General features: G+C 33.4%; 57 protein-coding genes and 4 tRNA genes (2 of these 61 cut by a window edge). 38 read left to right on the top strand and 23 right to left on the bottom strand.

Annotated features, from left to right (window positions below):
- From AC1Q5Z_RS18140 to AC1Q5Z_RS18110, 7 genes are all read left to right on the top strand, one after another.
- Positions 1 to 653, top strand: partial view of a 16S rRNA (uracil(1498)-N(3))-methyltransferase gene (locus AC1Q5Z_RS18140; protein ID WP_343589033.1) — the 3' portion only. Its footprint begins 61 nt before the window's first position; the window shows 653 of its 714 coding nt (coding positions 62-714); its start codon lies off the left edge, out of view; it ends in the stop codon at positions 651 to 653.
- Positions 654 to 718: 65 nt separating this feature from the next.
- Positions 719 to 1357 carry a DUF4159 domain-containing protein gene (locus AC1Q5Z_RS18135; RefSeq protein ID WP_492446253.1) on the top strand — a complete coding sequence of 213 codons (639 nt, stop codon included), beginning with the start codon at positions 719 to 721 and terminating at the stop codon, positions 1355 to 1357.
- Positions 1358 to 1367: 10 nt separating this feature from the next.
- The gene (locus tag AC1Q5Z_RS18130) at positions 1368 to 1865 is read left to right on the top strand and encodes a TrmH family RNA methyltransferase (protein WP_492446252.1); all 498 of its coding nucleotides are present in this window, start codon (positions 1368 to 1370) and stop codon (positions 1863 to 1865) included.
- A gap of 287 nt (positions 1866 to 2152) precedes the next feature.
- Entirely contained in the window at positions 2153 to 3112 is a 960-nt protein-coding gene (locus AC1Q5Z_RS18125; protein ID WP_198856325.1) for a zinc metalloprotease, read from the top strand.
- Between the two features lie 107 nt (positions 3113 to 3219).
- Positions 3220 to 4311, top strand: a complete 1092-nt coding sequence (locus AC1Q5Z_RS18120) for an AI-2E family transporter (protein WP_198856326.1) — start codon at positions 3220 to 3222, stop codon at positions 4309 to 4311.
- 2 nt (positions 4312 to 4313) lie between these two features.
- Positions 4314 to 5495 carry a THUMP-like domain-containing protein gene (locus AC1Q5Z_RS18115; RefSeq protein ID WP_343589038.1) on the top strand — a complete coding sequence of 394 codons (1182 nt, stop codon included), beginning with the start codon at positions 4314 to 4316 and terminating at the stop codon, positions 5493 to 5495.
- A gap of 4 nt (positions 5496 to 5499) precedes the next feature.
- Positions 5500 to 6066 carry a hypothetical protein gene (locus tag AC1Q5Z_RS18110; RefSeq protein WP_278020984.1) on the top strand — a complete coding sequence of 189 codons (567 nt, stop codon included), beginning with the start codon at positions 5500 to 5502 and terminating at the stop codon, positions 6064 to 6066.
- Here AC1Q5Z_RS18110 and AC1Q5Z_RS18105 read toward each other — a convergent pair whose 3' ends face one another.
- Positions 6067 to 6714 carry a M15 family metallopeptidase gene (locus AC1Q5Z_RS18105; protein WP_343589040.1) on the bottom strand — a complete coding sequence of 216 codons (648 nt, stop codon included), beginning with the start codon at positions 6712 to 6714 and terminating at the stop codon, positions 6067 to 6069.
- A 207-nt stretch (positions 6715 to 6921) separates the two neighbouring features.
- On the opposite strand from AC1Q5Z_RS18105, the gene AC1Q5Z_RS18100 reads away from it, so the two are divergent.
- A complete protein-coding gene (locus AC1Q5Z_RS18100; protein WP_492446248.1) occupies positions 6922 to 7443 on the top strand; it encodes an Ivy family c-type lysozyme inhibitor in 522 nt (173 codons plus the stop codon).
- Positions 7444 to 7500: 57 nt separating this feature from the next.
- On the opposite strand, the gene AC1Q5Z_RS18095 is transcribed toward AC1Q5Z_RS18100, so the two are convergent.
- Together AC1Q5Z_RS18095 and AC1Q5Z_RS18090 are read right to left on the bottom strand one after the other, a co-directional pair.
- Entirely contained in the window at positions 7501 to 8604 is a 1104-nt protein-coding gene (locus AC1Q5Z_RS18095; RefSeq protein WP_286971614.1) for a fatty acid desaturase family protein, read from the bottom strand.
- 173 nt (positions 8605 to 8777) lie between these two features.
- Positions 8778 to 9104, bottom strand: a complete 327-nt coding sequence (locus AC1Q5Z_RS18090; protein ID WP_198856332.1) for a helix-turn-helix domain-containing protein — start codon at positions 9102 to 9104, stop codon at positions 8778 to 8780.
- Positions 9105 to 9226: 122 nt separating this feature from the next.
- On the opposite strand from AC1Q5Z_RS18090, the gene AC1Q5Z_RS18085 reads away from it, so the two are divergent.
- The 4 genes from AC1Q5Z_RS18085 to AC1Q5Z_RS18070 all read left to right on the top strand — a co-directional run bounded on the left by AC1Q5Z_RS18085 (position 9227) and on the right by AC1Q5Z_RS18070 (position 11207).
- On the top strand, positions 9227 to 9496 hold the full coding sequence (locus AC1Q5Z_RS18085) for a hypothetical protein (protein WP_198856333.1): 270 nt from the start codon (positions 9227 to 9229) through the stop codon (positions 9494 to 9496).
- 48 nt (positions 9497 to 9544) lie between these two features.
- Positions 9545 to 9748, top strand: coding sequence for a hypothetical protein (locus tag AC1Q5Z_RS18080; protein WP_278020981.1), 204 nt, complete (start codon positions 9545 to 9547; stop codon positions 9746 to 9748).
- Positions 9749 to 9928: 180 nt separating this feature from the next.
- On the top strand, positions 9929 to 10702 hold the full coding sequence (locus tag AC1Q5Z_RS18075; protein WP_343589046.1) for a ThuA domain-containing protein: 774 nt from the start codon (positions 9929 to 9931) through the stop codon (positions 10700 to 10702).
- A 61-nt stretch (positions 10703 to 10763) separates the two neighbouring features.
- Positions 10764 to 11207: a GNAT family N-acetyltransferase gene (locus AC1Q5Z_RS18070; RefSeq protein ID WP_492446246.1), complete on the top strand. Its 444-nt coding sequence runs from the start codon at positions 10764 to 10766 to the stop codon at positions 11205 to 11207.
- Between the two features lie 32 nt (positions 11208 to 11239).
- Here the strand turns inward: AC1Q5Z_RS18070 and AC1Q5Z_RS18065 are convergent, their stop codons facing one another.
- Positions 11240 to 11758 (bottom strand): STM3941 family protein, encoded by a 519-nt coding sequence (locus tag AC1Q5Z_RS18065; RefSeq protein ID WP_343589049.1) that lies wholly within the window; start codon positions 11756 to 11758, stop codon positions 11240 to 11242.
- A 287-nt stretch (positions 11759 to 12045) separates the two neighbouring features.
- Here AC1Q5Z_RS18065 and AC1Q5Z_RS18060 point away from each other — a divergent pair, with 287 nt between their 5' ends.
- Positions 12046 to 12216 (top strand): hypothetical protein, encoded by a 171-nt coding sequence (locus AC1Q5Z_RS18060; RefSeq protein ID WP_198856338.1) that lies wholly within the window; start codon positions 12046 to 12048, stop codon positions 12214 to 12216.
- Between the two features lie 6 nt (positions 12217 to 12222).
- Complete coding sequence (locus tag AC1Q5Z_RS18055; protein WP_278020977.1) at positions 12223 to 12735, top strand: PRC-barrel domain-containing protein; 513 nt, start codon at positions 12223 to 12225, stop codon at positions 12733 to 12735.
- Between the two features lie 87 nt (positions 12736 to 12822).
- On the opposite strand, the gene AC1Q5Z_RS18050 is transcribed toward AC1Q5Z_RS18055, so the two are convergent.
- The 5 genes from AC1Q5Z_RS18050 to AC1Q5Z_RS18030 all read right to left on the bottom strand — a co-directional run bounded on the left by AC1Q5Z_RS18050 (position 12823) and on the right by AC1Q5Z_RS18030 (position 13845).
- Entirely contained in the window at positions 12823 to 13320 is a 498-nt protein-coding gene (locus AC1Q5Z_RS18050; RefSeq protein ID WP_492446245.1) for an AAA family ATPase, read from the bottom strand.
- Positions 13321 to 13427: 107 nt separating this feature from the next.
- A tRNA-Arg gene (locus tag AC1Q5Z_RS18045) sits at positions 13428 to 13501 on the bottom strand.
- Positions 13502 to 13582: 81 nt separating this feature from the next.
- A tRNA-Arg gene (locus tag AC1Q5Z_RS18040) sits at positions 13583 to 13656 on the bottom strand.
- A gap of 16 nt (positions 13657 to 13672) precedes the next feature.
- Positions 13673 to 13747: transfer RNA gene (locus AC1Q5Z_RS18035), tRNA-Pro, on the bottom strand.
- 14 nt (positions 13748 to 13761) lie between these two features.
- A tRNA-Ser gene (locus AC1Q5Z_RS18030) sits at positions 13762 to 13845 on the bottom strand.
- Positions 13846 to 14084: 239 nt separating this feature from the next.
- Between AC1Q5Z_RS18030 and AC1Q5Z_RS18025 the strand changes: the two genes are divergently transcribed.
- The 3 genes from AC1Q5Z_RS18025 to AC1Q5Z_RS18015 all read left to right on the top strand — a co-directional run bounded on the left by AC1Q5Z_RS18025 (position 14085) and on the right by AC1Q5Z_RS18015 (position 17163).
- Positions 14085 to 15263, top strand: a complete 1179-nt coding sequence (locus AC1Q5Z_RS18025) for an acetyl-CoA C-acyltransferase (protein WP_343588190.1) — start codon at positions 14085 to 14087, stop codon at positions 15261 to 15263.
- A 69-nt stretch (positions 15264 to 15332) separates the two neighbouring features.
- The gene (locus AC1Q5Z_RS18020; protein WP_198856342.1) at positions 15333 to 16094 is read left to right on the top strand and encodes a C40 family peptidase; all 762 of its coding nucleotides are present in this window, start codon (positions 15333 to 15335) and stop codon (positions 16092 to 16094) included.
- Between the two features lie 16 nt (positions 16095 to 16110).
- Entirely contained in the window at positions 16111 to 17163 is a 1053-nt protein-coding gene (locus AC1Q5Z_RS18015) for an SMI1/KNR4 family protein (protein WP_492446242.1), read from the top strand.
- A 250-nt stretch (positions 17164 to 17413) separates the two neighbouring features.
- Here the strand turns inward: AC1Q5Z_RS18015 and AC1Q5Z_RS18010 are convergent, their stop codons facing one another.
- Positions 17414 to 18259 carry an AraC family transcriptional regulator gene (locus tag AC1Q5Z_RS18010; RefSeq protein WP_281633254.1) on the bottom strand — a complete coding sequence of 282 codons (846 nt, stop codon included), beginning with the start codon at positions 18257 to 18259 and terminating at the stop codon, positions 17414 to 17416.
- A 117-nt stretch (positions 18260 to 18376) separates the two neighbouring features.
- Here AC1Q5Z_RS18010 and AC1Q5Z_RS18005 point away from each other — a divergent pair, with 117 nt between their 5' ends.
- The 4 genes from AC1Q5Z_RS18005 (at position 18377) to AC1Q5Z_RS17990 (ending at position 21182) form a co-directional block, all read left to right on the top strand.
- Positions 18377 to 19363, top strand: coding sequence for an aldo/keto reductase (locus AC1Q5Z_RS18005; RefSeq protein ID WP_492446240.1), 987 nt, complete (start codon positions 18377 to 18379; stop codon positions 19361 to 19363).
- Between the two features lie 271 nt (positions 19364 to 19634).
- Positions 19635 to 20240 (top strand): NAD(P)H-dependent oxidoreductase, encoded by a 606-nt coding sequence (locus AC1Q5Z_RS18000; protein ID WP_286971668.1) that lies wholly within the window; start codon positions 19635 to 19637, stop codon positions 20238 to 20240.
- 2 nt (positions 20241 to 20242) lie between these two features.
- Positions 20243 to 20521 carry a putative quinol monooxygenase gene (locus AC1Q5Z_RS17995; RefSeq protein ID WP_198856346.1) on the top strand — a complete coding sequence of 93 codons (279 nt, stop codon included), beginning with the start codon at positions 20243 to 20245 and terminating at the stop codon, positions 20519 to 20521.
- A 181-nt stretch (positions 20522 to 20702) separates the two neighbouring features.
- Positions 20703 to 21182 carry a DUF3291 domain-containing protein gene (locus AC1Q5Z_RS17990; RefSeq protein ID WP_343588015.1) on the top strand — a complete coding sequence of 160 codons (480 nt, stop codon included), beginning with the start codon at positions 20703 to 20705 and terminating at the stop codon, positions 21180 to 21182.
- Between the two features lie 47 nt (positions 21183 to 21229).
- Here the strand turns inward: AC1Q5Z_RS17990 and AC1Q5Z_RS17985 are convergent, their stop codons facing one another.
- From AC1Q5Z_RS17985 to AC1Q5Z_RS17975, 3 genes are all read right to left on the bottom strand, one after another.
- A complete protein-coding gene (locus AC1Q5Z_RS17985) occupies positions 21230 to 22273 on the bottom strand; it encodes a dipeptidase (protein ID WP_492446238.1) in 1044 nt (347 codons plus the stop codon).
- Positions 22270 to 22449: a hypothetical protein gene (locus AC1Q5Z_RS17980; protein ID WP_492446236.1), complete on the bottom strand. Its 180-nt coding sequence runs from the start codon at positions 22447 to 22449 to the stop codon at positions 22270 to 22272. Before AC1Q5Z_RS17980 ends, AC1Q5Z_RS17985 begins: the two co-directional genes overlap by 4 nt.
- A 135-nt stretch (positions 22450 to 22584) precedes the next feature.
- On the bottom strand, positions 22585 to 23292 hold the full coding sequence (locus AC1Q5Z_RS17975) for a class I SAM-dependent methyltransferase (protein WP_492446234.1): 708 nt from the start codon (positions 23290 to 23292) through the stop codon (positions 22585 to 22587).
- 228 nt (positions 23293 to 23520) lie between these two features.
- Between AC1Q5Z_RS17975 and AC1Q5Z_RS17970 the strand changes: the two genes are divergently transcribed.
- The gene (locus AC1Q5Z_RS17970) at positions 23521 to 24402 is read left to right on the top strand and encodes a LysR family transcriptional regulator (protein ID WP_492446232.1); all 882 of its coding nucleotides are present in this window, start codon (positions 23521 to 23523) and stop codon (positions 24400 to 24402) included.
- A 304-nt stretch (positions 24403 to 24706) separates the two neighbouring features.
- The gene (locus tag AC1Q5Z_RS17965; RefSeq protein ID WP_198856351.1) at positions 24707 to 25993 is read left to right on the top strand and encodes a DUF2130 domain-containing protein; all 1287 of its coding nucleotides are present in this window, start codon (positions 24707 to 24709) and stop codon (positions 25991 to 25993) included.
- A gap of 228 nt (positions 25994 to 26221) precedes the next feature.
- Here AC1Q5Z_RS17965 and AC1Q5Z_RS17960 read toward each other — a convergent pair whose 3' ends face one another.
- Positions 26222 to 26995, bottom strand: coding sequence for an META domain-containing protein (locus AC1Q5Z_RS17960; RefSeq protein WP_492446230.1), 774 nt, complete (start codon positions 26993 to 26995; stop codon positions 26222 to 26224).
- Positions 26996 to 27261: 266 nt separating this feature from the next.
- Here AC1Q5Z_RS17960 and nirB point away from each other — a divergent pair, with 266 nt between their 5' ends.
- From nirB to AC1Q5Z_RS17910, 10 genes are all read left to right on the top strand, one after another.
- The gene (gene nirB, locus AC1Q5Z_RS17955; protein ID WP_343588028.1) at positions 27262 to 29775 is read left to right on the top strand and encodes a nitrite reductase large subunit NirB; all 2514 of its coding nucleotides are present in this window, start codon (positions 27262 to 27264) and stop codon (positions 29773 to 29775) included.
- A gap of 230 nt (positions 29776 to 30005) precedes the next feature.
- A complete protein-coding gene (gene nirD, locus AC1Q5Z_RS17950; RefSeq protein ID WP_012026590.1) occupies positions 30006 to 30383 on the top strand; it encodes a nitrite reductase small subunit NirD in 378 nt (125 codons plus the stop codon).
- A 249-nt stretch (positions 30384 to 30632) separates the two neighbouring features.
- The gene (locus AC1Q5Z_RS17945; protein WP_492446227.1) at positions 30633 to 31217 is read left to right on the top strand and encodes a DUF4202 domain-containing protein; all 585 of its coding nucleotides are present in this window, start codon (positions 30633 to 30635) and stop codon (positions 31215 to 31217) included.
- A gap of 7 nt (positions 31218 to 31224) precedes the next feature.
- Positions 31225 to 33036 (top strand): PAS domain-containing sensor histidine kinase, encoded by a 1812-nt coding sequence (locus AC1Q5Z_RS17940; RefSeq protein ID WP_343588034.1) that lies wholly within the window; start codon positions 31225 to 31227, stop codon positions 33034 to 33036.
- 377 nt (positions 33037 to 33413) lie between these two features.
- Entirely contained in the window at positions 33414 to 34073 is a 660-nt protein-coding gene (locus tag AC1Q5Z_RS17935; RefSeq protein ID WP_198856357.1) for a response regulator transcription factor, read from the top strand.
- 96 nt (positions 34074 to 34169) lie between these two features.
- Positions 34170 to 35654, top strand: coding sequence for an MFS transporter (locus tag AC1Q5Z_RS17930; RefSeq protein WP_343588036.1), 1485 nt, complete (start codon positions 34170 to 34172; stop codon positions 35652 to 35654).
- Positions 35655 to 35749: 95 nt separating this feature from the next.
- Positions 35750 to 37018: an alginate export family protein gene (locus AC1Q5Z_RS17925; protein WP_492446225.1), complete on the top strand. Its 1269-nt coding sequence runs from the start codon at positions 35750 to 35752 to the stop codon at positions 37016 to 37018.
- A gap of 138 nt (positions 37019 to 37156) precedes the next feature.
- Positions 37157 to 37522 (top strand): hypothetical protein, encoded by a 366-nt coding sequence (locus AC1Q5Z_RS17920; RefSeq protein ID WP_198856360.1) that lies wholly within the window; start codon positions 37157 to 37159, stop codon positions 37520 to 37522.
- A 128-nt stretch (positions 37523 to 37650) separates the two neighbouring features.
- Positions 37651 to 38364, top strand: coding sequence for an exonuclease/endonuclease/phosphatase family protein (locus tag AC1Q5Z_RS17915; protein WP_492446222.1), 714 nt, complete (start codon positions 37651 to 37653; stop codon positions 38362 to 38364).
- Between the two features lie 3 nt (positions 38365 to 38367).
- Positions 38368 to 38988, top strand: a complete 621-nt coding sequence (locus AC1Q5Z_RS17910; protein ID WP_492446220.1) for a class I SAM-dependent methyltransferase — start codon at positions 38368 to 38370, stop codon at positions 38986 to 38988.
- A 66-nt stretch (positions 38989 to 39054) separates the two neighbouring features.
- Here AC1Q5Z_RS17910 and AC1Q5Z_RS17905 read toward each other — a convergent pair whose 3' ends face one another.
- Positions 39055 to 39759: a Crp/Fnr family transcriptional regulator gene (locus AC1Q5Z_RS17905; RefSeq protein ID WP_343588050.1), complete on the bottom strand. Its 705-nt coding sequence runs from the start codon at positions 39757 to 39759 to the stop codon at positions 39055 to 39057.
- A 155-nt stretch (positions 39760 to 39914) separates the two neighbouring features.
- Here AC1Q5Z_RS17905 and AC1Q5Z_RS17900 point away from each other — a divergent pair, with 155 nt between their 5' ends.
- The 3 genes from AC1Q5Z_RS17900 (at position 39915) to AC1Q5Z_RS17890 (ending at position 45898) form a co-directional block, all read left to right on the top strand.
- On the top strand, positions 39915 to 43430 hold the full coding sequence (locus tag AC1Q5Z_RS17900) for a molybdopterin-dependent oxidoreductase (protein ID WP_492446218.1): 3516 nt from the start codon (positions 39915 to 39917) through the stop codon (positions 43428 to 43430).
- 270 nt (positions 43431 to 43700) lie between these two features.
- A complete protein-coding gene (locus tag AC1Q5Z_RS17895; RefSeq protein WP_198856365.1) occupies positions 43701 to 45131 on the top strand; it encodes a rubredoxin in 1431 nt (476 codons plus the stop codon).
- A 140-nt stretch (positions 45132 to 45271) separates the two neighbouring features.
- Positions 45272 to 45898: a hypothetical protein gene (locus AC1Q5Z_RS17890; protein WP_492446216.1), complete on the top strand. Its 627-nt coding sequence runs from the start codon at positions 45272 to 45274 to the stop codon at positions 45896 to 45898.
- A gap of 114 nt (positions 45899 to 46012) precedes the next feature.
- On the opposite strand, the gene moaA is transcribed toward AC1Q5Z_RS17890, so the two are convergent.
- The 8 genes from moaA to AC1Q5Z_RS17850 all read right to left on the bottom strand — a co-directional run bounded on the left by moaA (position 46013) and on the right by AC1Q5Z_RS17850 (position 52571).
- A complete protein-coding gene (moaA, locus tag AC1Q5Z_RS17885; RefSeq protein ID WP_492446214.1) occupies positions 46013 to 47020 on the bottom strand; it encodes a GTP 3',8-cyclase MoaA in 1008 nt (335 codons plus the stop codon).
- Positions 47007 to 47921, bottom strand: coding sequence for a bifunctional molybdenum cofactor biosynthesis protein MoaC/MoaB (gene moaCB, locus AC1Q5Z_RS17880; protein ID WP_492446212.1), 915 nt, complete (start codon positions 47919 to 47921; stop codon positions 47007 to 47009). The genes moaA and moaCB overlap by 14 nt, the downstream gene beginning before the upstream one ends.
- Positions 47922 to 47930: 9 nt before the next feature.
- Complete coding sequence (locus AC1Q5Z_RS17875) at positions 47931 to 48362, bottom strand: molybdenum cofactor biosynthesis protein MoaE (protein ID WP_263521595.1); 432 nt, start codon at positions 48360 to 48362, stop codon at positions 47931 to 47933.
- 225 nt (positions 48363 to 48587) lie between these two features.
- Positions 48588 to 49661: a ThiF family adenylyltransferase gene (locus AC1Q5Z_RS17870; protein WP_492446210.1), complete on the bottom strand. Its 1074-nt coding sequence runs from the start codon at positions 49659 to 49661 to the stop codon at positions 48588 to 48590.
- Between the two features lie 10 nt (positions 49662 to 49671).
- Positions 49672 to 49911 (bottom strand): MoaD/ThiS family protein, encoded by a 240-nt coding sequence (locus AC1Q5Z_RS17865; RefSeq protein ID WP_343588071.1) that lies wholly within the window; start codon positions 49909 to 49911, stop codon positions 49672 to 49674.
- Between the two features lie 2 nt (positions 49912 to 49913).
- On the bottom strand, positions 49914 to 50702 hold the full coding sequence (cobA, locus tag AC1Q5Z_RS17860) for a uroporphyrinogen-III C-methyltransferase (protein ID WP_198856372.1): 789 nt from the start codon (positions 50700 to 50702) through the stop codon (positions 49914 to 49916).
- Between the two features lie 6 nt (positions 50703 to 50708).
- Positions 50709 to 51278: a molybdenum cofactor guanylyltransferase gene (locus tag AC1Q5Z_RS17855; protein ID WP_343588073.1), complete on the bottom strand. Its 570-nt coding sequence runs from the start codon at positions 51276 to 51278 to the stop codon at positions 50709 to 50711.
- A gap of 120 nt (positions 51279 to 51398) precedes the next feature.
- Positions 51399 to 52571 (bottom strand): molybdopterin molybdotransferase MoeA, encoded by a 1173-nt coding sequence (locus tag AC1Q5Z_RS17850; RefSeq protein ID WP_343588075.1) that lies wholly within the window; start codon positions 52569 to 52571, stop codon positions 51399 to 51401.
- A gap of 929 nt (positions 52572 to 53500) precedes the next feature.
- Between AC1Q5Z_RS17850 and AC1Q5Z_RS17845 the strand changes: the two genes are divergently transcribed.
- Both AC1Q5Z_RS17845 and AC1Q5Z_RS17840 read left to right on the top strand, forming a co-directional pair.
- Complete coding sequence (locus AC1Q5Z_RS17845; protein ID WP_198856375.1) at positions 53501 to 56632, top strand: SusC/RagA family TonB-linked outer membrane protein; 3132 nt, start codon at positions 53501 to 53503, stop codon at positions 56630 to 56632.
- A 16-nt stretch (positions 56633 to 56648) separates the two neighbouring features.
- A protein-coding gene (locus tag AC1Q5Z_RS17840) for a RagB/SusD family nutrient uptake outer membrane protein (protein WP_492446206.1) crosses the window boundary here: on the top strand, positions 56649 to 57671 show its 5' portion. 450 nt of this gene lie beyond the right edge of the window; the window shows 1023 of its 1473 coding nt (coding positions 1-1023); the start codon lies at positions 56649 to 56651; its stop codon lies off the right edge, out of view.

The raw sequence follows: 57671 nt of genomic DNA, 5'->3' as shown, positions 1-57671 counted from the left end.
AAGAAAGCCGTCATATTATAAAAGTTCTTCGAAAAAAAGATTCAGATATTCTGCATGTTACCAATGGTTTTGGATTATTATTTGAAACTCAGATTACTCTGGCTTCAGATAATAAATGTACCGTTGAAGTACTTTCTATAAAAAATGCCGAAAAGCCAAAATTTCATTTGCATTTGGCTGTTGCGCCCACTAAAATGAATGATCGTTTTGAATGGTTTTTAGAAAAAGCAACTGAAATTGGCATTCAAGAAATTACACCTATTTTCTGTGATCGCTCTGAACGAAAAGTAATTAATCGTGATCGTTTCGAAAAAATCATTTTATCCGCAATGAAACAATGCAACGAAACATTTCTTCCAAAATTAAATGAAGCTGTTTCTTATAAAGAGTTCATTAAACAAAAACAAAATGGCTTACAATTAATTGCGCATTGCGAAGAAACGGATAAAAAGTCACTAAAAGAGGTTTTAAAACCAAATGAAGATGTTACGATTTTAATTGGCCCAGAAGGCGATTTTTCTGAAAAGGAAATTGCACAGGCAATAGAAAACAATTACAAACCTGTAACTTTAGGAAATACGCGTTTAAGAACAGAAACAGCAGCGGTTGTGGCTTGTCATAGTGTTGTTTTCTTTAATGAAGTTCCTAATTAAACACAATTTTGTCATTTCGACGAAAGAGAAATAGTACGGTAAAGCCCTATAATTTAAAAAATCAAATGAAAAAAATATTTTACTTATTATTACTTTTTTCAATCTCTTCTTTTTCGCAAGAAATTGCTTTGCTTAAATATAGCGGCGGCGGTGATTGGTATGCAAATCCGACATCATTGCCAAATTTAATCAGTTTTTGCAATGCTAATATTAATACCCGTATTAAAAGCAAACCTTCTACTGTAGAACCAAGCAATCCAGATTTACTTTCGTATCCATTTGTTCATATGACTGGTCACGGAAATGTCGTTTTTAGCGATGCTGACGTAACCAATTTAAGAAATTATCTAACGGCTGGAGGTTTTCTGCATATCGATGACAATTACGGAATGGATCAATTTATTAGAAAAGAAATCAAAAAAATATTTCCGAATAATAATTTAGTTGAACTTCCAGCAAATCATCCAATTTTTCAGAAACCATTTCCTTTTCCAAACGGATTACCAAAAATTCACGAACATGATGGAACTCGTCCGCAGGCATTCGGAATTTTTATTGATAACAAACTTGTTTTACTCTATACTTACGAATGCGATTTGGGTGATGGTTGGGAAGATCCTGAAGTTCATAACGATCCTGCAAACATAAGAGACAAAGCGCTAAAAATGGGCGCCAACATTATCAATTATATTTTTACCAATTAAATTTTAGAAAGTGCAGCTAACTCACGAAGAAAATCAATTTGAAAGAAAAACATTTCCTATTACTTTAATATGCGATCACATTTACTTTCAGCAGAATATTGGTTCTTTATTCAGAATATCTGAAGCTTTTGGAGTTGAAAATATTATATTTTTCGGAAAAGATATTCCGCTGACACCACGTAAAATCAATAAAACTTCACGCAGTACACATCTTCATGTGGCTCATTCTGTTATTGAAGATTTTGGTGAACTTCAATCCTATTTACTTGATAATAATTTTGAAATTATTGCCTTAGAAATCACTTCGAGTAGTAAACCCTTAAAAGAAGTTATGATTCCTTTCGACAAAAAAATCGCTCTTTTGATTGGAAGTGAAATTAACGGAATTTCTGAGGAACTTCTAAAACTTTCTCATCAAATTGTGCATATCAATATGTTTGGCAAAAACAGCAGTATGAATGTGGTTCAGGCTGCAAGTATTGCACTTTATGAAATAACTTCTTTGTAAGACATACTTTAAAAAAACCGTTTTTTCTTCACTCAAGTCAAAAATTTGCAAATACAAAAAATCGTTAAACTGCAAATAATCAAGACGTAATGCATTAAAAAAATAAAAAAGAAAGAAATAACTTATTAATATTTTATGTTTAATTTTTGTAAGAATCAGTATTTGTAAGGGTTTGTAAAATTTCTCACAAAATAATCTTTGTAATATTTTTCTACAATATTTTTTTGTTATAAAATTGCTGCATTATTCAACTAATCAACATTTTTATAACAAAAACCCAAATTATTATGAAAAAAGTTATTATTACCACATTTGCAGCATTAATGCTGTTTGCTTGTCAAAATGAACAATCTGATTCTGCCAATGCAGATGCAACTGTTGCTTCTAGAAGAGGATGCGCAACACAAGAAGTTTTAGAAGCTCAATTAAAAGCTGATCCTTCGTTAGCTATTAGAATGAACGAAATTGAAACTTTTACTACACAACATGCAGGTTCAAATTTTACAGGGCGTTTGGTAAATGGAAAAATCGAAATTCCAGTTGTGGTTAATGTTCTTTATAGAACTGCTGCACAAAACATTTCGGACGCACAAATTCAATCACAAATCGATGTTTTAAACAAAGATTTTAATGCTTTAAACTCAGATTATAATAATGTGCCTGCATTATTTGCTGGAGTTAAAGCAAACATCGGAATTACATTTGTTTTGGATCAAGTTATTAGAAAATCTACAACTAAGACTTCTTGGGGAACAAATGATGCAATGAAAAAAACTGCACAAGGCGGAATTGCTCCTACTTCTCCAACTACAAAATTAAACATGTGGTCTTGCAACATTGGCGGTGGAATTTTAGGTTATGCACAATTTCCTGGCGGTGCTTCATCTACTGATGGTGTGGTAATCGATTCTCGCTATTTCGGATTATCTGGCGCTGCAAACGCTCCATTTAACTTAGGAAGAACGGCAACACACGAAGTTGGCCACTGGATGAATTTACGTCACATTTGGGGAGACGCAACTTGCGGAAGCGATCTTGTTGCAGATACTCCTACTCATAATGATGCAAACTATGGAGTTCCTGCTTACCCACATTACAGCACTTGTTCTGGAACGCCAGTAGAAATGACAATGAACTACATGGACTATGTTGACGATGCTGCAATGTATATGTTTTCGGCAGGGCAAAAAAGCAGAATATCGGCTATTTTTACAACTGGAGGTGCTAGAGCAGCATTTGCGCAATAATAGAATAAAAAAATCAATTAAAGCGAGATGTTTCCATCTCGCTTTTTTTGTTTGATGTTAAATTTTAGAATGCTTTTTCCTATATTTATGCTCTAAAACTTGAATTAATGATAACATCAAAAATTATTGCAAATGGAATTTTACGAGCGCTCGCTGTAATCTTAATTATAGCAGTTGTGCTTTATTTTTTATATGAAATTCAGACTGTAATTGTCTATTTATGCATCTCATTAATTTTATGTTTAATTGCCAACCCATTAGTTTTATTTTTAAAAAACAAGCTAAAGTTTGGCAATTCATTGGCCGCAACAACAACTATTATCTTGTTCATTTTCCTGATTGTAGGCTTTATTTTATTGTTTGTTCCGTTAATTATTTCTCAAGCCAACAATTTATCTCTTCTAGACACAGCACATCTTCAGGCACAATTTATACAAACAGAACAAAGCATTGAACAATATTTTAATATTCAGCATGTTGACTTAAATAAAGTCATAAAAGATTCTAAACTAACCTCTATGTTAGATTTTAGCTATTTTACTGGATTTATCAATTCAATAATAAGTTTTATGGCCGATATGGGAATGGGATTGGTTTCTGTTTTCTTCATCACCTTTTTCTTTATAAAAGATCAGGAAATTTTTAAAGCTCAAGCCCGCAGAATACTTCCTGACACAAACGAAGACAAAATCTTAAATTCTATCACTAAAATAAATCATTTACTAACACGATATTTTATTGGACTTTTGCTGCAGCTTACTGTTGTTTTTATTTTGTATCTAATTGTTTTAATGATTTTTGGAAATAAAAACGCTTTTGTAATTGCCTTTTTATGTGCTATTCTGAATGTTATACCATACATAGGGCCAATTATTGGAACTATTTTAGCTGCACTTTTAACCATGATTAGCTTAATAGGTCAAGATTTTCAATCGCAAATTCTTCCGACAACAATTTATGTCGTAATTGGCTTTTTATTGGTTCAGGCAATTGATAATAATATCAGTCAACCGATAATCTCTTCAAAAAGCGTAAATTCGCATCCTCTGGAAATATTCTTAATTACTTTAATCAGCGGAATTACATTTGGAATCGTCGGAATGATCATTGCCGTTCCTTTGTTTACTATGATAAAAGTAATTTTAAAAGAATTTTTTCCTGAAAACAAAATTGTCTCCACATTAACCGAAAGAATATAGTTTTGAATATTTCTATTTTGCATCAAGATATACAGGAATTTATAACCCAAAATACTGGTGCAGATATAACAAAATTGGCACTGCAGAAAAATCCATTTCCAGAGGTGGATTGGATTTTAATTTTAAACCAAATTGAAGCCCGAACTAAAGCTAAAGAAAAACTTCCGTCTTGGTTTGCTGCTGAAAATATAATTTATCCAAGCAAAATATCTGTAGAACAGACCTCTTCAGAAAAAACAGCAGCTTACAAAGCTTCTTTAATTTCTGGCGAATCTTTAATTGATTTAACTGGAGGCTTTGGTGTCGATGATTATTATTTTTCGAAGAAATTTAAATCGATAACACATTGCGAAATCAATGAAGAATTATCTGCTATTGTTTCGCAAAATTTCAAAAAATTGCAAGTTGAAAATTGCACTTTTCATGCTGGAGATTCTATTCATTTATTGGAAGAAACGAATCAAAAATTTGACTGGATTTATATTGATCCTTCAAGGAGGAACGACAGCAAAGGCAAAGTTTTCATGCTGAAAGATTGTCTCCCAAATGTTCCTGAACTGCTTGATTTTTATTTTGAAAAATCAGATTCTATTTTAATTAAAACTGCGCCATTATTAGATATTTCGGCAGGATTATCAGAATTAAAAAATGTCAAGAACATTCATATTATAGCGCTCGAAAATGAAGTTAAAGAACTCCTTTTTGAGATTCACAAAAGTTATTCTGGTAGAATAACTTTAAAAACCGCCAATATTTTAAAAGAAAAAACAGAAACTTTTGAATTTGTTTTAGGCGAAGAAATCTCATTCCCATCTTTTGATTTTCCAAAGAAATATCTCTACGAACCAAATGCGGCTATTATGAAATCTGGCGGTTTTGATGAAGTAAGTATTACTTTTAAAATTGACAAACTTCATAAACATTCTCATTTGTATACTTCTAATGAATTAATTGATTTTCCTGGAAGAAAATTTGAAGTTCAAAAAGCCATTTCATACAACAAAAGCGAGATGAAAAATGAACTTGCAAATAAGCAGGCAAATGTCACAACTCGCAATTTTCAGGAAACAGTAGAAAACATTAGAAAAAAATGGAAAATAAAAAGTGGAGGTAATTTGTATTGTTTTTTTACAACTGATGTAAAAGATAACAAAATAGTTTTAATTTGCACCAAAATAAACTAATACAATGAAACACCTAATTACACTAACCCTTTTTTTATTGACCATTACCGCATTTGCCCAAAAACCATGTGAATACAGCGTAAATGTAAATGACTCTATTGGAAGCTATAAAGTAACAAATGAGTATTTAATGAGTGAGAAATATTTTGGAGGAAACTTTGATTATATCTTCTTTTCATTAGCCCAAACAGACGGATTGCCTACTTTAAATTTACAATCTATTCAGAAAAGTAAAGATTTTATTAAAGCCAACTGTTTTGATAAAAATTCAAAAATCTTTTTACAATTAGAAAACGGAAAAATTGTAACATTGATGCATATCAATCAAGAAAATTGCGGAACATTAGTTCGTGACGACAAAGGATTTGACAACCGCATAAACACTGGTATTTTTATGTTTATGAAAGACAATTACGAAGAACTAAAAAAATCTCCGATCTCAATTATGCGAGTTAAATATCTAACAAATGTTGAAGATTATATCGTAAAAAGAGAACTAACCTCTGAATTGACTGGAAAGGTTACACACCCAAATACCTATTTTATGGAAAACATAAGATGCGTTGAATAATTAATCGCATTTCCATTTCTGGTTGGACACTTTATCTTTTAAACCTGCTTTTAAATTATAATGCCACCATTCAGAATCAAAAGAATTGAAGCCGTTTTTAATCATTGTATTTTTTAGATACTTTCTATTTGAAAGAATATCTTTTGAAAGCTGTTTAAAATTATGACTGGCCATAATTCCGAAAAAATCAAAAGACGTTCCCATATCAACTTCTTTTCCTTTAACATCAACTAAAGAAATATCTACGGCTCCTCCTCTATTATGGATGGAGCCTTTTTTTGGATCTGCAACATAAATAGGATTCGAAACAATCTCCCACATTTTTTTCTGAATATCTAAAGGCCTGTAGCAGTCATACAATTTAATTTTATATCCTTTCTTCTGAAAATCTTTATTGGCTGCAATTAATGCTTTTACAGTCTTTAAACGAAGCATACATTCAGCACAATCGTAAACCTTTGTTTTCAGAAAATTATCTTCGGTCGCATATTTCATATCGTATATAAAATCATTACTATAATCTCTTAGATTTACAAAAGTAGTATCTGAAATTTTAACTTCTGAAGGAGAAGTATAAACCTCGTTTTGCGCTTGTAGAGTGCTAATTCCTAAAAGAAAAAAAGCTATAATTTTTAATGTATGATTCATTGTCAGATAATTTAAAAAAATGAAGTTAAACAAAAAATATCAAAAACCGATTTTTACGATTTCTCTTTAGAGCTAAAAATTTATTTTTTTGAATCTGAAATCCGTCATAAATTACTGTCAAAAGAAACAATATTTTTAATATCTTTATGAAAATTAGACTATTACGACTTTGTAAAATAAATTATTAATTCTAAAATCAGTTATATTATGAATTACAGAGCCAAATACATTTCAGCTGCCATTGTAAGCAGTTTAATCTTATTATCCTGCAAAAAAGAAATTATTAAAGAAGTTCCTAAAACAGATTCTACTTCTATAAAAACTGAGGCTTTACAGGCAGATAGCACTGTTTTAAACCCAACTGATTCTTTATATGCTTTAGTAGATAAAAGTGTTATTGGGACTCAATTTTTAACTAAAAGTAGTTTAGCGCCAAGATTAAAAAAACTTTTAGGAGCTGACTACGATGCAATGATAAAAAACTGGAATACCGAAACTCCTTTTGAAAAACAAGATAATGTACTGCACGCTTGGGGTTGCAAACAGCATGACTGCAGCACTTATTCTTATGATTTGTATATTGATGTTAAAAACAATAAAATAAACGTCTACAAATTTTCTGAGTCAAAACTGACGATTTTTAAAGAAGATAATTTTGAGATTGAGATTACAGGCAACTTTTTAAAAGATTTAAATATTAAAAAGGAGAATACAGAAATTAAAAAATAATACATGCATAAAAAAGCGGTTTTAAAAAAACCGCTTTTTTATTAAATATCTTGAAAGCTATATTTCTCCTGTAATTAGAATGTTCTCCTTTACGCCTTTGTCTCTCAACATTCTAAAATGAGAACGAACAGCATGATGAAACGGATATGAAGTATAAGGAAGATTATATTCGGCTGCATAACGTTTTATAATTGGCGTAATATATGGATAGTATGTATGCCCAACCGCCGGAAAAAGATGGTGTGCAACATGATGAGTAAATCCGCCGTATAAAAAATTAGCCAATTTACTTTCTGTACTAAAATCTTTGGTAACAATCATCTGATGCATCACCCAAGTATCAGAAAGATTTCCGTCTTCATCTGCATGAGGAAAATGAGCATCTTCGTCAACATGAGTAGAAACTAACGCCACAACACCAATTGCGCTACCGCATAAATGCATTGAAAGCCAAGCAAAAAGAACCGTATACCAAGGCTGGCTCAAAAGCATCATTGGAATAAAAAGCAAGTAAATTAAATTAATAATTTTAGCCACAAACAACCTGTAAACTTCTTGTCTTGGAATTTTATCTACTACTTTCTTTACATAATTATCCTTTTTACCAAAAAAGTCTTTAAAATCTCTAATATAAAGCCAATTTAGGCTATAAAAAGGATAGATAAACCACATGTAAATGTGTTGATACTTATGGTAATTAAAGAGCGGACTGTTTGGGAATATTCTAATAATATCGCTCTGTTTGATATCAACATCCCAATCTGGCACATTTGGGTATGCATGATGCAGACTTATATGACGTCTCATCCAAAGCCAATGATTACTCCCGAAGAGTTCTAAAACATATAAAAACCATTCATTATGCTTTGGCTTTTTAAACAAAGCTCCATGTGCAGCATCATGAAATGCATTTATAAATAAAACGATCATTGTAATGCCAGACAAAATGTAAAAAAGAAACAATAAGGGAGTCTGATTCCCGAACATTAAAATACAGGCGTAGAATAAAAAAAATACTGCTAGAAGCCCTAATGACTTCACAACATTTAATACATACAAGGACGAGTTTTTTAAGACCGTTTCATTCACTTCTAAACGCATCTTTTTAAAAAAATCATCCGCTCCTGGTTTAACATAAACCGGTCGTTTTAATTTTTCCATATTGGTTACTGCTAGAAATTGTTAATCAAATTTAGTAAAAAAAAACTTAACTACTTGATATATACCTAACTAAAAATGAAGTATTTTATAACAAAAAAACCACTCCAAATAGAGTGGTTTCATTACTGCTGTAAAGTTTAAATTTGTTAGATATTTTCTTGGGAAACTTGCAATTACTCCTCAAACTTTTTATCTACTAGACGAAGTCTAATATTATGAATACGCCCTTCTATTTCTTCTAGGTCATTCAAAATTGTTTGTTTTTGGTAAACTGCTCCCATTTCATTAACCATATTTTGCTCATCGGGAGCAAAAAGATCATTCAAATCCACATCTGGAAAATTTTTACTTAAGCTAATAATAAATTCAGAACCTATATTAGCCGTTCCATGTAAATACCTCCCAATCATTGCAGGGCTAAATCCTAGAATCGCCCCAACTTCCTTTTGTTTCAATCCTTTGTCCTTAAAGAATTTACTTAATTTTTCGTGATACATCATTATTAAAATTCATTCAAAATATAGCTAAAATATATTTTTTAACATTAAAAAGAATAATAAATATAATATTATTCCTACATTTACATAAGCCAATTACCATGTTATTAATACTTAGCAAATATATGTCAAAATTAATCAATAATAGCAATTTTAAAGAAGATAATTCTCACAATAAAAAAGCTTATGAATTTATAGATAAGCATTTACCTGTAACCTATGTTGATCTTACAATTGCTTGTATCATCAAAAAAGGGCAGCCTGCTCCTAGCAAATCATTAGTTAGAAATGTTCGAAATAAAACAATATTTAGAAACGATATTTTATTGGCATTGGTAGAAGTAGCAAATGAAAATAAAGAAGCAATCGAGAAAATAAAACTTTTAACCTCTTGAGTTTACAAAGCATTTAGAAAAAACATCTTTTATCAAACTTTTAATTTTATGACAAATCAGAATACCAATAAAAAAGAAAATATTCCAACAGATTCTATTAAAAATCAATTTGAAACCCCAGCATCAAGTAAGATTGATTTAAAAAGCAAATCATTTCTATACGGAATGAGTTTTGAACAATATAAAGAAGGACTTGAAATTCACTCCAAATGTTTTAAACAAATGGAAAAAGCAAAAAGAATGACGAATTAAATCACATCAAATACACATCGTTCTTTTTTAGAATTTTACAACACAGACAATGACAGACTTGATTTGTGTTGTAAATTTCAGTTTTTAACGTAAAATATTAAACTTAAAAAAATTTTCATTTTTTTGTAATTTGCCACTAAAAGCTATTACCGTTAGCTTAACTGCAACTTTTACACAACAATGAAAAACATAACACTTTTTATTTTACTTATTTTAGGCTGTTTCCTTCAACAAGACTGTCTAGCTCAAAAACAAAAGAAGTCGCGTTTTAAAGCTTTAGTTTTGTACGAAAACGGCGGACATCATCTTCCTTTTACAAAAGCAGCCAAACCTTGGTTGAATAAACTCGCTATTGACAGCAGTTTTACAATCGATTATATAGAAAGTACAAAAAACATCAACGAAGCGCTTTTAAAGCAATATCAAGTCTTTATACAATTGGATTATCCTCCGTACACCTGGAGCGAAGAATCAATGCAGGCATTTCAGAAATATATGGACAGTGGGAAATGTGGCTGGGTTGGACTGCATCACGCGACATTGCTTGGAGAGTTTGACGGATATCCAATGTGGAAGTGGTTTTCTGATTTTATGGGCGGAATCAGATTTGTTAATTATATTCCAGATTTTGCGAGTGGCAAAGTAACTATTGAAGACAAATCTCATCCTGTAACAAAAGGAATTCCGATAGATTTTCTAGTCAAAAAAGAAGAATGGTACATTTACGATAAAAGTCCGAGAACAAATGTTCATGTTCTAGCTTCTGTTGATGAATCTACTTACCAGCCAGATTCAAAAGTAAAAATGGGAGATCATCCTGTGGTTTGGACAAACGATCACTTTGCTTCACGAAATGTTTACATTTTTATGGGACACGCACCAGAATTATTTCAAAACGAAGCATACACTACTCTATTGAGAAACTCAATTTTCTGGGCAGCCGCAAAAAGATAAAACCAATATTACACATAATTGCTATTTTTGCCGATTATCAAAAAACAAACATTTATCAATTGTGATTCAAAAAGTCAATAAATCAGAATATCAAGAATTAATTTCAGTGTGGGAATCTTCAGTAAAGGCAACGCACGATTTTTTAAAACCTGAAGATTTTATATTTTACAAAGAACTTATTCCAAACTTTTTTGACAATGTTTCTTTAAACTGTATAAAAAATGACCAACAACAAATTATTGGTTTTATCGGAACTCATGATGAGAACTTAGAAATGTTGTTTGTAACAGCGGGCCAAATCGGAAAAGGAATCGGAAAAAAGTTATTATTATATGCAATTGAAGAACTTAAAATCTCAAAAGTTGATGTAAATAAAGATAACCAAACAGCCACTGCATTTTACAAGCATTTTGGATTTGAAGTAAAATCTACTTCTGATCTAGACGGCTGCGGAAAACCCTATCCGATTTTGCATTTAGAACTAACAAAAGAGCCACTTCATTAAAGTGGCTCTTTAAATTTTACAACAGACTATTTTTATTTTTTCCAATGTTCTAAAAACAGCTTATATAATTCATCTGCATTAATTTCAATTTCTGAAGCGGAATACATTATATTCAATTTCGAATTTTGCTCATCATAAGCCATTTTCCAAAGAAATTTAGACGCGCGACCATCATACTTGGCTATATTATCAATTGTGATGGCAACCAAAGTGTCACCTCCTACTTTATTTAGTTGCACATCGGTAACGTCTTGCCACTCTATTCTTCCGAAAGCTTTAGCTACTGGAGTTGTTCTTCCAGAAAAACCATTTGAATCTATTTGAATTAATGGAGATTTGTCTTTTATACTTGCAAGCATTTTAAATATCAAAACAAGCATTATTAAAAGAATAGCACCTGAAGCAACTGATAGTTTTATTTTAAATACTCCATCAAAAGTTCCTATTCCGTATAAAAATGCAATCGCTATTAAAATACTTAATGCGCTAGCATATAAAAGTAAGCTTCTTGTTTTCTTGGCATTTCGGTAAAAATTTATTCCTTCATTCATGGGGTGCAGTAAAAATTTTATTTGTTATTAGAATTAAAAATGAATAAGCAATTTACTGCAAAACAATTTAAGAACACAAGAAACTCCCATAAACATTGGTTTAACTAAAGAGACAAAAACAATTTCAATTAATACATTTCAAACAACTAAGCTCACAAAATATTGTAAATCAATTTTCTATCCAACTGGAAATTCTATAACTTCTATATGAAATTAAATACTTTCGAACGTAATTTCCATTAGTACCTTTATCATAAAACTAAATATTCATAATAAAAATACAGGTTATGGCAGAAATTAAAATTGAGAAAAAGAAGCCAATTTGGCCATGGATTGTAGCAGTCCTATTAATCTCAGCACTTGTATACTATGTCTTTTTGAAAGATGACCAAGTGCAAAATGAAAACAGAATGGAAATCGAAAACAATTCTAGTGTAGACAGCACAGCAAATTATTAAGAAACTATGGAAAATAAAGATAGAAATTTATACAGATTAGACGAGCTTTCTGATTATAAAGTCGCTTCAAACTATTCTGATGTAAGAGGTTGGAAAATTGTAGACGCAGACAACCGCACAATAGGAAAAATTGATAACCTTTGGGTTAATAAAGATATGCAACGTGTTGTTTATCTAGACGTTAATCTTGATAAAGGATTAATAGAAGACAGTCGTAATGAAGTACATGATGCAATTGCAAATGAAAATGGAAAGGAATTTATCTATAAAGATGGAGACAGCCACATTATTATACCAATTGGTTCTGTCAGTATAAATAAAGATACCAAAATTGTCATGGCCAACAATATTGGATATGATACATTTAGAAAAACAAGCAGATATAACTGGCAAAATGATTTTGATAGGGAATACGAAAGAAGAGTATTGAATTCTTATTATCCTACTGAACAATCGCGCCTTGCTTCTGAAAGTAATGACGATACTTTTTACAAACGAAGAGAATTTGACAATTATTGATAAATGTAATTTGCATTAAAAACAAATATTACAAACAAATAAAGACCAAGCGTTCAAGAATGTTTGGTCTTTATTTATTTTATCTCTTTAATGCTCTATTTTATTTTGAACTTGATTTAACCTTTCAGATAAACTTCCTATTACTTCAATTACTTCCAAATCAAAATCATCAATTAATTCTCGGATTACATCATTTACTTCAGACCTCAGTTCAGGTAAATCTGAATCTGAGCACAAAATTCGATCTGGCTGTTCAATAGGAACAAATACAAAAACGTCAATTTCTTTAATTGCATTTTGAATTTTATTAAATATTGACGAAAAATTCAATTTATCATCAACCGCTAAAGCATATGCCAAAAGATCAATTGGACAGCGGTCAAAAATAGCGTTTTTGTTACTTCTTACAATTTGCTTTAAAGAATGTTCTAACTGGATTATATAATCATCTGCAGTAGGCGTTTCAGAAAAATCAAAACCCATTTCCTGCAATTCAAAATACGGTTCTGAATAAAACTCATAATCAGGAAGAGTTTCATGCAGTTTTTCTGCTAATGTGGTTTTACCAACCTTAATGAGTTCCAAGAATTGCTATTCTCATACCATTAATATTTTTTAACCATAAACAACTAAAAATAAACAAAATAGGTGCAAAACAAAAAAGGATGATCAAAAATGATCATCCTATAAAGTGATCCCAGAAGGATTCGAACCTTCGACCTACGCATTAGAAGTGCGTTGCTCTATCCAGCTGAGCTATGGAACCATTATTTCAAAATTTCTAAGAATAGAAATCAAAACTATTTACATAAAAACAAAAAAACCATTCGAGACGAATGGTTTTTTGTGATCGCAGAAGGATTCGAACCTTCGACCGCCTGCTTAGAAGGCAGGTGCTCTATCCAGCTGAGCTATGCGACCATTATTTCAATTGTAGTCGGGGTGGCAGGATTCGAACCTGCGGCCTCCTGCTCCCAAAGCAGGCGCGATAACCGGGCTACGCTACACCCCGAGGCAAAAATCAAGCGGAGAGACAGGGACTCGAACCCTGGCGACGGTTACCCGTCGACAGATTAGCAATCTGCTCCATTACCGCTCTGGCACCTCTCCTTGCTCAAGGAATTGCTTCCGTTTTGCGAGTGCAAATGTATAACAACATTCCATTTCTCACAAGCTTTTTTTTGAGTTTTTTTAGTTTTTTTTAATCTTTTTCTCAAAACACTTCACAATCAAACGAATAGAATTAACAAAAATTTCACCCTAAATTTAAATTCAGCTCGATTCAATACAAAATTTGAATTTATTCAAATAAACATTAAATTTGCTTACTAACTATTATTAAACAGAAAATGAACAAAAGAGTTGTTATCGTTTCTGCCGTTAGAACACCTATCGGAAGTTTCATGGGCGGGTTATCTACTGTACCTGCACCAAAATTAGGCGCTGCTGCCATAAAAGGAGCGCTTTCAAAAATTAACCTTGACCCAAAATTAGTCGATGAAGTTTTCATGGGGAATGTAATCCAGGCGGGTGTCGGACAAGCTCCTGCACGTCAGGCTGCATTATTTGCCGGATTATCAGAAGAAGTTGCCGCTACAACAGTAAACAAAGTATGTGCTTCTGGAATGAAAGCTGTAATGTTTGCTGCTCAAGCAATCGCATGTGGTGACGCTGAAATTGTGGTAGCGGGCGGAATGGAAAGCATGAGCTTGATTCCTCACTATGTACAAATGCGTACTGGAAATAAATTTGGTCCGGCAACTATGCTTGATGGAATGCAGAAAGACGGCTTAACCGATGCTTACGATAACAACGCAATGGGAGTTTGCGCTGACTTATGTGCATCTGAATACAAAATCAGCCGTGAAGAACAAGATGCATTTGCAATTCAATCTTATGAAAGAAGCGCAAAAGCTTGGGACGCTGGAAAATTTGACAATGAAGTTGTTCCTGTTGAAGTTCCTCAAAGACGCGGCGAACCAATTATATTCTCTAAAGACGAAGAATATACTAATGTGAAATTAGATAAAATTCCATCTTTAGCACCAGTTTTCACTAAAGACGGAACTGTAACTGCTGCAAACGCTTCAACAATTAATGACGGAGCTGCTGCTTTGGTTTTAATGTCTGAAGAAAAAGCAAATGCATTAGGCTTAAAACCTTTAGCTTACATAAAAGGCTACGCAGATGCTGCACAAGAACCAAAATGGTTTACAACAAGTCCAGCAAAAGCATTACCAAAAGCTTTAGACAAAGCAGGAATTTCAATTTCACATGTTGATTATTTTGAATTCAACGAAGCTTTCTCTGTAGTTGGATTAGCCAATGCAAAAATATTAAATCTTGATAACGATAAAGTAAACGTAAACGGTGGTGCAGTTTCTTTAGGACATCCTCTTGGAGCTTCTGGAGCACGTATAATTGTAACTTTACTTAATGTTTTAGAACAAAACAATGCAAAAACTGGAGCTGCCGCAATTTGCAACGGTGGTGGTGGCGCATCAGCAATTGTTATCGAAAGAGCTTAAAACAATATCTCAAAAAAATCAGGAGTTATCAATATAACTCCTGATTTTTCAACTTATAAATTTCCTTAAATGTTTGGAATTTGCAATTTAGCCATAGTACCCGTTCGCGCTGAAGCTAGCGACAGAAGTGAAATTGTCACACAACTTTTGTTTGGCGAGCATATCGAAATTTTAGAACGTAAAAATCAATGGGCGCGAATCAGGATTCAGTTTGATGACTATGAAGGCTGGGTAGATTCTAAGCAATATCAGGAAATTACAAAAGAGCAATTTGATCTTTTGAGTAAAGAGTCAATTATTTTAAATGCCGATTTAATTGATTATATCACTGCACCAAATAATCTATTACTTCCTATTCCGCTTGGAGCTTCATTATCTTTCTTAAACAATAGCGAAATCAATACTTCAAATTTTGATTTTGAAGGAACCAAAACCAGCGGTATCAAACCTAAAAGCGCTTTAATTAAAACCGCTTTTATGTATTTGAATGCTCCGTATTTATGGGGCGGAAAAACGCCTTTTGGAATTGACTGTTCTGGTTTTACCCAAATGGTTTACAAATTAAACGGCTATAAAATTCATCGTGATGCATCGCAACAAGCACTTGAAGGCGATCCCTTGAGTTTTATTGAAGAATGTGAACCAGGTGATTTGGCTTTCTTCGACAATGACGAAGGAAATATAACTCATGTTGGTATCATCATGGAAAACAACTACATCATTCACGCAAGTGGAAAAGTTCGTATTGACCGTTTGGACCATACTGGAATCTACAATCCCGAATTAAACAAACACACTCACAAACTTCGTGTGATTAAGAAGATTATCTAATTCCTAAAAAAGCGAAATGACAAAACTTGAATTATCCAAAACAGGCTTTCAGATTAACAATATAAACATCGAATTCCCAATTGATATAACAGTTTTAAAACAAGCTTTAGGAGAATCTAGATATCTTAAAAAACAATACAATCATATTTACACTTGGGACGACCAAGGCATTATGGCTTTTTCTAAAGAAGGAAATAAGGTCGAAAGCCTTGCTGTTGAACTCGAACTTCGCGAATATGATTATTGTGCAAAAAGTATTTTTTCAGGAAAATTTATTTTTGAAGGGCAAGAATTATTTCATTACTACGAAAACAACAAAAATCAGCTTGTAAAACTCTTTAAAGGAGACAGAAGCGGCGCTTTTATCCTTAACGGAATCAGTGTTTGGTTTGATAAAGAAGATAGCAAAATTACAAGTTTGAGCATTTCTGCTGCTAAAGAAAAAGAAAAGAAAATTAGTGCTCCTCTTGATCCTGCATTCCAATCATTTCAGCCTTTATGGCAAGAATGGATTTTGGAAATCAATAAAATCGTCTCTACAAACAACGATTATTACAATCTTGCAGAGGGAATTTCTATTGAAGATATTCAAGAACACACAGAACTAGAAGACGATATTACAATTCCCCCGGCACTTATCAACTTTTACAAAGTTCAAAATGTCGATTATGATGCTGTCACTTCAACTTTTCAGATTTTAATTAATAATTGGGCGTACGAACTTATTCCTTTTGAAGATATTGCAGAAGAATGGAATTCAATTCAGGATTTACAATTCGACGAAGACGATTTGCCTGAACAGGAACTAGATTTCGAAAAAATCAACACAAACAATTACGCCAACCCAAAATGGATTCCGTTTGCTACAGGTAGAAATGGTGATTACTTATTGTATGATACAGATCCAGCATTAAAAGGAAAATTTGGACAAATCATAGAACTTCAAAACGAATCTTGGTCACGCCTAATAGTTGCAGATTCATTAGAAGAATTAATCCAAAATGAAATAAACAATTTAAAAGCTGGTAAAACCGAGCATTTTGATTTTATTATTGGTAAAGAAAACTAAAATACGCGGATAAAACTGATTCGCTTTGCGAAAACGCGGATTTACACGGATTCTTCTTTTATTCTCACGCAGATTTAGCAGATTTAAACAGATTAAAAAAATAAATCCGCATAATCTGCTAAATCTGCGAGAGAAAATTAATAAGCAAAAAAAATCATTTTTAATCCAATTAATCTGTGGCAAAATAAATTAGTGCAAATTCGGGAATTGCTTCGCCTGTTCGCTATCGCTCGGGTCGTGGCTAAAAAGCCTAAGCGCTCAATCGAATTGTCTTTCTAAACTCAGACGGACTATAACCTTTTTGTTTTCTAAAAAACTTATTAAAATGGCTTTCATCCGTAAAGCCAAATTCATAGGCTATTTCATTAATACGTTTCTCGCTAAATTGCAAACGGTGCTCTATCAGTTTCGTTTTATAATTACTGATATATTGCTGCATCGTTTCGCTTGCATGTTTTTTAAAATAACGTCCTAAATAAGTATTCGAGATTCCGAAATAATCACTAATTGATTCCGCTTTGATTTTTTCAGGATAATAGATATTGTTCTGAATATATTGTAGAATATCCATCGCTTTAGCCTCAGTATTTATGGTTACTTGTTCAGGCAAGTATTTCGCGATATTTCTCGCCACAATAATGATTAGCGTATTCACTAACTGCTGAATCAATTCCTGATTGTAAACATCTTTATCCTGATGTTCTCGGCAGATTGCTTCAATCATTACTTTCACTAAACATTTATCGGGATCATTTTTAAGAATACAACCCGGTTGATGATTGGCATTTTGAAGTATATATTCTAATCGCTGAATATTTTCATTTTGCAGGCTCGAGTTTTTCAAATAAATATCATTAAACCTTAAAAAGAAAAATTTCGTTTCGGTTTCAATTGTAAAATTATGGCAATCCTCAGGCGTTAATAAAAACAAATGCCCTGGATCGTATTCAAAAATATTCTTGTTAATACATTGCCTTCCCGTTCCTTCTAGAATATAAACCAATTCGAAAAAATTATGACGATCTCCAACGTCTGGATATTCATTCAGCGTTTCAAAAGAAACCGTAAAAGGTTCATATAAGTTTTCTTTTTTCATAATTCCATTTTATTTGAAGATGCAAATATACCTAAAAAAGACAAATATATACCAAATAAGAATCACAAAAACAGTATAATTTTGCCTCATCAATTTTAAACATAAAAAATCACAATCATGGAATATAGAAAACTAGGCAACTCAGAACTTGAATTATCAGCTATTACATACGGCGCTTTTGCTATTGGCGGAACCATGTGGGGCGGAACAGAAAAGAAAGATTCAATAGCATCTGTCCAAGCTTCAATCGATCACGGCGTTACCACAATCGACACCGCTCCTTTTTACGGATTTGGTTTAAGTGAAGAAATGATCGGTGAAGCCATAAAATCTTACGACCGCTCTAAAATTCAACTACTTACCAAATTCGGTTTAGTTTGGGACGGAAGCAACAACGGAAAAGGCGATTTCTTCTTTGACGCTGACGACAACGGAAAAAAAGTTCCAGTATATAAGTACTCATCAAAAGCAAACGTAATTAAAGAAGTTGAGGAAAGCTTAAAACGTCTTCAAACAGATTATATCGATTTACTGCAAATTCACTGGCCAGATTCAACAACTCCAATTTCTGAAACAATGGAAGCTGCAGAAAGCCTAATCAAACAAGGAAAAATTAAAGCTTTTGGAGTAAGCAATTACAACGTTTCACAAATTCAAGAAGCACAAAAAACAATTCAAGTCGCTTCAAATCAAGTCGCTTATAGCATGTTGAACCGCAAAATTGAAGAAGAATTAATTCCGTTTACAGTTGCAGAAAATATCGGAATCATTGCTTACAGTCCAATGGAAAGAGGGTTATTGACTGGAAAATATTTTACAGATAGCAAATTAAAAGAAAACGATCACAGAAACGGATATTTCAGTCAATTCGATCTTCAAAAAGTAAAAACTTTAGTCGAAGAATTAACATCTTTAGCACACGCAAAAGAAGCAAGTTTATCACAATTAGTTTTACGTTGGACTTCTTTACAAAAAGGAATTGCAATAGTTTTAGCTGGAGCAAGAAACGCAGAACAAGCCATTTCAAACGCTAAAGCAATGAATTTCGATTTATCAGCTTCAGAATTAGAATTCATAAATCAGGCAATTGCTAAAATAAAATAATTCTACTTTTAAACACATAGAAACATAGCTTTTAGTTATTGTCAAAGATGTTTCATTTGAATCAATAAACATAAAACTCCATGTGTTAGAAACTAGTTTCTTTCCATCAACTTTTCGAGAAAGAAAAACCTATGTTTCTATGTGTTTAAAAAATCTCAAAAAATTAAATAATTAGAATTTGGGCTATCCGCTAAATCTCTTTCTTTTTAAAGAATAAGAACATCACTCCTTTCCCTCATGCATCCCATTTTCAGAAGAAACAATAATAAAAATGAAAAAGATATTTATAATTAACGGCGGGCAAAAATTTGCCCATTCAGGAGGAAAATTCAACAAAACAGTGCAAGACTGGACAACCGAATTTCTTTCAAAAAGCAACGAATACGAAATAAAAACAACTCACGTAGAAGACAATATCGATCTTGACCAAGAAGTAGAAAAATTTGTTTGGGCAGATGTAATCATTTACCATACACCTGTTTGGTGGTTTCAACTTCCAAACCTTTTCAAAAAATACATAGACGATGTTTTCACAGCAGGTCACAACAAAGGAATTTACAAGAGCGATGGAAGAAGCCGCGTAAATCCAGATATCAATTACGGAACCGGCGGACTTTTGCACGGACGTAAATACATGCTTACCACAAGCTGGAATGCTCCAGCAACGGCTTTTACACTTCCGGGAGAATTCTTCGATCAAACTTCGGTTGATGACGGCGCAATGTTTGGTTTCCATAAAATGAATAAATTTACAGGAATGGAACGTATAAACGGATTCCATTTCCATGACGTTGAAAAAGGTGCTACACCAGAAAATATCGTTATCTTTAAGGAGAATTATACGAAACATCTTGAAGAAACCTTTAAAAACTTATAATTATGATTTCGATTACCGCAATTTTAAAAAGTAAACCAGAACATTTACTTGAAATTCAAAACCTTCTGACACATCTAGTAACAGAAACTAGAAAAGAAGCTGCATGTATTCGTTACGATTTACACACTTCAGAAAATGTTTTTATTCTTTGGGAAGAATGGAAAGACCAAATTGGTTTAGACTTACACAACAACCAATCTTACTTAAAGGATTTTATCCAAAAAACCGAAAATCTTGTTTCAAGCCCAATTCAGGTTTACAAAACTGCACAGATTTTATAAATCACTTCCTGCAAGGTTTCCAAAACCTTGTAGGTATATCTTTAAAACCTACCTAAAAAAAAAAGACCTACAAGGTTTTAAAAACCTAGCAGGTTCAATAACTGTTACAAACGTAACTTATTTCCTTAAAATAATTATTCAGAAAAAAGCTAAATTGCCTTTCATTCAGAATATAAAAACTATGAGTCATTATCATCTTGCCGAAATTAATATTGCCAAAATGAAAGGAGTCGACATTAACGACCCAATTATGAAAGAATTTGTAGATAATTTAGATGCAGTAAACACTTTAGCCGAAGAAAGCGAAGGTTTTGTTTGGAGATTAAAAGACGAAACTGACAGTTACAATGCCACAAGTCTGAATCCGTACAATGATGAGCAAATTATCATCAATGTTTCAGTTTGGGAAAGCATTGAAACTTTGGAACATTATATGTACAAAACTTTTCACAGTGAATTTTTGAGACGCCGAAAAGAATGGTTTCAGAAATTCGGAAAAGCGCATACAGCCATGTGGTGGATTCCAAAAGGAGAAATTCCAAGCATGGAAGAAGCTGTAGAAAAATTAGATTACCTACAGAAAAATGGCCCTTCAGAATTAGTTTTTGATCTTAGAAACAAATATCCTTCACCAAATAAAGACAAAACAAAAGCGAAATAAAGAATTTTATTTCGCTTTTGTTTTGTTTACAAATACTCTTTGACAGATTAAGATCTTTTCGTTGCAATATCAAATATTCGGCAATAATTTCCACCGCCGATTTTAGCAATCTCTTTTTCTTTAAAACCCGCTTTCAGTAAAGATTCAACAACGGTATAATAAAATCCCTGCTTCTCAATTCCCCAAGATTGGTTAGTTCCTTGTGGTCCTTGCTTTTTATTAGTATTTTGCCTTTTTTGATCGTTTTGTTTTTGGGGCTCTTCCTTTTTATCTTCCGGTTTTTTATTATCTCCTTGCCCCCATCCTTTATCATTTGGAGAACGATAAGCTGGAGTCAGTTTAGTATCAGTTCCAATGCAAACATGATCGACACCAACTACGTCAACCATAGCTTTTATATTATCTGCAAATTCAGTTGGTGAATCAGCGAGATGTGTCCAAACCCCAATTACACTGCCGTGATCTGCTACAATTTTTGCCTGTTCTTTACTTATAAGTCTTGGCATCATCATTTTAGACATAAATTCATTTGTTCCAAGACGGGTATTTAAACCTGTATGCGAAACTAAAACAGGTTTCTTAGCAACTTTTAAAGCTCCGTTCACCGTATTATCATCACAATGCGACAAATCGACCAAAATACCGAATCTTTCACATTCTTTAATTGTTTCAGCACCAAAAGAAGTAAGGCCGCCCCATTGAGGTGTTTTTGTAAAAATATCACCTAACGGAACGGAAGCATCATTGTCATGAAGCAAACCTAAATGTCTTAAACCTCTATCGTAAGCAACCTGCAAGCGTTCAATTTTGCCTTCTAAAAAATGTCCGCCCTCGACAGATTGAATTACTATAGGCTTTTTATTTTTATGAGCGCCTTCCAAATCAGCGTAATTGAGAGCGCGATTCATATTATTAGCAATTAATATTTCATCCATTGCAGTTAACCCATTTAGAAATCTTTCGTAAGCATCTCCCGGATTAACTAATTTCTGATAATCAACGGCAAAAGTCATACAAATTGCAGATAAGCCAGATTTCTGCATTTCACCAAACAAATCAACTTTTGGGCCTGGCAGCTCCGATTTTATCAAAGGAACATCAATAGATTGTGTGTATCGATTCCAAATGTTCTTTCAACAATAGCAGCAACTCTAGGATCTTGCTCAGTTGCAGCCCAAGACAAAAGCGGATTTAACATTAAAGCTGCTCCCGCTCCACTCATTGTAAACAGAAAACTTCTGCGATTCCATTGTTGATTATTGCTCATTTTAAATATTTAAGTTGTGAAAGAAAAAATAGAACTTGATTATACAAAACAACACTTTTTTTCACTTCATCAATCAATTATTATACAGACAGAAACATAAAACCGACCAAAAACAAAAATCAAACGATTAAACTTTTATTTTATTCCTCCAAAAGCGCCAAAACACATGTTTTTATGTAAAATTTCAACTTTTGAAAAACCTACTTTTTTCATTAAATCCAATTGATAATTCATCGATCTTGGAGAATCTTCTTTTTCGATATAATCCAAAACTTTCTGGCGGTACTCTGCCCCTCCAATTCCTTCTAAATATTCCCCATAACGCTGCCAAGTATATTCATTTAATAATTCTGTGTCTTGTGTGATTAAATCCGAAATCATCAAACAACCGCCGGGTTTCAATAATTTAAACAATTTAGTAAAAGTCGTTTCCCAATCGTTATCATCACGCAAATGATGCAAAACTGCACCTGCCAAAATAATATCAAAACTATTTTCTTCTAAATCTATTTCGCGAATATCGCCTTGTTTTGTTACTACTTTTCCGTTGGTTTCAGCTGAAACCCTTTGAAAAGCACGTTCTAACATTGGCAAACTCAAATCGACCAAAGTGCAATTTAAATTTGGCACTTTAGATAACATTTTTAAAGTATAATTTCCGGCTCCGCAGCCAACATCTAACACATTTTTAGCCTTCGGAACAATACGTTTTGAAGCTTCGGTTATTAATTCTAAAGAAATAGTAGCATCTATTGTTGCTACTTGTCCCGTTTCTAAATTTGAAAATCGTTCGACATCATTGTCAAATCGTTCTTTGATTTCTTCAATAGTTGATTTTTTCATGGTCTTTTGTTTTTTTTGAATCTCTCGCAGATCAAACAGATTGAGCGAATCTTTTTGCTATTATATGATTGGATATTATTATGATTAAGAATGATTTATCTAAAAATTAATAATCTGCTTTATCTGCTCAATCTGCGAGAGAATTATTTTTTGATTTTTCAAAACTATTCTTTTAATAAATACTTTAAAAATACTATTTTTATCAATTAATAATACTTTAAAAGTATCATGGAATTACGTCACTTAAAATATTTTCTGGCTGTAGCCCAAGAACTAAACTTTACCAAAGCTTCAGAAAAACTATTTATTTCTCAACCTCCATTAAGCCGACAAATAGCTGAATTGGAAGAAGAGCTTCAAGCAAAACTTTTCATTCGAAACAACAAAAAAGTAGAACTCACAGAAGCAGGAAAATATTTTGAAAAAGAAACAAAAGACCTCTTCCTGAATCTTGAACGCATTTCACTCAAAACAAAAAAGATCGCAGAAAACGTTTCGGGCGAATTCAGAATTGCTTATATCAGTTCGATTTATTCAGCAATAATTTCAGATTTAATTAAACATCTTAAAGCGCAATTTCCCTATGTCAATTTCAAACTTTTTGAAATCTCAACCACAAAACAAATCGATGCTTTAGAACAAGGAAAAATCGAAATGGGAATTATTCGATCACCTATTCAGTCACCTAAAATTAAATCAGATTTATGGTTTAAAGACGGATTTTCATTGGTTTACAATAAAAAATCTGTTCAGATAAAATCAGAAAATGAGATTTTAAAACTGAAAAACGAAACATTTGTGTTTTTTAATAAAGATTACGCACCACATTATCATGAAGTTTTATTAGAACTTTGTGCTTTTTATGGCTTCACACCGAAAATCATTCACGAAGCCAATAACATCAACTCCATCGTACAATTAGTCAAAAATGGATTGGGAATTTCAATCGTTCCTTCAAACGTTGCCAAAAACAATCAGGATACAGAAATTGGTTTTATTGAATTGAAAAAGGTTAATTTAAAAACAAATGTTTCGATTATAACTTCGAGGGAAGATGATTCTGAGATTACTCGATCTGCTGTTGCTTTTTTACTGCTACAAAGACGTTAAGGCACGAAGTTTTTTTTGCCACAGATTAAAAGGATTTTCTCTCATTTTTGTCATTTCGAGGAATGAGAAATGACAAACTGTATGAAAAACATCTTTGTAATCTGCCTAAATCTTATAAAATCTGCGTGAAATAAAAAAATCCTTTTTAATCCTTTTAATCTGTGGCAAAAAAAACTTTGCATCTTAGCGCCTTCGTGACTATAACAAAAATTCGTTACAAATTAGTACAGAAATCCATACCACAAAAAGAGAACTTTTAAATATCTTAGCAAATTCAAATTCTACAATAAAATTTCAATATAAAATGGCTGAGCAATCTTCTATTCAGTGTCCAAACTGCGGAACTCCTATCGACGTAAATGATGTTTTAAAACATCAATTAGAAGACAGTATCCGTAAAGAATTTCAACAAAAAGCGACTATTCAAAATAAAGAATTAGAGCTTAAAAACGAACAATTGGATAAAGCCAAAGCCGAATTTGAAGCCAAAAAGAAACAAGAAAACGAACTTTTTGCCGAGCGTTTGGAACGTGAAAGAAAAATTGCGGAAAAAGAAATTTCTGAAAAACTAAAAACCAAACTTGAAGAAGAAAACAAGGACCGTTTGCTTTTAATGGAAAAAGAACTCTCTGAAAAATCGGAAAAAATCAGGGAATTAAATAAAATGGAAGGTGAAATCGCCAAGTTACAGCGCGAAAAACTGGAAATGAAAGATGCCATTCAAGCCGAAGCCGAAAAGCAATTAAACGCTCAATTGACTTTGGAACGCGAAAAAATCAGAAAACAAGAAGACGATAAAAACGAATTGAAATTCAAAGAACTTCAGAAACAGCTAGAAGAACAAAAAAAGCTAACTGAAGAAATGAAACGCAAGCAAGAACAAGGTTCAATGCAATTGCAAGGTGAAGTAATGGAATTAGCTATCGAAGAATGGCTGGCAAACAACTTTCCTCTTGACAGTATTGACGAAATTAAAAAAGGCGCAAACGGCGCCGATTGTCTTCAAGTTGTAAACACAAGAGAACACCAAAATTGCGGTTCTATTTATTACGAAAGTAAAAGAACAAAAGCTTTTCAGCCTTCTTGGATCGAGAAATTCAAAAACGATATTAGAACTAAAAGAGCCAATATTGGTGTTTTGGTTACCGAAGTTATGCCTTCTGGAATGGATAGAATGGGAATGCGTGACGGAATCTGGATTTGTACGTATGAAGAATTTAAAGGTTTAAGTGCCGTCTTGCGTCAATCGTTGATTCAGATTAATCAAGCCGTTCAAGCACAGGAAAACAAAGGCGATAAAATGTCGATGTTATATGATTTCTTAACGAGCAATGAATTCCGTTTACAAATTGAAGGAATTGTAGAAGGATTCACTACGATGCAAAATGACCTTGATTCTGAAAAAAGAGCCATGCAGAGAATCTGGAAACAGCGTGAAAAACAAATCGAAAAAGTAGTTCACAATACTTTAGGAATGTACGGTTCGATTCGCGGTATTGCCGGAAATGCAGTTCAGAGTGTGAAAGCTTTGGAATTGGATTTTATTGAAGGCGATGATGAAGAGGAAGAAACTAAGGAATTGTTTGAGTAACAAAAAAAACATGTTGAAGATCATGCATTAAACACAATATTGTCATTTCGACGAAGGAGAAATCTCCACGAGAAGCTCGACAAAGATTGACTTATAAGAACGGAGCTACTTGCGAAGATTTCTCCTTCGTCGAAATGACAAAAAATGCGTTAAAATGTCTGCTCAATCTTCAACGCGAGCGATAGCAAATAGGCAAAGCAAATCTACGGGAAATAATAAATTCACAAACTAATCCACCTTCTTAAAAACAGCCAATTTCCCAGAAGGATTTGACAAAATCAACTGATTATTCCCGATAGAATAAGTAGTTGTGCTTTGCAACACTTTTGTAAATTCACCTTCTTTATTTCCTTGCGGGCAGGCCATTAAAGTCGAAATTACCTTTGTAAATCTTAGCAAATCCTTTTCATAAAAAATAGAACCGCTAATCGCATTACAACCTCCGTAACCAGAAAATCTATTTTCAGATGAATTAATTTCAATTCGAGGCATTTCTTTTTGAAAATCAGTTGCAAAAACCTTATAACCATTTAGTTCTTCCAAAACCCAAATATCATGAAGACGATAATCGGTTAAATATTTTCCGCAGCCGTTTACTTTTTTCGTTTCTAATTCTGAATTATTTTTGATTTCGACTTTTACACTATAAGGAGAAATCGAACCAGACATTGAATCTTGGCAATCTAACTGCTGAATTGTTATAGTTGCAGAAGCTGTTTCGTTACTTACTTTATACATTTTCACATTCGCATCCATTGCTCTAATAGCTTCCACAGCGGGAAAAATGACTTTTTCTTTCCCAGGTATTAATGATGTAAAAACGATTTCCTCATTCCCTATTTTGATTCCCCAAAACGGTTCGTTTCCTGTTCCTTTAAAATAATATTTTAAATCTTCTTCTGTAGAACTTGTCGAACCCGCTTGTGCAGTTTCTTTATTTGCTGTCGTTTTACAGCCTATCATTAAAAATGATAACAACAATAATGAGAGTACTTTTTTCATGAGATCTAAATTAAAAATGTTCTTCTTCGTAAAACATCTATAAAATTCTTATGAATTTACGACATTTTTTTGAAACGCTTATTTAGAATCCTTTCAAATTTAAAAAAACTAAGTACGACAAAATCATTCGTAATCCGCACTACGTAAAAGATCAAAGTAAAATACGTAGTAAAAAAAATCTATACACTTAAAAAAAATAAATTTATTACGTATTTTTATAAGTACAAATACTTATATTTGCGTAATAATACTTAATTAAAGAAATCATGATTAGAGTAATAGTAGTTGGAAACGGCATGGTTGGTTATAAATTTTGCGAAAAGTTTGTTGCAAAATCAGGACAGGAAAAGTATCAAATCACTGTATTTGGTGAAGAACCAAGACGCGCTTATGATCGCGTTCACTTAAGCGAGTACTTTGGAGGAAAAACGGCAGACGACCTATCTCTTTCAACAACCCAATGGTACGCAGAAAACAATATTATTCTAAACACTTCTGAATTAATTACAGATATTAACCGTACAGAAAAAACAATACATACTCATTTAGAAAAAACACATACGTACGACTACTTAGTTTTAGCAACAGGTTCATCAGCTTTTGTTCCACCAATTGAAGGTGTCGAAAAAGAAGGTGTTTTTGTATACAGAACAATTGAAGATCTTGATGCGATAATGGCTTACGCCAAAAAAATAAAACAAAAAGGTGCAACTGAAGCTGCTGTTTTAGGTGGAGGTTTATTAGGCCTTGAAGCTGCAAAAGCTGTTAGAGATTTAGGATTGAATCCGCATGTGGTGGAATTTGCCCCACGTTTGATGCCGAGACAATTGGATCAAGGCGCGAGTGATATGCTACAAGCTAAAATTGAAGAATTAAACATCGGAATTCATCTCAACAAAGCAACACAATATATCGACGGAAAAGAAAGTATAACAGGAATGATGTTTGCAAACGACGAATTGTTAAAAGTAGACATGTTGGTTATTTCTGCCGGAATCAAACCTCGCGACGAACTGGCTAGAGTTTCTGGACTTGAAGTTGGCGTACGAGGCGGAATTGTGGTAAACAATGAAATGCGAACATCAGATCCTTCTATTTTTGCGATTGGCGAAGCAGCGCTTTACAACCAAAACATTTACGGATTGGTTGCTCCAGGTTACGAAATGGCCGATGTTGCTGCAGAGCAAATTTTAAATGGTGATAAAACCATGAGAGAAACCATCGATATGTCGACTCAATTGAAATTAATTGGTGTTGAAGTGGCAAGTTTTGGCGATCCTTTTATTGAAAACAATGACGTTACCGCTATTATTTATGAAAATAAATTAAGCGGCGTTTATAAAAGAATCAACGTTACCAAAGATTCTAAAAAACTTTTAGGCGGAATTTTAGTTGGAGATTCTAGCGATTACAATTCCCTTTTCCAGATTTATATCAATGAAATGGCATTGCCTAAAAATCCGGAAGATTTGATTTTAGGCTCTCGCGATGGTTCTGAAGGTTCTTCTTTAGGAAGCGTAATGGATTTGCCAGACACAGCAGTGATCTGTTCTTGCGAAAATGTCACTAAAGGTTCAATTTGTTGTAAAATTTTAGACGAATCCTGCGCTACTTTTTCAGATGTTGTAAAAGCAACTAAAGCAACTTCTGGTTGTGGAGGCTGTAAACCAATGGTTTCTGATTTGGTAAAGGCAACGCAGAAATCTTTAGGAAAAGAAGTAAAAGAAGTGATTTGCGAGCATTTTAGTTACACACGTCAGGAATTATTCGATTTAGTAAAAATCAATAAATATGAGAATTTCTATGATGTTTTAGATCATCACGGAAAAGGCGATGGTTGCGAGGTTTGCAAACCAGTTGTCGCTTCAATTTTCTCAAGTATTTATAATGATACTGCAAACAAACATGTTACAACTCAAGATACAAACGACAGATTTTTAGCGAACATTCAACGAAATGGAACTTATTCAGTTGTTCCAAGAGTTGCAGGAGGAGAAATTACAGCCGAAAAACTAATCGTAATTGGCGAAGTAGCCAAACAATTCGATTTATATACCAAAATTACAGGAGCGCAAAGAGTTGATTTATTCGGAGCACATTTAAATGATTTACCAAAAATCTGGAAAATCCTAATCGACAATGGTTTTGAAAGCGGTCATGCCTACGGAAAATCCCTTCGTGCCGTAAAAAGCTGTGTCGGAAATGCTTGGTGTCGTTACGGAATGGACGACAGCGCTGGTTTTGCCATCGAACTAGAAAACAGATATAAAGGAATCCGTTCTCCTCATAAATTAAAAGGTGGCGTTTCAGCCTGCATTCGCGAATGCGCCGAAGCCCGCGGAAAAGATTTCGGATTAATCGCAGTTGAAGGCGGATGGAATTTATACATCGCAGGAAATGGTGGTGCAAATCCAAAACACGCAGTTTTATTGGCCGAAAAAATCGATAAAGAGACCGTAATAAAATACATGGATAGATTTTTAATGTATTACATCCGCACCGCTGGCCCGTTGATTCGAACTTCAACCTGGTTAGAAAAATTAGACGGAGGTTTAGAATATTTGAAAGAAGTAATCATTGAAGATAGCTTAGGAATCTGCGAAACTCTAGAAGCCGAAATGCAAACTTTAGTCAATACTTTCGAATGCGAATGGAAACAAGTGCTAGAAAAACCAAGATTATTGAAACGTTTCAATCACTTTATAAATTCAGAAGAAAAAGACGATAATGCTGTTTTTGTTCCGCTAAGAGATCAAAAAATGCCAAAAGCTTGGACTTAAAAAAATATCTTGCCACAAAGACACAAAGTCGCAAAGACAAAATAAAAAAAACTTAAAGAAAAAAACTTAGCGTCTTTGCGCCTTAGTGGCAAAACACCATAAAGCTCCAAAAAAAGAAAAAAAATCATTAAACGTTTGCTGTCCTTCTTACCCTCTTTTTTACTGCGCCATCAAATCTCTCTTGATTGTAAAAAGAGGGCTAAGAAACAGGAAATCAAAACTCAATCAAAATGGAAGAAATCTTAAATCAATATGAAACGGTTCACGCGAGCGATGCAACAATTTGGTTCAAAGCAGGTAAAGTAGAAGATTTTCCAACCAACCGAGGCGGATGCATTAAATACAAAAACAAACAAATCGCCATTTTTAACTTTACGCGTCGCAACGAATGGTATGCTTGCCAAAATGCCTGTCCGCACAAAATGGAAATGGTACTTTCAAGAGGAATGACAGGCTCTGCCGACGATATCCCGAAAATCGCCTGCCCAATGCATAAAAAGACTTTTTCTTTAGTCGATGGTTCAAACTTAAACGGAGACGATTTTAAAATTGCAACGTATCCAATTAAAGTAGTTGAAAACGAAGTTTTTGTTGGATTTGCAGACTAATTTATAGGCCACAGATTACACAGATTAAAAGGATTAAAATTGTTTGCCACGAATTTCACAAATTACACTAATTTAATTCGTGGAGATTCGTGAAATTCGTGGCGAAAAAAAAAACCACATAAGATTAAATCTAAAAAATCCTTTAATCTGTGGCAAAAAACAAAAACAATAATTCGTGCTAATTCGTGAAATTCGTGGCGAAAAAAAACTTAATTCCGTATCTTTGAAATTCTATTATCAAACCAAAAAATGACTACACCTTTTCAAAAAGCAAGCGAATGGATTGATGCTGAAAACGCACAAGACCCAAACATCGAAATCGACCAAAACAAAGAATATCCCAAAGAATTGTTGTATTCAAACAGGATGTACGAAAGACTGATGCAATTTGAACCCAATGTATCCGAAGAAATCCAAATCGCATCAAAAGCACAGCATATCTGCCGATGGAAAGTTGCCCGCGAATCATACCCAATGGACCGCGTTGGTTATTTGAAATGGAGAGAAGAACTGAAAAAATTCCACGCAAAAACTACTGCCGAAATTCTTGAAAAAGCAGGCTATGATCAAACTTTTATCGATCGCGTTTCATTCTTGATAGAGAAAAAATTACTTAAAAAAGATCACGAAACACAATTATTGGAAGACGTAATTTGTCTAGTATTTTTAGAATATTACTTAGAACCTTTCGTTCACAAGCACGACAAAGAAAAGCTAAAAAACATCATCAAAAAAACTTGGGATAAAATGTCCGACAAAGGACATCAGGAAGCTTTAAAAATCAACTATTCTGAAGAAAATTTAAACCTAATAAAAGCTTCTTTAGGATTGTAAAAAAGATATGAAGAAAAGCAATCAGGAAGCTGCAGAAAAAATCACATTCAAAAATTTACGTCGTCTGTATTTTTTTGCGCTTCTTACTATTGCCCTAACCATAATTGCGAGTCAGTTTTTAGTACAATACAATCTGAATCAGCAGTTAAGCGATTCTAAAATCATTAATTTTTCAGGCAGACAGAGAATGCTGAGCCAGAAAATCGTCAAAGAAGTTCTGATTCTGCATTACGTTTCTGATATCGCTTCTGATAAACAAATTTCGCATTTAAATGAAGTTTTAGCGCTTTGGAAGAAAAACCAAAATGCGCTCGAAAATGGCAGTGACAGCTTGGCTTTTCCAAAAGAAAAATCAGAAACACTTTCTAAATTATATCTCGAAATCAATCCGATTTTCAACAAAATTGCACAAACAACCGATTCCTTTTTACTGAATGTAAAGCAGAAAAAAACAACTGCCGAAAATCAAAAATTTGTAAATACAATTTTAGAAAACGAAGGCATTTTTCTTTCTAAAATGAATCAGATTGTAACGCAATACGATCTCGAAGCGCACGAAAAAGTAACCGAACAACGCAAAATAGAATATTGGATTTTCGGTTTCACACTTTTGGTTTTACTTTTAGAATTCTTATTCATTTTCAGACCTACAAATAAGAAAATCGAACGATTAATTACACGACTTTTATCTTCAGAAAAGAAAGCTTTAAAGCTGGCATACGACACCGAAATTCTCAGTGAAATCAAAGAAAATTCGGTAAAAGAATTAAAATCGCTCAATTATGCAATGGAAAATACGTTATTATATTGCCGAATTGCGCCCGACGGTTCCATAATTCACATTGGAGAAAAATTTGCTAAATTGCTGAATTATACCAAATTTTCATCCAACAAAAAATTCTCTGAAGTTTTAACCGTTGACGAAAAAGAACAAACTAATTTTGATCGCTTAATTTTCGAAAAACAACGAAGCGGATGGCAAGGCGAAATCAGTATTTTAAACAAAGAAAACGAAACTATTTGGCTCGATTTGTCAATGGTTCCGGTAATGATCAAAAAAGACGAACTAGAACTTTTGATTGTTTGTTTTAACATCACCGAACGAAAAAAAGCACAACGCGAAGTCGAACGTTTAAACCTCGAAAACACCACCGAAAAAATCAATCAGCAAAAGATTATTTCGAGCAAAATCGTCGAAAATCAGGAAAACGAACAAAACCGAATTGCCAAAGAAATTCACGACGGAATTGGTCAAATGCTTACGGGTTTAAAATTCAGTTTAGAAAGCATTAATTTAGATGACCGAGAAAAATCAGAACAAAAAATTGAGTATTTAAAGAAACTTTCGCTAGACATCATAAAAGGTGTCCGCACAGCCACTTTCAACCTGATGCCACCTGAATTAAGCGATCACGGAATCGTTTCTTCTTTAGCAAAACTAACGCAAGAACTTTCAAAACTTACTGGAAAAGAAATTCTTTTCTATAACAAAACCGATTTTGACCAACGTTTAGATTCGTTAATTGAAATCAATATTTATCGTCTTACACAGGAAGCCATCAACAACGCCATAAAATACGCCGAATCATCTCATATTATAGTGCAACTTTCGCACAGTGAAACACTTCTAAGCATAATCGTTGACGATAACGGAAAAGGTTTTGATGTTAATTCAGTCGACAAAAAACGCAACAGCGAATCCGGAATGGGACTTTTATTCATGAAAGAAAGAATCCAATACATCAACGGACGCGTTTTCATGAACTCTATTCCAGGCGAAGGAACGAGAATTACTTTCAACATTCCGATTCTCAAATGAGATAATGTGTCAATTAGATAATTAAAGTAATTTTAAACATTATCTAATTGACACATTGACTAATTATCTAATTATTTTGTGCGAGCCAGTATATCATCAAGTGCTATTTGTCATTTCGAGGAACGAGAAATCTCCACAAGTAGCTCTACAAAGATTGCCGATTTAGATTGTGGAGTTTCTTGCGGAGATTTCTCGTTCCTCGAAATGACAAACTTGATGTAAAACTTTCTCAAAATTTAGAGTTTCATCGTTGAAATTTAAAATTCTCAACATTAGAAATTTTAATATTGGAATTTAATTTTAAAAAAAGTACGTATATTAGCGTCTTCTTTATAGATGAATATACGTAAAAATCTAGAATCTAAATTAAGTAAATTATGAGTAATATCATTCGTGTAGTATTAGCAGATGACCATGTTTTTGTTAGAGACGGAATCAAATCTTTACTGGAAAACGAAGCAAACATTGAGGTTGTAGGCGAAGCTATTGACGGTGCAGATGCGCTTGAAGTCGTTGCGTCAACTAAACCTGACTTACTTATAGTAGATATTCGTATGCCTAATCTAACTGGTATAGAGGTAGTAGAAAAACTTAGAAACGAGAAAAACAACGTAAAAATCATCATGCTTTCGATGCACGAATCGGAAGAATATGTATTGAAATCTATAAAAGCTGGAGCTGATGGTTATCTACTCAAAGGTTCAAGCAAAGAAGAATTTTTAAAAGCGCTTCATAGTGTTTCTGCTGGAGGAAAATATTTCAGTGGCGATATCTCTTCTATTTTAATCGGACAATTGACAAATCCGTCTGCATCACTAGAACCAAAACAAACTTTGGGTGAAGAAATGATGATTACAAAAAGAGAAAAAGAAATACTTACTCTTTTATTATCAGGAAAAGGAAACAAAGAAATCGCGGAAGCTTTAGATATTAGTAAACGAACTGCCGAAGTACACCGTTTCAACTTAATGAAAAAACTGAAAGTAAAAAACCTAATGGAACTTTCTAATAAAGCGACTGAATATTCTTTAATTTAAAATTACGTATAAATACTTAATTATTTTTCAAAAACTGCGTTTTAGCAGTTTTTAACTAAGTTATAGTACTTATTTTTACATAAAAATATAAGTGCTATGAAAAATACAAACTCACTATCGCAATCACACAAAATTTTATTTTTGAACACATTGGCTTTTACTGTGTGTTTTGCCTGTTGGACATTAAATGGAGTTCTGGTAACCTTTTTAGTCGATAACGGAATTTTCCACTGGGATGTTATTCAAGTTGGATGGCTTTTAGGAATTCCAATTTTAACCGGATCAATCATGCGTCTGCCAATCGGAATCTTGACAGATAAATTTGGAGGAAAATATGTTTTTTCGCTTTTATTACTGCTTTGTTCAATTCCGCTGTTTCTCCTTCCTTATGCTGACAGTTTCGCGATGTTTGCTTTACTAAGCTTTTTATTTGGAATGGTTGGAACCAGTTTTGCAGTCGGAATTGGTTATACTTCAATTTGGTATCCAAAAGAATGGCAAGGGCGAGCGCTTGGAATCTTCGGAATGGGAAATGCTGGTGCAGCCATTACAACATTTTTAGCACCATCATTATTAAATCATTTTTCAATAGATGATCCGCAAAACGGCTGGAAAGTGTTGCCTGTTATATATGCTATTTCATTGGTAATAATTGGCATTGCCTTTTTAATTTTCGCTCGAAATAAAAAAATAGAAAGCAACGGAAAATCTGTTTCACAAATGCTTACGCCTTTAAAATCACAAAGAGTATGGCGTTTTGGAGCATATTACTTCTTAGTATTTGGATGTTTTGTGGCTTATTCACAATGGCTATTGCCAAACTTCATGAATGTATATCAAACAAGTTTAGTTATGGGAGGTTTATTTGCAACAATGTTCAGTTTGCCTTCAGGAGTAATTCGTGCATTCGGCGGATATTTATCAGATAAATTCGGAGCTAGAAAAGTAATGTATTGGGTTTTGGGTTCTTCAGTAATTTTGAGTGCATTGTTATCAATTCCAAAAATGGAAATCACCACTTCTGGTCCGGGAATTCTAGCTGCTAAAAAAGGCGTTGTAAACGAAATCAGTGATAAAACCGTAAAAGTTGGTGATAAAGAATATCCAATTGCCCAAAAAACAACCAACACTAATGAAAGCACTATTTTTCCAACCACATCAAGTTGGCAAGATGTTGTAGTCGCGCACAATCAAAGCGTGGCTAAAAAAGAACTAATTGCAAGAGGTGTTACTGTGATTAAGTTTGATGCAAATATGTGGGTGTTTCTGATTTTAGTAATTCTAATCGGGATTTCTTGGGGAATCGGAAAAGCTGCAGTTTACAAGCACATTCCAGAATATTTTTCAAAAGAAGTTGGTGTTGTTGGCGGAATGGTTGGAATGATTGGCGGTTTAGGCGGATTTTTCGGCCCAATTATCTTCGGATATTTACTAACGGCAACCGGAATCTGGTCTAGTTCATGGATCTTTATTCTAATCTTTTCAACTGTTTGCCTGGTTTGGATGCATTACACTATAACACAACTATCTAAAAAGAAACAAATCAAAGTAAGTAAAGCAAAATTAGAACCAGCATATTAGACTTAGATTAAAAAAAAATTAGAAATATGATTCCAGTCATAGTAAAACATGGCTTTTTCTTATAAATTTACCTTCGATAAAAATCTCACAATTTTATGAAAAAACTTAAACTAATTTTAATACTTATCGTAGGATTAAGTTTCGAAATTCAAGCGCAAGAATTAGATGTAAACCTTCAACTCAGACCACGTTTTGAATATAGAAACGGATACAAACAACCAATATCTTATGGTCAAGAAGGAACATCACAAATTTCACAGCGTTCTCGCTTAGGCATTAATTACAAACAAGACGATTTAATTGTAAAATTAACTTTTCAAAATACCAGAACATGGGGAGATGTCCCTCCGGCAACGGTTGCAGATAAAAATGGAGTGGCAGTTTTTGAGGCTTGGGCACAATATAATTTTACCGAGAAATGGAGTGCTAGAATGGGACGTCAGGTTCTTTCTTATGATAATCAGCGTATCTTGGGTGAAATGGATTGGGCACAACAAGGTCAAAGCCATGACGCACTTATTGTAACTTATCAAACTGAAAAACAAAAATTAGATTTTGGTGGGGCTTATAATTCAACAGCAGAAAATGTCGTTCAAACTCCTTATACAGTTGCAAATTATAAAGTTATGCAATATGCTTGGTATCATAATCAATTCAACGAAAATCTAGGCGCTAGCTTTTTATTATTGAATACAGGTTATGAATATGCTCCTAATCCTGCTCCTTCTACTAAGCTACTAGTAGATTACATGCAAACTTTCGGACCTTATTTAACTTATAAAAAAGGTAAAATCGATACCAGCTTTTGGCTGTATGGACAAACTGGAAAAAACACCGATCAACAAGTAAGTGCATGGAATGTCGCAGCTAATTTTGGATATAATATTACTAATGCCTTCAAAGTTGGTTTAGGTTACGAATTTTTATCAGGAAAAGATTCAAATGACGAAAGCACGGTAATCAAATCATTCAATCCGATTTTTGGAACTAATCACGGACTTAACGGTTACATGGATTATTTTTATGTTGGAAATCATCTGAAAAGTGTTGGTCTGCAAGATGCTTTTATCAAATTGAATTATAATGTCAATAAGTGGCAATTTGCTTTAATTCCGCATGTATTCTTATCTGCTGCTGATGTAGTTACACCAGTAAACGAAAAATTAGATTCGTATTTAGGAACTGAGGTTGACGCAACTTTTGGATATAATTTCAGAAAAAATATAACGGTAACCGGAGGTTATTCTCAAATGTTTGGCTCTAAAACAATGGAATTTGTTAAAGGCGGAGATACTAGCCATACCAATAACTGGGCTTGGTTAATGATTTCTGTTGATCCGAAAATTTTTAGCTGGAAAAAATAATTTTTCTTGAAAATTAACTTAAAAATTTTACCCTTTTCTCATTTCGAAAAAAGGGTATTTTTTTTGATCTAATAAAAACTCATTATATACTTTAATTATTTATATTTGAATCGATTATGAACCCCCAATTCTATCCTAATGAAACCATTTCTAAAATTGTCTTTGCTGACTTTTATTGTCACGCAAACAGGCATCGCTCAAAAGTACAACGACGCCTTAATTTCTAAAAACTCAGAAATAAATTTTGCAAAAACGCAAAAAAGAGGCATTAAGAAAAACAACATTATTTACTATGTTGAAAATGATTTACAAACAATATCTGCCTACAAAAGGAAGAAATTGAAATGGCAAACCAATGTTATTTCTGTTTGTGGAAAACCAAAAAAAGGTGACCCAGAAATTAGATATGTTGGTTACAACTCAAACAAACTGCTTATTGTTATCGGAAAACATAATTTTGCTGAAATAGACATTAACAGCGGTGAAACAAAATTTGTTGGTTAAGATTAAAGAAATCTAAATATATAAACTGCCCTTTTTCCATTTTGAGAAAGGGTATTTTTTTTGATTTACCAGAAATTTATTTCGCTCTTAAATCATTATATTTGAGTTAGAAATAATTTATTTTTCAAATGAAACTAATTGCTTGGAATTGCAACATGGCATTCAGAAAAAAAGCAGAATTCCTTCTCGCTCACAATCCTGACATTGCTGTAATTTCTGAGTGTGAAAGTCCTGAAAAACTCAAATTTCCAGATCACATAAAATTACCTTCGGATATTCTTTGGTACGGCGAAAATACTAATAAAGGAATTGGTATTTTTTCGTTTGGAGATTATAGATTTCAATTGTTAGAATGCCATAATCCAACTTTCAAAAACATCCTTCCAATTGCCGTAATAGGCGGAAAAATTGACTTTACTTTATTTGCTATTTGGGCCAATAATCCTGCAGATAAAGATGGCGCTTATGTTACTCAGATCTGGAAAGCGATTCATTTTTATGAAGATTTAATCAAAGAAACCAAAACCATTTTAATTGGAGATTTTAACAGCAATACTATTTGGGACAAACCACGTCGAGAAGGAAATCACACAACGGTTGTAAACAAATTAGCCGAAAAGAATATTTTCAGCACTTATCATAAATACTTCAATCAAATTCAAGGTAAAGAAAAACATCCAACTTGGTATTTGTATCGTCATGAAAACAAACCCTATCACCTTGATTATTGCTTTGCTTCAAATGATTTTATGGAAGTTTTAGAAAGCGTCGAAGTTGGAAGTTACAAAGATTGGACTTTGTATAGCGACCACAAACCTTTAATAATTAAATTCAATATATAAACCATGAACAACTGGACTCAACGTTGGGACGACCGTTATAAAAGCGAAGAATTTGCATACGGCGAAGAACCCAATAATTATTTAAAACAACAAATTGAAAAGCTTAATCCTAGTTCTATACTTTTCCCAGCTGAAGGCGAAGGAAGAAATGCAATTTTTGCAGCTAAATTAGGATGGAAAGTTTCGGCTTTCGATATAAGTGAAGAAGGAAGAAACAAAGCGCTTCGTTTAGCAGAAAACAATAATGTTTCACTTGATTATCAAGTTGGCGAATTGGAAACTTTAGATTTTAAGGAGGAACAATTTGATGCGATTGCTTTAATTTACGCCCATTTTCCAGCAGAAATTAAATCGGATATTCATAAACAGCTGAATGCATTATTAAAAAAAGGCGGTATTATTATTTTCGAAGCGTTCAGCAAAAAACATTTAGAATATGTTACCAAAAATGAAAAAGTAGGCGGACCAAAAGACATTGAATCTCTTTTTTCAATAGAAGAAATCAAAGCTGATTTCCCAAATTATGAAATCATCCAATTAGAAGAAAAAGAAATTGAACTCAACGAAGGTTTATTTCATAACGGAACTGGTTCTGTAATTCGATTTATTGGCAGAAAAAAATAAATCACACTCGACGTAGAGACGCAAAGAAAGCGTCTCTACAATAAGAAACCTTAGAATCTTAGAATCTTAAAAATACTTATGCTCCATAATTTCAGATCGCAGTTCTGAAATTCCTAAAATCCCAACACGCTTTCCTTCCGTTTTAATTAGAGATTCTTTTTTAAGACTTGATAGAATTCGAATTGCTTGTTCTTCTGTTGTTCCTGCAAAATCTGCAATTTCCTTTCGCGAAAGCTCAATATCAATCAAACCATTCTTTTGTCCGAACTTACGATGAATATAAAGCAACAAATCAATTACACGTTCGCGAACATTCATGTGTGCAATCTTGCGAATATTATTTTCACTTTTGTTTAATTCTTCAGCATAAAATAACATTAAAGCATATGTGAATTCTGGAATGTGCTGTAAAATTTCCATCATGGTTTCATTGCTGAAATTACACAAAACAGTATCTTCAAGAGCATAGGCGCCAATCAAATAGCGTTTACTTGTTCCAAATCCACGGAAACCAATAATATCTCCGTTTGTGGTTAAACGAACGATTTGTTCACGACCGTTAATTCCTGTTTTTACCGTTTTTGCTTTTCCTTTACATATAAAGTAAAGTCCTTGCAATGGTGCACCTTCGGTAATAAAACGATTAGATTTTTTACAGATTATATTCTGTTTTTTAGAAATATAAGCTGCCATCTGATGTAAATGCAAATGTTTCTTTATAAAACAATTCTCATTTGTACAGGAATAACATACTGCTTGCTCTTCTTTCATGAGTTCTAATTTTTAGCACATTCAAAACTAATTTGTTGTTCCTCATTTCTTTTTATCAAAAGTAAAAAAATAAATCAAAAATTAAGTATTAATACTTAAAAAATACTTATTTTTGTTTCAACTTAAGTAAGTGATTTATTTAAAACCGAGAAACGATGCAAAGTACTAAGATCAAAACTACCTGTTCCTACTGTGGCGTTGGCTGCGGTATAATCGTGACTAACGATGCTAAAAATGGTGTAATGGTCGAAGGCGATAAAAATCATCCTGTAAACAAAGGAATGCTGTGTTCTAAAGGAATGAATCTGCACTACGTAGTTAACGATACTTCTGACAGAATTTTATATCCAGAAATGCGAGGCAGTAAAAATTATCCGCTCGAACGCGTGAGTTGGGATACAGCTCTTGATCGCGCTGCTGCAGTTTTTACTTCTATTATAAAAAAACACGGACCCGACAGCGTTGGTTTTTATATTTCTGGACAATGTTTAACCGAAGAATATTACTTAGTCAATAAACTGGTAAAAGGTTATTTCAAAACCAATAACATCGATACCAATTCCAGACTTTGCATGAGTTCTGCAGTTGTGGGCTACAAAAAAACTTTCGGAGAAGATTCTGTACCCATTGCTTACGATGATATCGAATTGGCAGATACTTTTTTAATTACAGGAGCAAATCCTGCTTGGTGCCACCCTATTCTTTTCAGAAGATTGGAAAAACACAAAGAGAAAAATCCGAAAACTAAAATAATCTGCATAGATCCGAGACGAACAGATACTGCCGTATTCTCCGATTTACATTTGCAGATTATTCCGGGTTCAGATATTATTTTATATCATGCTATCGCTAGACGAATTATCGAGAAAGGTTATGTAGATCATGATTTTGTAAAAAATAATGCTGAAAATTTTAAACAATACAAAGACTTAGTTTTAGGAACTTCACTTGAAAAAGCCTCAAAACTTTGTGGAATTTCTGTAAACGACATCAAACTTGCCGCTGATCTTATTGGCAAAGCAAAAGGATTTATCTCGCTTTGGGCAATGGGATTAAATCAAAGTGCCGTTGGAGTTGATAAAAATACGGCTTTGCTAAATTTATCTTTATTAACAGGACAAATTGGAAAACCAGGTTCTGGACCATTTTCATTAACAGGTCAGCCCAATGCAATGGGCGGACGCGAAGTTGGTGGAATGGCAACACTTTTGGCAGCGCATAAAGACATTGCAAACCCTACACATCGCAAAGAAGTGGCAGATTTTTGGGGTGTTGATGAGATTTCGGATAAACCAGGTTTAACAGCGACAGAAATGTTTGAAGCTTTAGAATCAGGAAAAATGAAAGCGGTTTGGATTATCTGCACGAATCCGCTAGTGAGTTTACCCGATTCTAGAAGAGCCGAAAAAGCGCTTCAAAATGCTAAATTTGTAGTCGTTCAAGATATTTCACATAATGCAGATACAGCCAAATTTGCCGACTTATTATTGCCTGCTGCGGGTTGGTTAGAAAAAGAAGGAACAATGACCAATTCTGAACGTCGTATTTCCTATCTCCCAAAAGGAATCAATGCACCTGGAGAAGCACTTCCTGATATTGAAATCTTGATTCGTTTTGCTAAAAAAATGAATTTCAACGGATTCAATTTCAACAATGCCGAAGAAGTTTACAAAGAACATTGTGCGCTTACAAAAAATACTAATATTGATATTTCATTCTTAAATTATAATCGTTTAAAAACTGAAGGCACTTTTCAATGGCCAGTTCCAGATTATAATCATCCAGGAACTCCAAGATTGTTTACAGATAAAAAATTCTATACGCCATCTGGAAAAGCAATTTTTAATCTGCCTGTTTCTATCGAAAATACATCAGTTCAGCCAAATGATGAATTCCCTTTTATTTTAACAACAGGAAGAATTCGAGATCAATGGCATACGATGACAAAAACTGGAAAAGTATCTAGATTACTAACACATATTCCAAGTCCTGTTTTAGAAATAAATCCTATTGATGCTTTTAAAAACAATATTAAAAATGGTGATATTGTCGTAGTTTCAAGTAAAAATGGAGAAGTTCGCGTAAAAGCGAAAGTCACCGATACAATCAAAGAAAAAGTTCTTTTTCTGCCGATGCACTGGGGAAAACAACTCGAAAATGATTTAAACAGAACCAACAATTTAACGAATACGGTTGTTGATCCAATTTCAAAAGAACCTGACTTTAAGTTCACAACGGTTTCGATTAAAAAATACGTAAAACCATTTCAGAAAATTGCGATTGTTGGTGCTGGAGCGGCTTCTTTCCGATTCATTCAAAACTATCGTGAATTCAATTCAACCGATGAAATTATTGTTTTTTCGAATGAAGTAAATCCGTTTTACAATCGTGTTTTGTTGCCTGAATACATGACGGGAGAATTCACTTGGGAACAGCTTTTAAAAGTTAAAGATGGTGAAACTTTCAATAAACTAAAAATCACCATGAAAGCAGGAGTTTCTATTGATAAAATAGATCCAAAACAAAAAACAATTATAGATAGTCAAGGCGAAATTCACACTTTCGATTCGTTGATTATGGCAACTGGAAGCCGTCCTTTCGTTCCCGAAAATGCACAGCTTCATCTTCCTGGACGTTTTACCGTTAGACGAAAAGAAGATGCTGATCGTTTGAAAAAACATTTAGATAGTACCAATCTTCCACCAGAAGAACAGCACGTTGTCATTATCGGCGGCGGATTATTAGGATTAGAATTGGCAGCGGCTTTAAAGCATAAAAAAGTAAAAACAACGATTATTCAGCGTGCTTCGCGTTTGATGGAGCGTCAGTTAGACCGAATTTCAAGTAAATTATTGGCTGAAGAAGTACAACTTAGAGACATTCAGATTTATTTTGATAATGAAGTCAGCACTGTTTTTGAAACTGATAATCCAAACGAAATCGAAATTGCTTTAAAAAGCGGAAAAATCATTACTGCAAATGCAATTGTATATACAATTGGAACAATTCCGAATATTGAAATTGCACGCGAAAGCGGATTAGCTTGCGGACGTGGCGTGAAAGTAAATCAGTATTTACAAACTTCAAATCCAGATATTTTTGCCATTGGAGAAATAGCAGAATTCGAAAACAAACTTTTCGGAATCACTTCTGCTGCCGAAGAACAAGCTAATATTCTTGCAAATTTCCTTGCTGGTGATATTAGCAGTTATTACAAAGGTTCGATTTTAATGAATATTTTAAAATTAGAAGACATCAACCTTTGCAGTATTGGCGATTTAACAATTCCTGAAAATGACGATTCGTACGAAGAAATTGTTTTTACCGATTTAAAGAAACGCTATTACAAAAAATGCATCGTAAAAGATGATCTTTTGGTTGGAGCCATTTTAATGGGAGATAAAAATGAGTTTGCCGAATTCAAAACGATGATTGAAAGCAAAATCGAATTATCAGACAAACGAAATACGCTTTTGAGAGGAAGCTCAAATGCAAAACCAGTTTTAGGAAAATTGGTTTGTTCATGCAGTCAAGTTGGTGCTGGAAACATTGAAGAAACCATTAAAAGCGGCGTGAACGATTTCACCGAATTATGCAAAAATACGGGCGCAGGTTTAGGATGCGGAAGTTGTAAAACAGAGGTTAAGGAGATATTGGCAAAATGTAAATAGTTTTCAGCTTATGTTGCTTGTTGTATTACTTTAAATATAAATTTTAACGCAAAGAGCGCAAAGTTTTTTCGCAAAGTATATTTAGTTTATCCTTAACTAAGGAGGCAAAATTCGCAAAGCTTTGAAAAAAAATCAAAGTATTGCTTTGCGAACTTTTTTCGATAGAAAACAATTTTACGCACAGCATATAAACCTTAAAAAACTTTGCGCTCTTTGCGTTTAAATCAACACAATCCGCAGCTTAAAACCTGAAACCAAACAAAAACAAAAATGGAACTAACAAGATTAATAGTAAAAGGAGGCGTTATTTCGCCAGGAGAATTACAGGAAGTTGTAAATATCGCTTTGGAAGAAGGTTTGGATTCGATTTCGTTTGGCTCTAGACAAGATATTATTTTTCCGAAAGGATTTAAATCTTTGGACAAAACCACTTTAGGAAAACATCATTTTGTTTATCCAGATCAAAAAAGCGGTAACAATATTGTTTCTTCTTATGTTTCGACTGATATTTTTAGAAACACCAATTGGCTTACCGGAAATAGGTTTTTATATATTTTAGAAGAATTTAAAGAACAGCCAAAACTTAAAGTCAACATAACCGATCCGAAACAGCAATTGGTTCCTTTGTTTACAGGACATTTAAATTTTATTGCGTCAGAACACGAAGATTATTGGTATTTATATGTTCGTCTTCCAAAATGGGAAAAAATGGAAATCTATCCAGTTTTACTTTACAGCTGGGATTTGGCCAAGATTTATTACGAAATTGAGAAAATCTCCGAAGAAGAATTTATTGATATAGAAATGCTTTTCGCTTTAGTGAGCGAAGCTTTAGATACCAACAATAGAACAATCGACAAACCGTTGAATATTCCATTTTATCCGTTTCCGTATTACGAAGGAATGAACAGAATGGGAATTGATCAATATTGGTTAGGATTATATTGGAGAAATAATTTATACGATTTGGATTTCTTGAAAGAAATGTGCGATTTATGTTTTGAATGCAAAATCGGGAAAATCTGCATCACTCCTTGGAAATCTTTCATTATAAAAGGAATTCCGAAAGATCGAAAACTAGAATGGGAAAAATTCTTAGGGAAACGCGGTATCAACGTTCGTCATTCTTTATTGGAATTAAATTGGCATTTGCCTGTAGCAACAGAATGGGCTTTGAATCTAAAAACTTTCTTAGTTCGAACATTAGATCAATTCGATATCAGTACTTATGGATTGAATTTCGGAATTTCAGAATACAATCGTGATGGGCATTATTTCACTTCGATTATTATCGAAAAAAACGAACTTCCAACAGCTTTAGAATCCATCAAAATCAGGGATACCTATAATGTTTTGTTTGCAAAGAATTTTGACCCAAATACACGAGAATATATTGTGCATTCTCAAGATATAGATAAACTGGAACTTCCGACAATTTTAATTGAGTTAAGCCGAAAATACTTTGAAGAACTTGGAAATTCGACCTCAGAAACAACTGAAAAACTGCAGAAAAAAGAAAAACCGCAATTAGATATCTATCAATGTCAGGAATGTTTAACACTTTATAATTCTGAATACGGAGACGAAACTCAAGGAATTCCTAAAGGCCTTTTATTTGAAAATTTGCCAGAAACCTATTGCTGTTCTCTTTGCGAAGCGCCAAAAAGTAATTTTAAAATCCTAGAAGTAATTGAAAATTAATGAGTTCTAAAAAAGCATCGCGTTTTGTATTCAAAAATTGCGTATATTTAGCTTAACAAAGAATTTCGGTTAAAGCATTATACTTCAAAAGCTTTAGAGCCACTTGGTTAAGATCTATTTACTCAATAAAAAATACAATTATGATAAAAAGAAATCCATCGATTTCTGCTGAAAAAACCACAGATGCTCCAGCAGAAACAGCTGTAGAAACCACTACAGAAGTACAACCAGAAACTAAGACAACGATTAAAAGAACAACAAGAACTGCAACAAAAGCACCTGCGGCAAAAACGACTACCTCAAGAACTACAGCTGCAAAAGCACCGGCTGCTACTGTAAAACCGGCAGCTAAAACACCAGTAAGAGCGGCTTCTAAAACTACGCCAAGAGCCACGGTAAAAAAAGTAGCTGCAACTCCTGCAAAAAAAGAACCTATCGTTTCTGAAATTGTAGAAATTAAAACCAATGATGTTTCAGAAAGCAAACCTGTTGTCACTGTAGAAAAAATTGGCAAAGAAAAAAACGATATTAAATCAAAGCTTAAAGCAAAACTAAAAGCCAAAAAGGAAAAGGATAAGAAAAGAGAAAAAGCAATTAAAGCAGTTATCAAAAAATTAGAAAAAGCTAAAAAAGAGAAACTAAAAGCTGCTGCGAAGAAAAAAGAAAAAGCAAAAAAAGCAAAAGATAAAGCTAAAGCTAAAAAAGTTGCGGCAAAGAAAGCTGTCGCTCAGAAAAAGGCTAAGGCAAAAACTAAAAAGAAAAAATAGTATTCTGAGAAAGGTTTGACTTTTAAAAGTTAAGCCTTTTTTTTCTTTTTAAAAATACAGTTTTGTCATTTCTCCTTCCTCGAAATGACAATATTGTGTGAATTCTCGAGAAACCTAACCTCCAATCGCAATCATACTGCGATTATCAAAATGAAGTGTTGGATCATTTATTTCATTAACGGTTGACATTCCTGCTCTAACTTTCTTTTTGTTTTGAATGGATTCTGAAATTAACTCAGTAATCGATTCTCCATTTCTAAAAGCAGTCAGTAAATCGGTTTCTGAATTTGAGAAAAGGCAGTTTTTTATTTTTCCGTCAGCCGTCAAGCGGATGCGATTGCAGCTGTCACAAAACGGATTTGTTATGGAACTAATAATTCCGAAATCACCTTGAAAGTTTTTTATTTTATAATTTCTTGAAGTGAAGTTTTTTTCGTCTTCTAATTTTTGAATTTCTTTTGATGAAAATTGAGTTTCTACTAAAGATAAAATTTCTTGCTGCGAAACCATTTTGCTCCTGTCCCACTCGTTTCCAGCAAACGGCATAAATTCGATAAATCGAACAGAAATTGGCAGAAATTGAGTCAGTTTTACAAAATCTACAATTTCAGTATCATTAAAACCTTTTATCAAAACCACATTTACTTTTACCTGAAAATCGTTATTCAAAAGCAAATGCAGATTATCAATTACTTTCTCAAACTGATTTCTAAGCGTTATAGAATGAAATTTTGAAGAAATTAAGGTATCTAAACTCAAGTTGATTTTCTTAATATTAAATCGCTTTAAAACTTCAATATGGCGGTCAATTAAAATTCCGTTTGTGGTAATCGAAAGTGAAATTTCTAATTCTGATAATTTAGACACAATTTCAGGAAAATCTTTTCTTAGCAAAGGTTCACCGCCTGTTAATCGTATTTTGTCAACACCATTTTTCACGAAAGTCTGGGCAATGGCAAAAATCTCATCTGCCGTCATTAAACTGGCTTTTGGAGATAAAGCGATTCCATCCGCAGGCATGCAATACCTACAACGCAAGTTGCATTTTTCCAGCAGTGAAATACGCAAATAATTATGCTTGCGCCCAAAACTATCAGTCAAAATAGTGTTAGAGGCTGTCATGATTTTTTCCTTTTAAAATATGAAAGACATGCATTACATGCGGAAAAACAGCATCCATCGATTCTCTTACTCCGTTTGTTGATCCCGGCAAAGCCAAAACCAAAGTTTTGCCTAAAGTTCCTGCAACGCTTCTTGAAAGCATTGCATAAGGCATTCTCTGCTGTCCATAATTTCGGATTGCTTCTTCAATTCCTGGAATTCTGCTTTCTAAAATTGGTTCTAAAGCTTCAGGCGTAACATCTCTCGGAGATAATCCAGTTCCGCCTGTAAAAATAACCAGCTGATTTTCTTTAGCGAAAGCTTTTGTTTTTTCCTGAATAATAGCTAATTCATCTGGAATAATCTCGTAATGAGAAGTTTCAACTCCGTACGAATCTAATTTTTCTACTATTGTTTTTCCAGATCTGTCTTCTTTATCACCTGCAAAAATCGAATCGGAACAAACGAAAACTGCGGCTTTAATTACATTCGGGAATTTATTTTTAAAAGACGATTTTCCGCCTTCTTTATTGATTAATTTGATGGTTGAAATTTCGATTTCTTTGTCAATTGGCTTTAACATATCATACATTGTAAGCGCTACAATCGATGCGCCATGCATGGCTTCAACCTCAACTCCTGTTTTGTAAACAGTTTTTACTTTGAAAATAATATGAATATCTAAACCTTCGATATTGTATTCTACAGCAGTATATTCAATTGGAAGCGGATGACAATCTGGAATAGACAAATGCGTATTTTTAACCGCAAACAATCCTGCAGTTTTTGCCATTTCGAACACGTTTCCTTTTGGCACTAAATTATTGACAATAGCATCAATTGTTTCTTGTTTGCTTACTTTTACAATTGCGGTTGCTGTTGCGACTCTTAAAGTGCTTATTTTATGCGTAATATCTACCATTATAATTTCTTACGTATTTTGTTTCCAAGTGAATGTATCATTTTCAAACATTTCTTTACCAAAAATCGGCACATCGGTTTTTATCCAGTTTACAATTGCTTCTGTGGCTTCATAAACCTGTTTGCGACGCGTTGCCGAAACAAAAACGAACAAACAGATTTCGCCTGCTTTTACAACGCCCAAACTGTGGTAAATGTGCATGCAAGTTAAATCGAATTTGGCAAAGGCCTTTTCGCGAATGGCATACAAAGCTTCATTTGCCATGTCTTTATAGGCCGAATAATCGATTGCTACGACTGTGTTATCATGAATAACATCGGCACGAACTTGTCCCAGAAAAATATTATGCGCTCCAATCGTATGTTTTGATTGATGTTTAGCGATTGATTCTGCAATAAATTCAGGAGCAATTGGTCCTTCTACAAATACATTTTTACTCATTGTTTTATGTTTTTTTTGCCACAGATTATATGGATTAAAATGATTTTTCTTTTGCCACGAATTACACGAATTTTCACGAATTAAAACTCAATATTGTCATTTCGACGAAAGGAGAAATCTTCGCAAGGAACTCCTCACAGTAATTCGCCAATCTTTGTCGAGCTACTCGCGAAGATTTCTCCTTCGTCGAAATGACAAACTAGACGAACATTTTAAAACCTATGACTATATTTTTATTTCTTGTAATAACTGCTTCATTGCTAAAGCGCCTCCAGCAATGCTTTTTATATTTTTAAATTGATATTTTTGAAGCAATTCGGCCGCAATTTTACTTCTAATTCCAGATTGGCAAAAAACGTAAATAGTTTGATTTGAATTCAATTTTTTAATTTCATTTTCTAAATGCAGCAACGGAATTTGAATACTATTTTTCAATTTGATTTTTGGCGCTTCATCTTCATTTCGAACATCTAGAAAAAGAACCTCATCGTTTTCTATTTCATTCAAAAGAAGTTCGAATTTTATTTCTTCAATCTGATTTTCAGATGAATTGTATTTCTGTTCGAAATCTTCTTTGGTCATTTCTAATTTTGAATTCTTTTCGAAATCATATTTCTGCTGTTCGTTATTTAAAATAGTATAAACCAATATTTTTCCGCTTAAAACTTCTCCAACTCCAAGAATCATTTTTAGAACTTCATTGGCCTGAAACATTCCGATAATTCCAACGGAAACTCCAATTACGCCAGCATCTTCACAATTTGCCGCATTCGAATTTTCATCAGGATACAAACATCTGTAAGTTGGTCCGTTTTGATAATTGAAAACTGAAACTTGTCCTTGGAATCTAAAAATAGATCCGTAAACCATTGGTTTATTGCTCACTAGACAGGCATCATTAATTAAGTATTTTATCGAAATATTGTCTGTTGCATCAACAATGATATCGTATTTTTCGAACAATGAAATTGCATTTTTTCCAGATAATTTTTCTTCAAAAACATTCACTTTCACTTCCGGATTCAGTTCTGAAAGCATTGCTTTTGCTTCTATAACTTTTCTTTTTCCAACCGCCGAAGTTTTATAAATTACTTGTCTATGAAGATTGGAAACTTCAATAAGATCATCATCTACAATCCCAATTTTGCCGATTCCTGCAGCAGCTAGATAAGGCAGAATTGAAGCAGCCAAACCTCCAGCACCAATTACCAAAACTTTAGATTTCAGTAATTTGTACTGACCAATATCTTCAATTTCAGGAAGTATAATTTGTCTCTTATATCGTTCCGTTTCGCTCATAAAATTATTTTTAACCTCCGGCAAATGGCGGCAATAAAGCCACAATATCGCTGGTTTTCAATGTATAATCTACTTCTTTTGAAACTATTTTTTGATTTATTGCAACGCTAAAAGTTAGTGATTCGAACTCGTATTTTTGGCTTAAATTCTGCAAAAGTCTCTGCAATGATAATTCTTCTGAAAAAGATAATTTTTCAAATTCACATTTTGTTTTCTCAGCAACAGCTCCAAAATATTTAACCTCGATCATTTTTATAAATTTAAATTTTGAAAAATGAATTCATCATCAAAATGTTCCTGAAAATATTCTGTCAGTTTTGATGTGTTTTTCACCACTTCACCAATCACGATAATCGCAGGTGATGAAATATTCTTTTCGGATACCAATTTAGTAATTGTACTTATAGTTCCGATTGCTTTTTGTTCTGAATTTTTTGTTCCGTTTTGAATAATTGCGACTGGAAGGTCATCATTTCTATTCTCTTGATAAATCGAAATAATCTCATTTAATTTATGCATGCCCATCAAAATAACAACAGTCGCAGCCGATTTTGATGCTAAATGAACATCTTTTGATAATTCGTGATTTGAAGTTGTTCCCGTTATAACCCAAAAGCTTTCAGCAATTTTACGTTGTGTCAAACTGATTCCTGCTGTTGCTGGAACGCCTAAAGCAGACGAAATTCCTGGAACGACAGCGGTTTCTAAGCCAAATTTTACCGCATAATCAATTTCTTCGCTTCCTCTTCCAAAAATAAAAGAATCTCCTCCTTTTAAACGAACCACATGTCCGTGAAGATTTGCCATTGAAACTATCAAATCGTTAATTTGATCTTGCGTGTAGGCGTGACAGCCTAAACGTTTACCGACAAAAACAATTTCTGCATTTGATGCATATTCTAGCAATTCTTCGTTTACAAGAGCATCATACAGAACTACATCGGCGCTTTCTAAAGCTTTAATTGCTTTTAATGTAATCAATTCAACATCGCCTGGACCTGCGCCTACAATCGTCAATTTTGGTGTTTTTGAATTTCGCATAGTCTTTTAAGTTAAATTGATATTTAGATCATTCAATTCGTCAGCCGAATTAATATTGGTTAAATGAAAGTTTTCACTTTCTTCTATATTAATGATTTGATGAGGCAATTTTGCCAACAAATCCATCATTTTTAATTCATTCGAATCAATTGCTTCTTTAATGGCTGCAACAATATTTTTGGAATAAATTCCAATTAAGGGATGCGTTTTACTTTCAGATGCAAAAACTGTTATCTCAGCTTCTTTTGTATGTTTTGAAATTAATTCTTGCAATAACTCTGTTGAAATTAATGGAATATCACAACTTAAAATCAGATTAAATTTGGTTTCCGAATGTGACAATGCTGTGTAAATTCCACCCAAAGGCCCTTTGTCTGCAATTAAATCGGGAATTTTTTCATACCCCAAATAATCGTATTCTTTTGATGATGTAATCAATTTAATTCGATCTGTAATAGGCAAAATCGCCTGAATAATGTGCTCGATAAATGGCTTACCTTGAAACAAAACCAATCCTTTTTCTGACTGCATTCTGGTGCTTTTTCCTCCGCAAAGAATAAATACTGATATTTTCATGGTTTCTTTCTTTTTCAGGTTTCAAGCTGTATGCTTTTATTTATGCAACGCTTTTCAATATTGGAAATAGAATTACTGTTCCCTTTCTATTTGTTTCTTTCTTCTATCTTTCTACAAAATTTAATCAATTGGCAGAATCGTTACCGATGAACCTTTTTTTATGTTTTCAACATCATGCGGAACGATTACTAACCCATTCGCTATAGCGAAAGTATTTAGCATTGCAGAACTTTGTCCTTCTAGAATTTCAACGCTGCTTTCATTATATAATGCTTTTAAGAAAAGTGTTTTTCCTGTAGTATTAGTAATCTGATTCTGTAACTTACGGACAATTTTTGGCAAATGCGTATTAGAAAATCCCATTTTGTTTTTAACCGCAGGATATACGTAGATATAAAAATTAGTTAATGACGATGCTGGATTTCCTGGTAAAGCAAATACTAAAGTATCTTTTTTAGCGCCAAAAAACATAGGTTTTCCAGGTTTCTGATTGATTTTATAAAAAAGTTCTTGTACTCCATTTTCCAATAATGCTTCTTTTACAAAGTCATAATCGCCAACCGAAATTCCGCCAGAAATTAATACAATATCATTCTTTTTAAGGATGGACTGTAATGCTTTTTTAGTCGCTTTTAGATTGTCTTTAACGGTATGAACTTTAACTTTATTAATTCCGATTGTCTGAAGTGCAGCTTGCAACATTACTGAATTGCTTTCGTAAATTTTTCCTTTTGGAAGTTTTTTTCCTGGTTTTATCAATTCATTTCCAGTAATCAAAATGGCGATTTTAGGCTTTTTATAAACCGTTATTTCTGTAATTCCCAAACAAGCTAAAAAACCAATTGCTGCAGGAGTAATCAATGTATTGGCATCAAAAACAACATCTTCAGCATTAATCTGTTCGCCTTTATTTCTTACGTTGGCAAAAGCTTCTGGTTTTTTGGCTATCAAAATCGAATCTTCATTAGCCATAACATGCTCTTGCATTACAACAGTATCTGCATTTTTAGGAACATAAGCTCCTGTAAAAATACGTACTGCTTCATTTTCTTTTAGTTTTATATTGTTATGATCTCCCGCTTTAGAAGTTCCAACCACATCAAATTGATGCCTAATAGAATGTGTAAAAGCATAACCGTCCATTGCTGATTGGCGAAACGGTGGCATTGAAATAGGCGAATAAACTGTTTCTGCCAAAATATATCCTAACGCTTTACTCACCGAAATTTTCTGCGTTGATAAAACCGAACTATTTGCCGCAACAATTTCTAAGGCTTCTTTTACTTCTATCATTTTCTTTTTAATTATAAAACTAAGTAAAAATACTTATTACAAATATAAGTATTTATCATTAGGTTGGTTTAAAAAATTCTATTTTCTTTTAATACCTATAAAATTACTTTAATTTATTCAAAATCAACTTTAAATTCTTATTTAGATTTTACAAAATTAAAACTAGAGATTGCTCTACAGAGCTTTTTTACTTCATTTGAAATTCAAAAAAACTACTTTAGAGGGAATTTAAGAATAAAAAACAAGAGTAAATTACTACAATTTTACATGGTTTTTAAATTATTCTTTAACAATTATCTCAAACTCAATTATCTTATCAAGTCCTTTAAAATAAGGCATTCACAAAAGATAAGGATATTCCACAAGGCTTGTAGCAGCATATTTTTCAAAAAAAATGCATCAAATTTTTGGTTTTTATTATATAAAATTTAACTTTGTCTATAGGATTAGTAGAGTTTAAAATAGTATTTCAAACCTTAAAAACTATTATTGTGAAAACAACAGAAAGCATATCGCGTTACATTCTTCGTAAAAACTACACTTATAGCACTATTTGTTATATGTGTATCTGTTGTTAATAATCTACATATTTTGTTTGCCTTTAGATTTCATATCGAAGCAAATCTTTTAAAACACCACCAAAAATATTTACTGAATTTAACCAAAGGTCTCTTTCGATGCAATTATTTGTATTGGAGCAGATTCTTGAAACTATATCTATTATTCAATAAATTAAATAACTAACAATTAAAAAAAACTAAAATGAAAACAATGCAAAGCTGTTGCTGTAAATAAAAAAAGCCATTTCTGCGGCAACAGAAATGGCGAGGCTTAAAGAAACATTTATCACTAAATCAAGAACACTTTTAGAGTGCTGTATAAACAGTGCTCAGGGCGTCTTGTTAATTACTTAAAACCAGTACAAAGAAATGAAAAAAAAATTAAACCTATATATACTCTTGCAGTTGCTCTTTATAACGGCAGGAATACAAGCCCAAAATACCACGCCTCTAATTCAATCTAAACTTGACGGAACTGTTGTAGATGCTATTACAAATCAGCCTATTATAGGGGCCTCTGTCAATATTAAAGGAACAACTCACGGAGTTGTAACAGATACTGAAGGAAAATTTTACTTTCAAACGGGACAAAAATTTCCTTATACTTTGATCGTAAGCTACATTGGATATAAAAAACTAGAAGTCACTGTTGAAAAAAACCCTGTTATTATTAGTCTTAGAGAAGAACGCCAAGAATTAGACGAATTGGTAGTTGTTGGTTATGGAACTCAAAAAAGAAAAGACATTACAGGTTCTGTCGCTTCGGTTCCAAAAGCCAATTTATCTCAGGTAACTTCTTCGGCAGATAACCTATTAAGAGGCGCTGTAGCGGGGGTTGTAGTCACACAAAGTTCTGGCCGTCCTGGAGCATCATCGAGTGTTCGCATTCGCGGAGGAAACTCGATTACTGCTGGTAACGAACCGCTTTATGTTGTTGACGGAATTTTAATTTACAATGATAACAGTAACAGTTCGGCAGGAGTAACTTATGCTGGTGCCAGCGTAAATGTTCTTTCGACAATTAATCCTGCTGATATAGAATCTATTGAAGTTTTGAAAGATGCTTCTGCAACTGCAATTTACGGTTCTCGTGGTGCAAATGGAGTTGTCATTATTACGACTAAAAAAGGAACAAAAGGTCAAGATAATATTTCATATCAAGGTTATTTCGGATTCCAAAATATTTCAAAGAAACTGAAATTGATGAATGCCAGTGAATGGGCAAGTTTAAGAAACGATGTTCAGGCAAGTATTGGTCAAGCGCCTTCTTTTTCTCCAGAGCAAATCGAAGCTTTAAAAACTTCTGGAAATTACGATTGGCAGTCTGCGGCTTTTGTTACTGCAGCGCCTGTTCAAAACCATAACTTATCTTTTTCTGGCGGAGACGAAAAATCGAGATATGCAATTTCTGCAGGATATTTTGATCAAGACGGTATTGTTTTAGGTTCTGATTTTAAACGTATTTCGCTTCGTGCCAATTATGAAAGAAACTATTCTCAGAAATTTAAATTTGGAGTAAATGCCAATTATACCAATTCAATTGCAAATGGTGTTGGTACAAATGGAGGCGCGGCGGCGGGAAGAAATCCGAACCCGCTTGTTAGTGTGCTCTTAACAGCTCCTGTTGTACCTATTAAAAATGCAGACGGAAGCTATAATGTAACCAACAATCCTTATGCAACTTCTGTAAATGGTTATGTTCCGAATCCGATTAACGATTTGGATAATACAATTAACGAAACCAAATTAAACCGAATTCTAACCAGTTTATTTGGCGAATACAAATTCAATAAAGAATTAACTGCAAAAGTGGCTGTAAGCGGTGATGTTTTAAATACAAAACAAAATTATTATGCGCCATCAAACACAACAACAGGAGCGGGAACAAAAGGTTTAGCTTCTATTGGAGAAAGATCAGTAGGTTCTGTTTTAAACGAGAATACATTAAATTATAATACTCATTTTGGCGAGAATCATAAGTTTTCTGCTTTGGGAGGTTATACGCTTCAATATACAAAAGGCGAAGTTGTGAATGCTGGTGCTCAAACTTTTGTTAATGATGCCAATACTTACAATGCTATTCAAGACGGTGTACCAGTAAAACCATACAGCGATGCTTATGAAAGTGTATTAAAATCATGGTTAGCAAGAGTAAATTATTCATATAAAGGAAAATACAACTTTACGCTTTCAGGTCGTGCGGATGGTTCTTCTAGATTTGGTTCAGAATCGCTTTGGGGTTACTTTCCTTCTGCGGGATTTTCATGGAATATTACTGATGAAGAATTTGCCAACAACATTAAAGGCGTAACCGAGGCCAAACTGAGAATTACAGCAGGAACAACAGGAAACCAAGAAATTGGAAATTATCTTCCGCTTGCTTCAATGGGATCTGTAAATTACTCTTTTGGAGGAACTTTATACACTGGTCTTGCTCCCACTCGATTGGCAAATCCAGATCTAAAATGGGAAAAAACAAACCAATATAATGTTGGATTGGATTTATCATTATTGGACCGAAAAATCAATTTTGTTTTTGATGTGTATTACAAAAAAACAAAAGATTTATTAATTAACGTTCCTGTGCCTTTGAGTTCAGGTTACGCGACTGTGCTTCAAAATATTGGAGGAGTTGAAAATAAAGGTTTTGAAGTTGGTTTAACTACCGAAAATATCAAAACAGAAAATTTCGCTTGGAATTCAAACATTGTATTTTCTCTCAACCGAAATAAAGTTACTGAGATTGGAAATGGTGTAAACGAATTTTTTCCAGTAGTTCCAAATGGTTCTTTATTACAGCAGCAGCCAGTTATTGTAAAAGTAGGTTTGCCTTTGGGAAGTTTCTGGGGATACAAAACCAACGGAATTTTCCAGACCCAGGAAGAAGTTAATACCCAACCAAAAATCAACAGTTTAGCAAATACAAAAGTTGGAGATAGAAAATATGTTGATACAAACGGAGATGGCGTAATTACAGCTCTTGACAAAGGAAATCTAGGAACTTCTCAGCCAAAATTTGTTGGAAGTTTCAGCAACACCGTTTCATACAATGATTTTGATTTGAATTTCTCTTTTCAAGGAGCATACGGAGGAAAAATCTTTAATGCTTTAAATCAGCAATTAGAAATTTCTACGCTTGGGACTAATGCAGCAGCGACTTTAAATGATCGTTGGACACCAACCAATCCGAGTAATGAAATTCCGAGAGCTTCTAGTTCTCCACTTGGAATTGTTTCTGAACGATACGTAGAAGATGCTTCTTTCTTACGATTAAAATTAATCACTTTAGGATACACTTTACCAAAAAGCGTTTCTAAAAAATTGGGAACAAAAAGCGTAAAAATCTACGTCTCAGCAGAAAACTTAATTACATGGACAAAATACACTGGCTATGATCCAGAGGTAAGTTCATACGAACAAAACAACTTATATCCGGGAATTGACTTTGGTTCTTATCCGAACTCTAAAACATTCATCTCGGGCTTGAACGTAACTTTCTAAGTAAAAAAATATCAAAATGAAAAAGATTATTATAACATTCCTTTTAAGTGCCGGCCTATTGGCATCGTGCGCTGATCTAGAGGTAACACCTACCTCTTTTGTAACCGAAGACAATTATTTTGTCACTCAAGATGATGCCGTTGCAAGTGTAACTGCTGTTTACGCTTCTTTAAGCCTTGATCCAGGTGAGCAAAGTTTGTTTGGAAGAAACCTTTATTTCTTGATTGATATGGGATCTGATTATGCAGCTGCAGGAGTTTCTGCAACAAATCCGCAGGTTAGAGCAATGAGCAGTTTAACGCATGATGCAACTAATGACCGTGTTCAGGTAGCTTGGAGACAAATTTATAACGGAATCAATAGAGCCAATGTTTCTATTGACAATATTTCGAAAGTTTCTGGTTCTGAAGTAATCAAAACTAGATTAATTAATGAAGCTAAATTTATTAGAGGACTATTATATTTTCAGGCAGTTCGTCTTTGGGGAGGCGTTCCGATTGTTTTACACGAATCTACTTCTATCAATTTGGGAGATTTAAAAACTAATCGTTCAACAGTTGACGAAGTTTACAATCAAATCATTAAAGATTTGACTGATGCCGAAGCTTTACCCAAAACCTATACTGCAGCAGATGCTGGGCGTGCTACTTCTGGTGCTGCAAAAGCAATTTTAGCCAAAGTGTATCTAACTAGAAAAGACTGGCCAAATGCTATTGCAAAATCTAGAGAAGTTATTAATGGAGGTTACGGATATGCTTTGTTTGAAGATTTTCAAGACATTTTCACTAAAACAAAAAAGAACGGAAAAGAACATATTTTCTCGGTTCAATTTGAACCAAATCAGGCAGGAAATGGTTCTAGCGGAAGCACTTTTCAGGCAACTTCTTTTACTGGATTCACCGCAACAGAACCAGCAGATATTATCTCAGACGTTGCTTTGTTTTATGATATTTATGCACCTGGTGATAAAAGAAGAGATGTGAGTTATGCCAAACAATTGCTTAATCCGTCAACGGGAACACTTTATACTTTTCCGAAA

This window comes from Flavobacterium sp. GW823-FHT06G12, from assembly GCF_058794775.1.
This window is presented reverse-complemented; position numbering and strand designations above follow the sequence as displayed.

What these genes read in the sequence shown, in the direction of transcription:
- AC1Q5Z_RS17900 (WP_492446218.1), top strand. Translation starts at nt 39,915, where the DNA reads ATGCAAAGTACTAAGATCAAAACTACCTGTTCCTACTGTGGCGTTGGC.
- AC1Q5Z_RS18090 (WP_198856332.1), bottom strand. Translation starts at nt 9,104, where the DNA reads ATGATGTATCACGAAAAATTAAGTAAATTCTTTAAGGACAAAGGATTG.
- AC1Q5Z_RS18095 (WP_286971614.1), bottom strand. Translation starts at nt 8,604, where the DNA reads ATGGAAAAATTAAAACGACCGGTTTATGTTAAACCAGGAGCGGATGAT.
- AC1Q5Z_RS17960 (WP_492446230.1), bottom strand. Translation starts at nt 26,995, where the DNA reads ATGAAAAAAGTACTCTCATTATTGTTGTTATCATTTTTAATGATAGGC.
- AC1Q5Z_RS17945 (WP_492446227.1), top strand. Translation starts at nt 30,633, where the DNA reads ATGACTACACCTTTTCAAAAAGCAAGCGAATGGATTGATGCTGAAAAC.
- nirB (WP_343588028.1), top strand. Translation starts at nt 27,262, where the DNA reads ATGATTAGAGTAATAGTAGTTGGAAACGGCATGGTTGGTTATAAATTT.
- AC1Q5Z_RS17975 (WP_492446234.1), bottom strand. Translation starts at nt 23,292, where the DNA reads ATGAAAAAATCAACTATTGAAGAAATCAAAGAACGATTTGACAATGAT.
- AC1Q5Z_RS18055 (WP_278020977.1), top strand. Translation starts at nt 12,223, where the DNA reads ATGGAAAATAAAGATAGAAATTTATACAGATTAGACGAGCTTTCTGAT.
- AC1Q5Z_RS17925 (WP_492446225.1), top strand. Translation starts at nt 35,750, where the DNA reads ATGAAAAAACTTAAACTAATTTTAATACTTATCGTAGGATTAAGTTTC.
- AC1Q5Z_RS18110 (WP_278020984.1), top strand. Translation starts at nt 5,500, where the DNA reads ATGAAACACCTAATTACACTAACCCTTTTTTTATTGACCATTACCGCA.
- AC1Q5Z_RS17845 (WP_198856375.1), top strand. Translation starts at nt 53,501, where the DNA reads ATGAAAAAAAAATTAAACCTATATATACTCTTGCAGTTGCTCTTTATA.
- AC1Q5Z_RS18125 (WP_198856325.1), top strand. Translation starts at nt 2,153, where the DNA reads ATGAAAAAAGTTATTATTACCACATTTGCAGCATTAATGCTGTTTGCT.
- AC1Q5Z_RS18080 (WP_278020981.1), top strand. Translation starts at nt 9,545, where the DNA reads ATGACAAATCAGAATACCAATAAAAAAGAAAATATTCCAACAGATTCT.
- AC1Q5Z_RS17990 (WP_343588015.1), top strand. Translation starts at nt 20,703, where the DNA reads ATGAGTCATTATCATCTTGCCGAAATTAATATTGCCAAAATGAAAGGA.
- AC1Q5Z_RS18020 (WP_198856342.1), top strand. Translation starts at nt 15,333, where the DNA reads ATGTTTGGAATTTGCAATTTAGCCATAGTACCCGTTCGCGCTGAAGCT.
- AC1Q5Z_RS18135 (WP_492446253.1), top strand. Translation starts at nt 719, where the DNA reads ATGAAAAAAATATTTTACTTATTATTACTTTTTTCAATCTCTTCTTTT.
- AC1Q5Z_RS17965 (WP_198856351.1), top strand. Translation starts at nt 24,707, where the DNA reads ATGGCTGAGCAATCTTCTATTCAGTGTCCAAACTGCGGAACTCCTATC.
- AC1Q5Z_RS17995 (WP_198856346.1), top strand. Translation starts at nt 20,243, where the DNA reads ATGATTTCGATTACCGCAATTTTAAAAAGTAAACCAGAACATTTACTT.
- AC1Q5Z_RS18005 (WP_492446240.1), top strand. Translation starts at nt 18,377, where the DNA reads ATGGAATATAGAAAACTAGGCAACTCAGAACTTGAATTATCAGCTATT.
- AC1Q5Z_RS17895 (WP_198856365.1), top strand. Translation starts at nt 43,701, where the DNA reads ATGGAACTAACAAGATTAATAGTAAAAGGAGGCGTTATTTCGCCAGGA.
- AC1Q5Z_RS18100 (WP_492446248.1), top strand. Translation starts at nt 6,922, where the DNA reads ATGAATTACAGAGCCAAATACATTTCAGCTGCCATTGTAAGCAGTTTA.
- AC1Q5Z_RS17920 (WP_198856360.1), top strand. Translation starts at nt 37,157, where the DNA reads ATGAAACCATTTCTAAAATTGTCTTTGCTGACTTTTATTGTCACGCAA.
- AC1Q5Z_RS17940 (WP_343588034.1), top strand. Translation starts at nt 31,225, where the DNA reads ATGAAGAAAAGCAATCAGGAAGCTGCAGAAAAAATCACATTCAAAAAT.
- AC1Q5Z_RS18000 (WP_286971668.1), top strand. Translation starts at nt 19,635, where the DNA reads ATGAAAAAGATATTTATAATTAACGGCGGGCAAAAATTTGCCCATTCA.
- AC1Q5Z_RS18025 (WP_343588190.1), top strand. Translation starts at nt 14,085, where the DNA reads ATGAACAAAAGAGTTGTTATCGTTTCTGCCGTTAGAACACCTATCGGA.
- AC1Q5Z_RS18060 (WP_198856338.1), top strand. Translation starts at nt 12,046, where the DNA reads ATGGCAGAAATTAAAATTGAGAAAAAGAAGCCAATTTGGCCATGGATT.
- AC1Q5Z_RS18075 (WP_343589046.1), top strand. Translation starts at nt 9,929, where the DNA reads ATGAAAAACATAACACTTTTTATTTTACTTATTTTAGGCTGTTTCCTT.
- cobA (WP_198856372.1), bottom strand. Translation starts at nt 50,702, where the DNA reads ATGCGAAATTCAAAAACACCAAAATTGACGATTGTAGGCGCAGGTCCA.
- moaCB (WP_492446212.1), bottom strand. Translation starts at nt 47,921, where the DNA reads ATGGTAGATATTACGCATAAAATAAGCACTTTAAGAGTCGCAACAGCA.
- AC1Q5Z_RS17915 (WP_492446222.1), top strand. Translation starts at nt 37,651, where the DNA reads ATGAAACTAATTGCTTGGAATTGCAACATGGCATTCAGAAAAAAAGCA.
- moaA (WP_492446214.1), bottom strand. Translation starts at nt 47,020, where the DNA reads ATGACAGCCTCTAACACTATTTTGACTGATAGTTTTGGGCGCAAGCAT.
- AC1Q5Z_RS18085 (WP_198856333.1), top strand. Translation starts at nt 9,227, where the DNA reads ATGTCAAAATTAATCAATAATAGCAATTTTAAAGAAGATAATTCTCAC.
- AC1Q5Z_RS17980 (WP_492446236.1), bottom strand. Translation starts at nt 22,449, where the DNA reads ATGAGCAATAATCAACAATGGAATCGCAGAAGTTTTCTGTTTACAATG.
- AC1Q5Z_RS18065 (WP_343589049.1), bottom strand. Translation starts at nt 11,758, where the DNA reads ATGAATGAAGGAATAAATTTTTACCGAAATGCCAAGAAAACAAGAAGC.
- AC1Q5Z_RS17875 (WP_263521595.1), bottom strand. Translation starts at nt 48,362, where the DNA reads ATGAGTAAAAATGTATTTGTAGAAGGACCAATTGCTCCTGAATTTATT.
- AC1Q5Z_RS17910 (WP_492446220.1), top strand. Translation starts at nt 38,368, where the DNA reads ATGAACAACTGGACTCAACGTTGGGACGACCGTTATAAAAGCGAAGAA.
- AC1Q5Z_RS17930 (WP_343588036.1), top strand. Translation starts at nt 34,170, where the DNA reads ATGAAAAATACAAACTCACTATCGCAATCACACAAAATTTTATTTTTG.
- AC1Q5Z_RS18105 (WP_343589040.1), bottom strand. Translation starts at nt 6,714, where the DNA reads ATGAATCATACATTAAAAATTATAGCTTTTTTTCTTTTAGGAATTAGC.
- AC1Q5Z_RS17865 (WP_343588071.1), bottom strand. Translation starts at nt 49,911, where the DNA reads ATGATCGAGGTTAAATATTTTGGAGCTGTTGCTGAGAAAACAAAATGT.
- nirD (WP_012026590.1), top strand. Translation starts at nt 30,006, where the DNA reads ATGGAAGAAATCTTAAATCAATATGAAACGGTTCACGCGAGCGATGCA.
- AC1Q5Z_RS17890 (WP_492446216.1), top strand. Translation starts at nt 45,272, where the DNA reads ATGATAAAAAGAAATCCATCGATTTCTGCTGAAAAAACCACAGATGCT.
- AC1Q5Z_RS17905 (WP_343588050.1), bottom strand. Translation starts at nt 39,759, where the DNA reads ATGAAAGAAGAGCAAGCAGTATGTTATTCCTGTACAAATGAGAATTGT.
- AC1Q5Z_RS18010 (WP_281633254.1), bottom strand. Translation starts at nt 18,259, where the DNA reads ATGAAAAAAGAAAACTTATATGAACCTTTTACGGTTTCTTTTGAAACG.
- AC1Q5Z_RS18015 (WP_492446242.1), top strand. Translation starts at nt 16,111, where the DNA reads ATGACAAAACTTGAATTATCCAAAACAGGCTTTCAGATTAACAATATA.
- AC1Q5Z_RS17935 (WP_198856357.1), top strand. Translation starts at nt 33,414, where the DNA reads ATGAGTAATATCATTCGTGTAGTATTAGCAGATGACCATGTTTTTGTT.
- AC1Q5Z_RS17850 (WP_343588075.1), bottom strand. Translation starts at nt 52,571, where the DNA reads ATGATAGAAGTAAAAGAAGCCTTAGAAATTGTTGCGGCAAATAGTTCG.
- AC1Q5Z_RS18120 (WP_198856326.1), top strand. Translation starts at nt 3,220, where the DNA reads ATGATAACATCAAAAATTATTGCAAATGGAATTTTACGAGCGCTCGCT.
- AC1Q5Z_RS17855 (WP_343588073.1), bottom strand. Translation starts at nt 51,278, where the DNA reads ATGAAAATATCAGTATTTATTCTTTGCGGAGGAAAAAGCACCAGAATG.
- AC1Q5Z_RS17870 (WP_492446210.1), bottom strand. Translation starts at nt 49,661, where the DNA reads ATGAGCGAAACGGAACGATATAAGAGACAAATTATACTTCCTGAAATT.
- AC1Q5Z_RS17970 (WP_492446232.1), top strand. Translation starts at nt 23,521, where the DNA reads ATGGAATTACGTCACTTAAAATATTTTCTGGCTGTAGCCCAAGAACTA.